The 56544-nt window shown below is 72.5% G+C and carries 53 protein-coding genes and 1 pseudogene (2 of these 54 cut by a window edge); 24 read left to right on the plus strand and 30 right to left on the minus strand.

All coding sequences use genetic code 11. From position 1 onward, the window contains the following. Together Voc01_RS19735 and Voc01_RS19740 are read right to left on the minus strand one after the other, a co-directional pair. Positions 1–227, minus strand: the 5' portion of a protein-coding gene (locus tag Voc01_RS19735; protein WP_239160326.1) for a carbohydrate ABC transporter permease. 733 nt of this gene lie to the left of the window's left edge; 227 of the gene's 960 nt are visible here — the first part of the coding sequence; it begins with the start codon at positions 225–227; its stop codon lies beyond the left edge, outside the window. Continuing rightward, complete coding sequence (locus Voc01_RS19740) at positions 224–1471, minus strand: ABC transporter substrate-binding protein (protein WP_203928940.1); 1248 nt, start codon at positions 1469–1471, stop codon at positions 224–226. The genes Voc01_RS19735 and Voc01_RS19740 overlap by 4 nt, the downstream gene beginning before the upstream one ends. A 312-nt stretch (positions 1472–1783) precedes the next feature. Between Voc01_RS19740 and Voc01_RS19745 the strand changes: the two genes are divergently transcribed. The 4 genes from Voc01_RS19745 to Voc01_RS19760 all read left to right on the plus strand — a co-directional run bounded on the left by Voc01_RS19745 (position 1784) and on the right by Voc01_RS19760 (position 7505). Beyond that, positions 1784–3505, plus strand: coding sequence for a discoidin domain-containing protein (locus Voc01_RS19745; RefSeq protein WP_203928941.1), 1722 nt, complete (start codon positions 1784–1786; stop codon positions 3503–3505). Positions 3506–3664: 159 nt separating this feature from the next. Then, positions 3665–4732 (plus strand): hypothetical protein, encoded by a 1068-nt coding sequence (locus tag Voc01_RS19750; protein ID WP_307781578.1) that lies wholly within the window; start codon positions 3665–3667, stop codon positions 4730–4732. Continuing rightward, positions 4729–6183 carry a hypothetical protein gene (locus Voc01_RS19755; RefSeq protein WP_203928942.1) on the plus strand — a complete coding sequence of 485 codons (1455 nt, stop codon included), beginning with the start codon at positions 4729–4731 and terminating at the stop codon, positions 6181–6183. The genes Voc01_RS19750 and Voc01_RS19755 overlap by 4 nt, the downstream gene beginning before the upstream one ends. Further along, the gene (locus tag Voc01_RS19760) at positions 6180–7505 is read left to right on the plus strand and encodes an AAA family ATPase (protein ID WP_203928943.1); all 1326 of its coding nucleotides are present in this window, start codon (positions 6180–6182) and stop codon (positions 7503–7505) included. Before Voc01_RS19755 ends, Voc01_RS19760 begins: the two co-directional genes overlap by 4 nt. Here Voc01_RS19760 and Voc01_RS19765 read toward each other — a convergent pair. Then, on the minus strand, positions 7502–8320 hold the full coding sequence (locus Voc01_RS19765) for a TIGR04222 domain-containing membrane protein (protein ID WP_203928944.1): 819 nt from the start codon (positions 8318–8320) through the stop codon (positions 7502–7504). The genes Voc01_RS19760 and Voc01_RS19765 overlap by 4 nt on opposite strands. Positions 8321–8407: 87 nt before the next feature. Here Voc01_RS19765 and Voc01_RS19770 point away from each other — a divergent pair, with 87 nt between their 5' ends. Next, complete coding sequence (locus Voc01_RS19770; protein WP_203928945.1) at positions 8408–9025, plus strand: pyridoxamine 5'-phosphate oxidase family protein; 618 nt, start codon at positions 8408–8410, stop codon at positions 9023–9025. Here Voc01_RS19770 and Voc01_RS19775 read toward each other — a convergent pair. From Voc01_RS19775 to Voc01_RS19785, 3 genes are read right to left on the minus strand one after another with little or no spacing between them, the layout of a single operon-like run. Beyond that, entirely contained in the window at positions 8921–10873 is a 1953-nt protein-coding gene (locus tag Voc01_RS19775) for a DEAD/DEAH box helicase family protein (protein WP_239160327.1), read from the minus strand. The genes Voc01_RS19770 and Voc01_RS19775 overlap by 105 nt on opposite strands. Next, positions 10874–12772, minus strand: coding sequence for a site-specific DNA-methyltransferase (locus tag Voc01_RS19780; protein ID WP_203928946.1), 1899 nt, complete (start codon positions 12770–12772; stop codon positions 10874–10876). A gap of 8 nt (positions 12773–12780) precedes the next feature. Then, positions 12781–14430 carry a tetratricopeptide repeat protein gene (locus Voc01_RS19785; RefSeq protein ID WP_203928947.1) on the minus strand — a complete coding sequence of 550 codons (1650 nt, stop codon included), beginning with the start codon at positions 14428–14430 and terminating at the stop codon, positions 12781–12783. Between the two features lie 61 nt (positions 14431–14491). Between Voc01_RS19785 and Voc01_RS19790 the strand changes: the two genes are divergently transcribed. Continuing rightward, positions 14492–15310 carry a hypothetical protein gene (locus Voc01_RS19790; protein ID WP_203928948.1) on the plus strand — a complete coding sequence of 273 codons (819 nt, stop codon included), beginning with the start codon at positions 14492–14494 and terminating at the stop codon, positions 15308–15310. Positions 15311–15467: 157 nt separating this feature from the next. Further along, positions 15468–16946, plus strand: coding sequence for an RtcB family protein (locus Voc01_RS19795; RefSeq protein ID WP_203928949.1), 1479 nt, complete (start codon positions 15468–15470; stop codon positions 16944–16946). On the opposite strand, the gene Voc01_RS19800 is transcribed toward Voc01_RS19795, so the two are convergent. Together Voc01_RS19800 and Voc01_RS19805 are read right to left on the minus strand one after the other, a co-directional pair. Next, positions 16930–17724 carry a TrmH family RNA methyltransferase gene (locus Voc01_RS19800; protein WP_203928950.1) on the minus strand — a complete coding sequence of 265 codons (795 nt, stop codon included), beginning with the start codon at positions 17722–17724 and terminating at the stop codon, positions 16930–16932. The genes Voc01_RS19795 and Voc01_RS19800 overlap by 17 nt on opposite strands. Continuing rightward, positions 17721–18413, minus strand: coding sequence for a class I SAM-dependent DNA methyltransferase (locus Voc01_RS19805; RefSeq protein ID WP_203928951.1), 693 nt, complete (start codon positions 18411–18413; stop codon positions 17721–17723). The genes Voc01_RS19800 and Voc01_RS19805 overlap by 4 nt, the downstream gene beginning before the upstream one ends. Before the next feature lie 59 nt (positions 18414–18472). Here Voc01_RS19805 and Voc01_RS19810 point away from each other — a divergent pair, with 59 nt between their 5' ends. Then, the gene (locus Voc01_RS19810; RefSeq protein WP_203928952.1) at positions 18473–19336 is read left to right on the plus strand and encodes a GNAT family N-acetyltransferase; all 864 of its coding nucleotides are present in this window, start codon (positions 18473–18475) and stop codon (positions 19334–19336) included. Here Voc01_RS19810 and Voc01_RS19815 read toward each other — a convergent pair. From Voc01_RS19815 to Voc01_RS19825, 3 genes are all read right to left on the minus strand, one after another. Next, positions 19312–19503 carry a hypothetical protein gene (locus tag Voc01_RS19815; protein ID WP_203928953.1) on the minus strand — a complete coding sequence of 64 codons (192 nt, stop codon included), beginning with the start codon at positions 19501–19503 and terminating at the stop codon, positions 19312–19314. The two genes, Voc01_RS19810 and Voc01_RS19815, sit on opposite strands and share 25 nt — an antisense overlap. Positions 19504–19574: 71 nt before the next feature. Continuing rightward, positions 19575–20297 carry a PP2C family protein-serine/threonine phosphatase gene (locus Voc01_RS19820; RefSeq protein ID WP_203928954.1) on the minus strand — a complete coding sequence of 241 codons (723 nt, stop codon included), beginning with the start codon at positions 20295–20297 and terminating at the stop codon, positions 19575–19577. Between the two features lie 64 nt (positions 20298–20361). Next, positions 20362–20625, minus strand: coding sequence for a DUF4190 domain-containing protein (locus Voc01_RS19825; RefSeq protein WP_239160328.1), 264 nt, complete (start codon positions 20623–20625; stop codon positions 20362–20364). A gap of 72 nt (positions 20626–20697) precedes the next feature. Here Voc01_RS19825 and Voc01_RS19830 point away from each other — a divergent pair, with 72 nt between their 5' ends. Beyond that, positions 20698–21492, plus strand: a complete 795-nt coding sequence (locus Voc01_RS19830; RefSeq protein WP_203928956.1) for a helix-turn-helix transcriptional regulator — start codon at positions 20698–20700, stop codon at positions 21490–21492. A 9-nt stretch (positions 21493–21501) separates the two neighbouring features. Next, entirely contained in the window at positions 21502–22233 is a 732-nt protein-coding gene (locus Voc01_RS19835; protein WP_203928957.1) for an SDR family oxidoreductase, read from the plus strand. Between the two features lie 234 nt (positions 22234–22467). On the opposite strand, the gene Voc01_RS19840 is transcribed toward Voc01_RS19835, so the two are convergent. Both Voc01_RS19840 and Voc01_RS19845 read right to left on the minus strand, forming a co-directional pair. After that, positions 22468–23892 carry a vWA domain-containing protein gene (locus Voc01_RS19840; protein ID WP_203928958.1) on the minus strand — a complete coding sequence of 475 codons (1425 nt, stop codon included), beginning with the start codon at positions 23890–23892 and terminating at the stop codon, positions 22468–22470. Positions 23893–24082: 190 nt separating this feature from the next. Then, entirely contained in the window at positions 24083–24883 is an 801-nt protein-coding gene (locus Voc01_RS19845) for an SAM-dependent methyltransferase (protein ID WP_203928959.1), read from the minus strand. 46 nt (positions 24884–24929) lie between these two features. Between Voc01_RS19845 and Voc01_RS19850 the strand changes: the two genes are divergently transcribed. Continuing rightward, positions 24930–25541 carry a TetR/AcrR family transcriptional regulator gene (locus Voc01_RS19850; RefSeq protein ID WP_203928960.1) on the plus strand — a complete coding sequence of 204 codons (612 nt, stop codon included), beginning with the start codon at positions 24930–24932 and terminating at the stop codon, positions 25539–25541. Positions 25542–25563: 22 nt separating this feature from the next. Here the strand turns inward: Voc01_RS19850 and Voc01_RS19855 are convergent, their stop codons facing one another. Next, entirely contained in the window at positions 25564–26775 is a 1212-nt protein-coding gene (locus Voc01_RS19855) for a cytochrome P450 (RefSeq protein WP_203928961.1), read from the minus strand. 71 nt (positions 26776–26846) lie between these two features. On the opposite strand from Voc01_RS19855, the gene Voc01_RS19860 reads away from it, so the two are divergent. Together Voc01_RS19860 and Voc01_RS19865 are read left to right on the plus strand one after the other, a co-directional pair. Continuing rightward, on the plus strand, positions 26847–27608 hold the full coding sequence (locus tag Voc01_RS19860; RefSeq protein ID WP_203928962.1) for a crotonase/enoyl-CoA hydratase family protein: 762 nt from the start codon (positions 26847–26849) through the stop codon (positions 27606–27608). 71 nt (positions 27609–27679) lie between these two features. Next, positions 27680–28099 (plus strand): ATP-binding protein, encoded by a 420-nt coding sequence (locus Voc01_RS19865; RefSeq protein ID WP_203928963.1) that lies wholly within the window; start codon positions 27680–27682, stop codon positions 28097–28099. A gap of 64 nt (positions 28100–28163) precedes the next feature. On the opposite strand, the gene Voc01_RS19870 is transcribed toward Voc01_RS19865, so the two are convergent. Further along, a complete protein-coding gene (locus Voc01_RS19870) occupies positions 28164–29150 on the minus strand; it encodes a hypothetical protein (protein ID WP_203928964.1) in 987 nt (328 codons plus the stop codon). Positions 29151–29287: 137 nt separating this feature from the next. Between Voc01_RS19870 and Voc01_RS19875 the strand changes: the two genes are divergently transcribed. Genes Voc01_RS19875 through Voc01_RS19895 form a run of 5 tightly spaced genes read left to right on the plus strand, consistent with a single transcriptional unit; the run spans position 29288 to position 34886 of the window. After that, on the plus strand, positions 29288–30310 hold the full coding sequence (locus tag Voc01_RS19875) for a LacI family DNA-binding transcriptional regulator (protein WP_239160329.1): 1023 nt from the start codon (positions 29288–29290) through the stop codon (positions 30308–30310). Continuing rightward, the gene (locus tag Voc01_RS19880) at positions 30311–31900 is read left to right on the plus strand and encodes an FAD-dependent oxidoreductase (protein WP_203928965.1); all 1590 of its coding nucleotides are present in this window, start codon (positions 30311–30313) and stop codon (positions 31898–31900) included. 19 nt (positions 31901–31919) lie between these two features. Beyond that, entirely contained in the window at positions 31920–33167 is a 1248-nt protein-coding gene (locus Voc01_RS19885) for an extracellular solute-binding protein (protein WP_203928966.1), read from the plus strand. Next, positions 33164–34054, plus strand: a complete 891-nt coding sequence (locus Voc01_RS19890) for a carbohydrate ABC transporter permease (protein ID WP_239160330.1) — start codon at positions 33164–33166, stop codon at positions 34052–34054. Before Voc01_RS19885 ends, Voc01_RS19890 begins: the two co-directional genes overlap by 4 nt. Next, positions 34044–34886, plus strand: a complete 843-nt coding sequence (locus Voc01_RS19895; RefSeq protein WP_203928967.1) for a carbohydrate ABC transporter permease — start codon at positions 34044–34046, stop codon at positions 34884–34886. The genes Voc01_RS19890 and Voc01_RS19895 overlap by 11 nt, the downstream gene beginning before the upstream one ends. Here Voc01_RS19895 and Voc01_RS19900 read toward each other — a convergent pair. Next, positions 34876–35115, minus strand: a complete 240-nt coding sequence (locus Voc01_RS19900) for a hypothetical protein (RefSeq protein WP_203928968.1) — start codon at positions 35113–35115, stop codon at positions 34876–34878. The genes Voc01_RS19895 and Voc01_RS19900 overlap by 11 nt on opposite strands. A 51-nt stretch (positions 35116–35166) precedes the next feature. On the opposite strand from Voc01_RS19900, the gene Voc01_RS19905 reads away from it, so the two are divergent. Next, complete coding sequence (locus Voc01_RS19905; RefSeq protein ID WP_203928969.1) at positions 35167–35643, plus strand: RNA polymerase sigma factor; 477 nt, start codon at positions 35167–35169, stop codon at positions 35641–35643. After that, a complete protein-coding gene (locus Voc01_RS19910) occupies positions 35643–36428 on the plus strand; it encodes a hypothetical protein (protein WP_203928970.1) in 786 nt (261 codons plus the stop codon). The genes Voc01_RS19905 and Voc01_RS19910 overlap by 1 nt, the downstream gene beginning before the upstream one ends. Here Voc01_RS19910 and Voc01_RS19915 read toward each other — a convergent pair. Further along, positions 36418–37062 (minus strand): response regulator transcription factor, encoded by a 645-nt coding sequence (locus Voc01_RS19915; protein WP_203928971.1) that lies wholly within the window; start codon positions 37060–37062, stop codon positions 36418–36420. The two genes, Voc01_RS19910 and Voc01_RS19915, sit on opposite strands and share 11 nt — an antisense overlap. Beyond that, positions 37059–38135: a sensor histidine kinase gene (locus Voc01_RS19920; RefSeq protein WP_203928972.1), complete on the minus strand. Its 1077-nt coding sequence runs from the start codon at positions 38133–38135 to the stop codon at positions 37059–37061. Before Voc01_RS19920 ends, Voc01_RS19915 begins: the two co-directional genes overlap by 4 nt. Positions 38136–38221: 86 nt before the next feature. Here Voc01_RS19920 and Voc01_RS19925 point away from each other — a divergent pair, with 86 nt between their 5' ends. Continuing rightward, a complete protein-coding gene (locus Voc01_RS19925) occupies positions 38222–39280 on the plus strand; it encodes a hypothetical protein (protein ID WP_203928973.1) in 1059 nt (352 codons plus the stop codon). Here the strand turns inward: Voc01_RS19925 and Voc01_RS19930 are convergent. Next, on the minus strand, positions 39238–40407 hold the full coding sequence (locus Voc01_RS19930) for a PQQ-binding-like beta-propeller repeat protein (protein WP_203928974.1): 1170 nt from the start codon (positions 40405–40407) through the stop codon (positions 39238–39240). The genes Voc01_RS19925 and Voc01_RS19930 overlap by 43 nt on opposite strands. Positions 40408–40762: 355 nt before the next feature. On the opposite strand from Voc01_RS19930, the gene Voc01_RS19935 reads away from it, so the two are divergent. After that, a complete protein-coding gene (locus Voc01_RS19935) occupies positions 40763–41008 on the plus strand; it encodes a GntR family transcriptional regulator (protein WP_203928975.1) in 246 nt (81 codons plus the stop codon). A 14-nt stretch (positions 41009–41022) separates the two neighbouring features. Next, on the plus strand, positions 41023–41811 hold the full coding sequence (locus tag Voc01_RS19940; protein ID WP_203928976.1) for a transglutaminase-like domain-containing protein: 789 nt from the start codon (positions 41023–41025) through the stop codon (positions 41809–41811). Here the strand turns inward: Voc01_RS19940 and Voc01_RS19945 are convergent. From Voc01_RS19945 to Voc01_RS19980, 8 genes are all read right to left on the minus strand, one after another. Continuing rightward, positions 41789–43774 carry a sensor histidine kinase gene (locus Voc01_RS19945; RefSeq protein WP_203928977.1) on the minus strand — a complete coding sequence of 662 codons (1986 nt, stop codon included), beginning with the start codon at positions 43772–43774 and terminating at the stop codon, positions 41789–41791. The genes Voc01_RS19940 and Voc01_RS19945 overlap by 23 nt on opposite strands. A gap of 66 nt (positions 43775–43840) precedes the next feature. After that, positions 43841–44950, minus strand: a complete 1110-nt coding sequence (gene nagA / locus Voc01_RS19950; RefSeq protein ID WP_203928978.1) for an N-acetylglucosamine-6-phosphate deacetylase — start codon at positions 44948–44950, stop codon at positions 43841–43843. Beyond that, a complete protein-coding gene (locus Voc01_RS19955) occupies positions 44947–45906 on the minus strand; it encodes an ROK family protein (protein WP_203928979.1) in 960 nt (319 codons plus the stop codon). Before Voc01_RS19955 ends, nagA begins: the two co-directional genes overlap by 4 nt. Then, positions 45906–46811 (minus strand): N-acetylmuramic acid 6-phosphate etherase, encoded by a 906-nt coding sequence (locus Voc01_RS19960; protein WP_203928980.1) that lies wholly within the window; start codon positions 46809–46811, stop codon positions 45906–45908. The genes Voc01_RS19955 and Voc01_RS19960 overlap by 1 nt, the downstream gene beginning before the upstream one ends. 52 nt (positions 46812–46863) lie before the next feature. Further along, a complete protein-coding gene (locus tag Voc01_RS19965) occupies positions 46864–47856 on the minus strand; it encodes an SIS domain-containing protein (protein WP_203928981.1) in 993 nt (330 codons plus the stop codon). Positions 47857–47939: 83 nt separating this feature from the next. Then, on the minus strand, positions 47940–49412 hold the full coding sequence (locus Voc01_RS19970; RefSeq protein WP_203928982.1) for a glycoside hydrolase family 3 protein: 1473 nt from the start codon (positions 49410–49412) through the stop codon (positions 47940–47942). Then, positions 49409–50230 (minus strand): GntR family transcriptional regulator, encoded by an 822-nt coding sequence (locus tag Voc01_RS19975; protein WP_239160331.1) that lies wholly within the window; start codon positions 50228–50230, stop codon positions 49409–49411. The genes Voc01_RS19970 and Voc01_RS19975 overlap by 4 nt, the downstream gene beginning before the upstream one ends. Before the next feature lie 181 nt (positions 50231–50411). Continuing rightward, positions 50412–52040: a glycosyl hydrolase family 18 protein gene (locus tag Voc01_RS19980; RefSeq protein ID WP_203928983.1), complete on the minus strand. Its 1629-nt coding sequence runs from the start codon at positions 52038–52040 to the stop codon at positions 50412–50414. A 160-nt stretch (positions 52041–52200) separates the two neighbouring features. Here Voc01_RS19980 and Voc01_RS19985 point away from each other — a divergent pair, with 160 nt between their 5' ends. Next, positions 52201–52380 (plus strand): hypothetical protein, encoded by a 180-nt coding sequence (locus tag Voc01_RS19985; RefSeq protein ID WP_203928984.1) that lies wholly within the window; start codon positions 52201–52203, stop codon positions 52378–52380. Positions 52381–53093: 713 nt separating this feature from the next. On the opposite strand, the pseudogene Voc01_RS19990 reads toward Voc01_RS19985, so the two are convergent. The 3 genes and pseudogenes from Voc01_RS19990 to Voc01_RS20000 all read right to left on the minus strand — a co-directional run. After that, positions 53094–55529: pseudogene (locus Voc01_RS19990) on the minus strand (Tex family protein); the annotation flags it as partial. 46 nt (positions 55530–55575) lie between these two features. Next, positions 55576–56520, minus strand: coding sequence for a carbohydrate ABC transporter permease (locus tag Voc01_RS19995; RefSeq protein WP_203928985.1), 945 nt, complete (start codon positions 56518–56520; stop codon positions 55576–55578). A gap of 16 nt (positions 56521–56536) precedes the next feature. Further along, positions 56537–56544: the end of a carbohydrate ABC transporter permease gene (locus Voc01_RS20000; RefSeq protein ID WP_203928986.1), read on the minus strand. The gene runs 904 nt beyond the window's last position; only the last 8 of its 912 coding nucleotides appear in the window; its start codon lies beyond the right edge, outside the window — the gene reads right to left on this strand; it ends in the stop codon at positions 56537–56539.

Here is a 56544-nt window from a genome sequence, read left to right on the forward strand (position 1 = left end):
TTCTCGACGCCGATCCACTCCGGCGACGTGAAGAGGTCGTAGTCGGTGAAGCTGAGGTACAGCGAGGCGAGCATCGGCCCGAGGGTGAGCAGCAGGACGCCGGCCACCCACGGCGAGAGGAACAGGTACGCGATCCCGGGGCGTTCGCCGTACCGGTGGTGCTTCCTTCGTTTCTGTTGCCCGGCCGGGCCTTTCGGCCCGGCCGGTCGCGCTTGTGTGATCGTCACCCCGCGAGCGCCTGCTTCGCCTCGTTCATGAACTTGTCCGCCGCGGCCGGGATCGCCGACCGCTGGAACATCACGTCTTCGTAGACGCGCTGGAAGGCCTGCTTCACCGCGCCGGCGCCCTTCGGCGGGGGCGGCGGGGCGTCCTTCAGCTTGGGCAGCACGGCGGTCTCGAACTCGAAGGCCACCTTCGGCGGACCGGTGAGCCCGGAGCCGACGCTCGCCCGGATGTCGCTGTTGACCGGCATGCCGCGCGACGTGCCGAGCACCTTGCCGGCTTCGGCGTCGTTCAGCAGGAAGTCGATCAGCTGGGCGGCTTCCTTCGGGTGCTCCGACTTCGCCGCGATCGAGATGAGCATCGACGGCTTGGCGTACTGCCCGAGGTTGCTGCTGTCACTGGGGAACGGCGAGATCTTCATCTCGCGTCCCATGATCTCCCACGTCTTCGGAGTGAGGCCGGAGTCGTAGCCGAAGCCCGACGACGCGGTCTTCTGCGTCACGGGGTCGTTCGCCTGCGAACCGTCCAGTTTGGACGTGACGTCGGCCTGGGTGGCCGCGCCGCTCTTGCGGAGCTTGTCGGCCAGCTCCCAGTACTTCTGGACGTCGCCGGAGGTGTAGCCGATCTTGCCGTCGTCGGTGTACAGGCTCTTGCCCTGCTGGCGCAGCCAGACCTCGAACCAGTCCTCGATCGGTCCGAAGTCGACGACGCCGCGCACCTTGTTGGCGGTGGTCTGGCTGACCTTCGTGGCCGACGCCTCCAGGTCGGCCCAGGTCCAGCCGTCCTTCGGCGGAGCGGCGCCGGCGGCCTGCCAGGCGGCCGGGTCGTAGGTGAACGTCTGGGTGTTCTGGCCCATCGGCACCGAGTACAGCTTGCCGCCGACCGTGCCGCCCTTCAGCAGGCTCGGTGCGAACTTCGAGTTGTCGACCTTCGCTCCGGCGGTGCCGAACTCGCGCAGCACGTTGCGGTCGGCGTACTCGCGCACGTACCGGTAGTCCATCTGCAGCACGTCGGGCGCGCCGCCGCCGGCGATGTCGGTGGCCAGCTTCTGGAAGTAGGCGTTGAACTCCGAGAAGGAGGTCTCCACCTTGATGTTCGTGTACCTGGCCTCGAACAGGTCGATGGCCTTCTCGGTGAGCTCGGCCCGGTCGGCGTTGCCCCACCAGGTGAAGCGCAGGGTGACGGGGCCTCCGTCGCTGCCGCCGTCGTCGTCACCGCAGGCGACCGCGGTGCTCGCGACGAGCGTCAACGCAATGACAGCTGCAAATCTGGACGCCCAGCGTGCGGCGTGCCGCATGGCATTCCTCCACGAACGTGCGGTCGGCGGTGGGCAGTTCGGTTGTGAGCGCTCACCGAGGCAGGTAAGCGCTTTCCTCACGGTGCGATGGGGTATTGAAACATTTCAAGTCATCCGCTTGGAGGGAAGCTAGACCGGTTCCGGAGGGCCTGTCAAGGATCCCGGGTTGCGGTTGCGCGGCAGCTGCGGGTCGTGGCAAAGTTTGGCTGACCTCCCAACTAAGTGCCTTGTCATCCGCTGCCCACCCACGCAGAGGAGACAGGCATGCCCGGATCCCGGGCCCGGCGGGCGCTCAGCGCGTCCTGTGTCGGGCTTCTGTTCGGCGCGCTCGCGGTCGCGATGCCCTCGCCCGCGAACGCCGCGCCTTCCGTCGAACCGCAGCTCGTGACGAGCGTCGACGTCAGCTCCGGCGGCACCGGCGCCCGGTTCCTGCTCGGCGACGTGTCCGGCGACGGCCGCCTCGACCTGGTGACGATGCAGCCGACGTACTCGGCCGACGACCGGTACATCGGCCGCCAGGTGCAGGCGCTCACCGCGTACGACCTGAGCGGCGCGCAGCTGTGGCAGATCGGCACGCCGGACCCGCGCGTCACCAACAACGGCACCGACATCCCCGCCGAGATCTACGACATCGACGCCGACGGCGACAACGACGTGCTCGCGGTCATGTCCGACGAGTTCCGCATCTTCGACGGCGCCACCGGCACCCTGCTGCGGGCGTTCCCGCTGCCGCACCCCGAGGCGCACGACACGATCGTCATCGCGAACTTCCGCGGGACCCGCGTGCCGCAGGACATCCTGCTGAAGGACCGCTACAACAACGTCTGGGCGCTCGACGACCAGGGCCGTCTACTGTGGACACACGCCGGGAATCCGGGCCACCGCCCGTATCCGCACGACTTCACCGGCGACGGGCGGCAGGAGCTGATCGCCGGGTACGACATCCTGACCCCCGACGGTCAGGTGCTCTGGACCGCGCCGATGGCCGACCACGCCGACTCCATCGGGGTGGGCGACGTCGACGGTGACGGCGTCGAGGACATCGCGCTCGGCGGTGCCGGCCTCGGCGGCGGAAGCACCAACGTCTACCGCTCCGACGGCTCGCTGCTGTACAGCAACCCCGACGCCGTCGAGGCGCAACAGGTGGCGCTGGGCGACTTCCGTCCGGACCTGCCCGGTCTGGAACTGGCCGGCCTCGACCGCGTCGACCGCACGGCGGCGACGGGCAGGGACGGGCTGTACGTGGTCGGGTCCGACGGCACGACGCTGTGGCAGGAGCAGCGGACCACCCTCGGCTGCTGGGGCACGGTCATGGAGCCGTTGCACAACTGGGACGGCCGCTACGCCGACCACATGCTCGTGTGGAACCGGGGCTGCGGCGAGCCCGCCGGCGTCTTCGACGGCACCGGCACCAGGATCGCGACGTTCCCGGTCGACGGCCGCATGGTGCGCGGCGACCTGTGCGGCGACGACCGCACGGAGGTGGTCGACTACGTGATGGGCGACCGGGCCTACGTGTACGGCACCGGCCCGTGCGACCTGGCCGCCAAGGTGACCGGGCGCCCGCTGCCACAGAGCAAGCGCCTGTACAACTACAGCCGCTACACGGCCGAGGAACGGCCCGCCGACCACGCGTACCGGCGCCACGCCTCGGCGACGTCGGCGACCCACCGCCACCCGGCTCCTGCCGCCAACGACGGCAGGGCGTCGACCACGTGGCAGCCGTCGCGCCACGACCGCTCACCGACGTGGAAGGTCGACCTGGGCGCGGTGCGGGAGCTGACCGGCATCCAGGTCGACTGGGCCGGCCGGACACCCCGGGGCACCCTGACCGTCGAGTCCTCGGTGGACGGTCGCCACTGGGTGAGGGTCCACAGTGGACCCGCCACGGACCGGGCCCTCTTCACCGCGCTGGCCCGCTACGTCCGGGTCACCGTCCCGCGCGGCGCTGCGGTGGCCGACCTGGACCTGCCGGGCACCCGCTGACCGACCCCCTCCCCCGTCGATCTTGCAGTCGTGGCCACCCACAAGTCGCGATATAAGGCGCTTTGTCGGAGGCCACCACTGCAAGATCGGCGCATTGGAGAGGGGAGCGCCCGGCGCGGCGTACGCGGGTCGGCGTGCGCGGGCCGTTACCGTACAGGTGTGCTGGATGATGTTGAATCGCGGCTCGCGGAGCTCAGGGGGCCGGTGCGTCCGCGGCGGCACAACGCGCGCACGATCGCCGCGCTCACCAGTAACCCGGGGTGCAAGCGGCGTGCCGTGCTCGACGCTGCGGGCATCGACAAGTCGGCACTGGCCACGGCCGTCGAGTTCCCGGCCGCGTACGGACAGTCACAGTTCGCGATCACCCGGGGCAACGCGTTCGAGGCGCGCATGAAGGCCGACGGCTGCGCCGAGCTGCTCCAGCTGCTGCGCGACACGCTGGGCCTCGACCTGCCCGACGACGTCACCTACACCGACCTCGACGACGTCGGCGACGACCAGGACCTCCGGCACGCCCACGCCCGCACCCACCTGACCAGCCCGGACGGTGGCGCGGCGCTGTACGACCACCCGCTGCTGAAGCTGCGCGTCGGCGGGCAGGACGTGTTCCTCGAGCCCGACCTCGTCGCGTTCCAGCACGACGGCAGGTACCACGTGGTCGAGATCAAGTCGTTCCCGGTGATCGACCGGCAGGCCGACCCGGCCAAGGTCGCCGCGGCGGCCACCCAGGCGGCCGTCTACGTGCTGGCGCTGCGCCGGCTGCTCGGCGACCCCGCCGCTGTCGCGCACGAGATCGTGCTGGTCTGCCCGGCCGACTTCGGCAGCCGCCCGGTGGCGGTGAAGGTCGACGTGCGGCGGCAGCTGTCGGTGCTGGAGCACCAGCTGGCCCGGATGGTGCGGGTCGACCGGATCCTCGCCGAACTGCCCACCGACCTCACGTTCCGGCTGGACCTGAACCGGTCGGCCGGCGAGCTGGGTGCGGCGGTCGGCGCGGTCGAGCCGTGCTATTCGCCGTCGTGCCTGTCGAGCTGTGAGCTCGCGTTCTTCTGCCGGCACGAGGGGCGGCGCAGCACCGCGTCGCTCGGCACGAACGTGCGGGAGGACCTCGGCGGCGTCGAGACCATCGACGAGGTGCTCGCGATCGCGGAGGGTGCCGACGACGGCTCCGAGGTCGCGGCGATGATCCGCAATGTCGCACGGGTGTACGCGGAGTCGCGCGCCACATGAGTCCCGTCGCGTCGTACGCGCGGGTGCTGGCGGCCGCGGCCGGCGTCGCGCAGCCGATCGCGACCGTGCGGCACGTCCACCTCGCGCCGCGCCCCCTGGTCCTCGTGCCGCTCGCGCTCGCCGGCGAGGCGAACGCGCCGCTGGCCGCGCTCGTCGGCACGCACCCCGACGACCCGACGCTGCTCGTGGTCCCCCAGCCGCGCGACCGCGACCTGCGCTTCGACTTCCTCACCGAACTCGCGGCGGTCGTGCTGCCGTACATCCAGGGCTACTGCTACGACATCGAGCACGTGAAGGGGCGCGACCGCTACACCAACGCGCCGCAGTTCCTCGTGCCCAACGCGTCCGGTATCCGGTTCCTCGGGCTGCTGGGCCGGTCGACCCGCTTCCGCCGGACCGACGGCGACTACCCGGTGCCGCCGACGATCCCGTTGCTGGGACGGTGGTTGACGTTCGCCGCCGAGCGCGCCGAGCACCCCGGCAGCGCCATCCTGCTCGCGATGACCGACGTGCTCACCACCCACTGGGCCACCGGACAGAGCGCGCTGGAGGACGCGAACCTCGCCGCCCTGCTCGGATGGGTCGACCCGCCCGACGGGCTCACCGGCGTCGAGGCCGCCCGCCTCGCGGAGGACCCGGCGGTGTACCCGCCGGCCGGACCGGCCACCGACCCCGACTTCGACAACAAGGTCCTCGCGCCGGCCGTCCGCGCGTACTCCGACGCCGAACCCGGCTCCACGGAACAGGAACTGGCGCGCAAGACCGTCACCGAGGCGCTGCGCGGCCAGCTCGAACCGACCTGGGACCTCATGTGGCGGGCCGTCCGCCTCCTGCGGGACCTGCCCGCCGGCGCGTCCGTCGCCGAGCGGTGGGCGGCCGACCGCGAGCGCTTCACCGGTCACCACGAGCACATCACGGGCGGAGGGCTGCCGCAGGGACGGCGTGACGGCGCGGTCGCGTCGGCCCAGCGCCTCAACCGGCTGGAGAACGAGCTGGCCGCCCACGAGGCGGCGCGCGCCTTCGACGACCCGTTGGTGATGGCCGGTCACCGCGCCACCGGTGCGGCGTTCACGGCCACCGTCCTGGCGGTCGACCCGGCGCGGCGCCGGCCGAACAGCAAGGGGACGCTCGTGACGCGTCCCCTCGTGACCGTCGTGACCCGCGACCCGGTGCACCTCTCCCCCGGCTCGACCGTGGTCGCCGCCAGCCGCCGCAATCAGACCGCGACCGTCGAGGGTGTCGTACCCGACGGGGGCAACGCCATCGTGACGCTGGAGCTGAGCAGCGGCTTCGGCCGGGCGAAGGTGCCGCCGCCGACCGCGCTGCCCGCGCCCGGTGAGGAGCTGTGCTACAGCAGCGTCGTCGCCACGAACGTCCCGACGCCGCCGCTGCCCGAACCCGACGAGACCCCGTGGACCCACGGCGGCCCACCGCAGATCGAGGGCCTGTGAACGCGACCGCCTCCGCGGGCGCGGAGGCCGAACGGGTCACGACGGAGATCCTCGACGACCTGCTCGCCAGGCGGCACCTCGGTATCGTCGTCGACTCCCCGCCCGGTGCGGGCAAGTCGACGCTCGTCGTGCGTGCCGCCAGGACGCTCGTCGCCACCGGTGAGCCGGTGATGATCGTGGCGCAGACCAACGAACAGGTCGACGACCTCGTGGTGCGCCTCGCCGGCGCCGACCTCGGCACCGCGCTGATCGGTCGGCTCAGCCGCACCGGATACGTTCCCCCGCCGCGCCTCGACGGCATCGCCAACCTGATGGTGAGCAGCGACGTCGTCGACCTGTCCGCCTGCGCGGTGACGGTCTCGACGTCGGCCAAGTGGGCGCACGTGAAGGACCGCACGTGGCCGTGGGCGATCGTCGACGAGGCGTACCAGATGCGCTCGGACTACCTGCTCGCGATCGCGCGCCGCTTCGAACGGGCCCTGTTCGTCGGCGATCCCGGCCAGCTCGACCCGTTCTCCACCGTGGAGAACGACCGGTGGCGCGGGCTGAGCTGGGACCCGATGCAGAGCGCCGTCGCGGTGCTGCTGCGCAACAACCCGGACCTGCCGGTGCACCGGCTGCCGGTGTCGTGGCGGCTGCCCGCGTCGGCGGAAGCCGTGGTGGCCAAGGCGTTCTACCCGTTCACCGGCTTCCGCGCGGGGTCGGCGCACGTCGACCGCGAACTGCGCTTCACCGCCGGCACCGCGTCCGGAACGACGGTCGACGCGGTGCTCGACGAGGCGGCGGTCTCCGGGTGGGGCCTGTACGAGCTGCCGTCCCGGTACACGATCCGCACCGATCCCGAGGCGGTGCGGGCGGTCGCCGCGATCACCAGGCGGCTGGTCGAGCGGCGGGCGGTGGCCCGCTCCGGCTCCGAGGAGCACGAGGTCACCCCGGACCGGATCGCGGTCGGCGCCGCCCACCGTGACCAGGTCGCGGCGTTGTCGGCCGCCCTGGAGGGGCTGCCGGTGGTCGTCGACACGGCGAACCGCCTGCAGGGCCGCGAGTACGACGTGACGGTGGTGCTGCACCCGCTGTCGGGCCGGCGCGACGCCACCGCGTTCCACCTCGAGGCCGGGCGCCTGTGCGTGCTGACCTCGCGCCACCGTCAGGCCTGCATCGTGGTGGCACGGGCCGGGATCGCCGACCTCCTCGACGCGCACCCGTCGACCGAGCCGGTGCACCTCGACGAACCGGTCAGCTTCCCCGACGGGTGGGCGGCCAACCAGACCGTGCTCGCGCACCTGGCCGACCACCGCGTGGTCGCCCGGGACGAGGCTTAACCGCCGCACCCTCCGCAGCCGCCGCACCCGGCGCCGCACGCGCCCGTCGCGGGGCTCTCGGCCGCCGGTTCCGGCACGCGGAGCGCGGTGGCGAACGCCGGGTCGACCATCCACAACGACACCGTGCCGAACAGGGCGATCGCGAGCACCGCGTCGCGCACGCCGTAGGTGGCCCACGCCGGTCGCTGATCCGGTGCGAGGTGTCCATGGACGCGCAGCGCCTCGTCCAGCGCGGCCCGGCCCGCCGGCGTCAACGCCGGGACCTGGAACAGCCGGGTCGCGAGCACGACCATCGTCACCGGAAGCACGAGGAACAGCACCGCCCGCGACACGTCGACCGCCAGCACGCTGACGAAGAGACAGAACCCGGCCACGGCCACGAACGCCAGCACGGCGGCCTTGGCCCGCACCGTCTCCCGGACCACCGGGGAGACGTGCCAGCCGGCCCGCACCACCTCGGACTCCAGCCGGTCGAGCTCCGCGCTGACCGCGCTGTCGTGGACCACGTAGCCGACCGCGGCCCCACGCTCGACGGCAGCGTGGACGGCCCGCTCCAGCGGCGTGGACCCGGCGGGCGGATCGCCGCTGACGACGAGCCCACCGGACGGATCGAGCCCGACCGCACCCACCATCCGGAGCGCGCCGAGCGCCGCGTCGGCCGCGTGCCGTCGCCCGCCGACGAGGAACGCCATCTGGTGCGGGTCGGGCTCCCCGGCCGCCGCGGCCGGCGACTCCAGCAGCCGGAACCCCGACCGCGCGAACAGGATCGCGAGCAGGGTGAACCCCAGATAGGTCAGAACGACCGGCCAGTCCATCGGCGCCTCCCGATCCATCCACGGTAGCGGGTCAGGTCACACCGCGGGGATCTCCTGCGGGGCACCGCCGGTCAGTAGGGTGGGCCGGTGACCACCAGCTACATCGGCACCGAGGAGGAGCTGCGCGCGCTCGTCGGCGAGCCGGGCCCCGCCGCGCACGCGAAGGTCCTCACGGAGCTCGACGTCCACGCCCGTGACTTCATCGCGCGGTCACGCTTCTGCCTGCTCGGCACGTCCGGCGCCGACGGCTGCGACGTCTCACCGCGCGGTGAGCCCGGTGCCGTCGCGCTGGTGCTCGACGAGAAGACGCTCGTGCTGCCCGACCGGCCGGGTAACAAGCGCGTCGACAGCTTCCGCAACATCCTGCACAACCCGAACGTGGGGCTGCTGTTCCTGATGCCACCGATGTCGGAGACGTTGCGGGTCAACGGACGCGCCCGGCTGGTGCGCGAGGCGCCGTACTTCGCCGACCTCACGGTCGACGGCCGCCCACCGCGGTTCGCGGTCGAGGTCGGCGTCGAGGAGGTGTTCCTGCACTGCGCCAAGGCGTTCCTGCGCTCGCAGCTGTGGGACCCGCAAACCTGGACCGACCGCGACGAGCTACCCCGGGCGGCCCGGATCTGGCGCGACCACGCCCGCCTCGCCCCGTCTGTCGAGGAGCTCGAGGCCGGCCTCGCCAAGGGCTACTCGACCACACTCTACTGAGATGAGCGCGGCCGCCTCGGCGAGGAACCGGTCGGGGTCCCGCGCGAACAACGCGAACACCGAAGGCCTGATGCCGCACAGGATCGCGGCGATCGTGCGCCGCGTCAACGCCGTCGCCCGCGCCAGCACGCCGAGCAGGTCGTAGCGCGCGTCGGGCGCCACCGGCGCCGTCCACGTGCCGGCCGCCGCGCCCACCACCGCGAACGCGCCGTCGCGCTGGGTTCCGGTCCGCACGGTGTAGCGCAGCCGCGCGCGGTCGGCCAGCGCCGCGTCCAGGGCGGCGACGCACCGGGCGACCAGCACGTCCGTGTCGACCTCGACGCGCTCGGTCGGCCGGTCCGCGGCGTCCGTCGCGGTCGGCGCCGGTCGCGCGGCGCGGTGTCCGTCCACAATGGGCGGTAGGGGACGCGCGTTCCCAGGGCCTGGCAGCCGGGAAGCTTCGCGTTGCAACGCCCCCACGAAGTCGGCGTAGCTCTCGCCGGCCACCACGGTGAGCTGGTTGACGTCGGGGTCGCGGACGCGCTCCCCGCGGCTGTCGACCGCCAGCCGCAGCCCGCGCCCGACCTCCTGCCGTCGCGAGACGGTGCTGTCGCTCCGCTTGAGCACGCACAGCACGAACACGTTCGGGTTGTCCCAGCCCTCCCGCAGCGCCGAGTGCGAGAACACGAACCGCACCGGCTCCTCCGGCGACAGCAGCCGTTCCCGGTCGCGCAGGATCAGATGGTAGGCGTCGAGGTCGTCGGTGGTTCCGGTCGAGCGGCGGACCACCGGGTCGACGAGGCGGCCGGTGCGCCGGTCGACGCTGAAGTATCCACTGTGGACACTGGCGACGTCCACGGCCGGGTCCCCCACGGCGGCCCGGTACTCCTCCTCGAACATGCGCAGGTAGAGGCCGCGCCGGTCCTCGCGGCCGTAGTCGCGGTAGTGGCGGACCTCGTCGATGAAGAACAGCGACAACGTCTTGATGCCGCGGCCGGCCAGCTCCCGCTCGCGCTCCAGGTGGGCGCGCACGGTCTCCCGGATCTGCAGGCGGCGCAGCGCGGGACCGGTCTCGCCGTCGGTGGTGACACCGCGCACCGAGATGCGCTTCACCAGCCCCTGCCGGTAGGCCTCCAGCGCGTCGAGCCGGTGCACCAGGTTGTGCTCGGTGCGGTGCGTCGCCGAGTACCGCAGCACGGCCAGCGGGCGGAACGCGGCCAGCGCCAGCCCGGTGCGCCGGCCCTCCAGCCGCTGCGGCTCGTCGAGGACCAGCAGCGGCCGGCACGCCGCGAGCACGTCGATCGGCCGGCGCGACTGGAAGTCGTCGAGCTCCTCGTGGATGCGCCGGCTGTCGGCGCCCGTGGCGTTGAACGCCTGCGCGTTGATCACCATCACGTTGATGCCGGGGTCGGCGGAGAACGTCTCCAGCCGGTGCAGTTCCCGCGACCGGTACGCGAAGAACCGGGCCCGCCGGCCGTAAGCCTCGGCGAAGTGGTCGGCGGTGAGCTCCAGCGACTTCAGCACGCCCTCGCGGATCGCCACCCCCGGCACCACGACGATGAACTTGCCCCACCCGTAGCGCCGGTGCAGCTCGAACACGGTCTTGATGAACACGTACGTCTTGCCGGTGCCGGTCTCCATCTCGACGTCGAGGTTCAGCGGGCCGGCCGCGCTCGGCACCAGCCGGTCCGACCGGAGCAGCCCGCGCGCCTCCTGCACCCGGTGCACGTTCGCCAGCAGGTCCACATCAGACAGTCGCAGCGGCGCGTTGGCCGTCGCGTCGTGACCGTGCGGCTGGCCGGCGAAGCAGTCGGCCACCGCCTCGACGGCGGCGGTCTGGTAGGGCTGGACGGTGAACCGGAACCGCACTCAGACCACCGATACGTCGGTTCCCGGCGACAACCGGGCGAAGACGCGGTCGGTGTTGAGGCGCACCGTGTCGGAGCGGAAGCCGGCCTCGCGGAACACCACCCGGCCCGGCCGGCGCGCGGCCAGTGCGGTCACCATGTCCTCGGTGACCTCCGCGGCGAAGCACGCGACGAGGTCGGCGTCGGGCACCACGAACGTGTCGTCGGCCTCCCGGTGGACCGCCGTCGACAGGTCGACGCCGTGCCGCACCAGCACGTGGAACAGCAGGTCCTCGACGTCGCTGTCGGGCCGCACCGTCGTCGCGAGCGCGGCCAGGTCGGCCTGCCGCACGGTTCCCGGACGCACGGTCACGTCGGCCAGCGGTACCGGCGCGACCCGCAGGCTCCGGAACCCGATGTCGCCGCGCCAGCCCGGGTGCCGCGTGCGGGACGCCAACACCTCGGGCCCGCATTTCCGGATCCGCGTGCGGGCCACGTCGGCGATCGTCCCGGTGCCGGCCGGTTCCGGGTACTGCACCAGGATGAAGCGGCGGTTGCCGCCGTCGGCCTCGTTGGCGCGGAACACCGCGTGCGCGGTGGTCGCGGAGCCGGCGAAGTAGTCGAGCACCAGGTCGTCGCCGCCGGGACGGGTGAAGACCCGCACCAGGTACTCGATGAGGTGCACCGGCTTCGGGTAGCTGAACTCGATGCCCCAGCCGGCGAGCATCCGGCTGTTCTGCTTGGTGGTGCCGAGGTTGCGCAGCACCGACAGCACGTGCCCCTGGTCGCCGGCCCGCCGCTTGTAGCTGTAGACCGCCCCGCTCGCGGTCAGGTCGAACCACGTCTCCCGGCCGCGCGCGTCGGTGATCGGGGTGCATCCGTTGCGGATGAACAGCTCCAGCAGGTTCCGCGAACTCCATCCACTGTGGACCCGCACCGGCGCGACCAGCCGCCCGTCGCGCACCACCACCGGGTCGAGGATGTGCGGGAACCGGTCGGTGCGCGCGTCGATGCCACCCGCGTCGAAGGCCGCCGGGAACCCGGCCGGAAGCTCCACCGTGGACGGTGGGTTCGCCGGCCCGTTCTTGGTGATGGAGTTCTCGATGCGCTCGTTGTACAGCTTGCTGCCGTCGCCGATGTTCGGGTCGATCACCACGGGCCGCGGCAGCCGCGCGAGGTCGCGGGCGTACGCCAGCACGTACTCGTGCACGCCCTTGATGGCGCTCTGCTGGTCGACGTTGCCGTCGTTGAGCCACACGAACTGGCAGACGAAGTTCGCCGCGCCGAACACCTCGTCGCACAGCCGCCGCAGGTTGGCCTGCTCGACGTCGTTGATGGAGATGAGCATGACCCCGTCGGGGCGCAGCAGCGTGCGCGACAGCCGCAGCCGCTGGTAGATCATCGACAGCCAGGTGGAGTGGAACCGGCCGTCGGTCGCGGAGTTGGTGAACAGGTCGCCGGTGCGCTCACGGAACCGCTCCGAGGTCTCGGCGAAGCGGTCGGCGTACACGAAGCGGTCGCTGCCGGTGTTGTAGGGCGGGTCGATGTAGATGAGGCCGACCCGACCGAGGCAGCCTTCCTGAAGAAGTTTCAACGCGTCGAGGTTGTCGCCCTCGATGAACAGGTTCCGCGTGCCGTCGAAGTCGACGCTGTCGGCGCGCGACGGGCTCAGCGTGCGCGCCGTGGGCGCGTTGGCGGCGGCCGCGGCCGCGCTCTTGCCGGGCCAGTCGAGGTGGTACCGCTCGCGCGGCCCGTCGACGGCGCGCTCGCCCAGCTCACGCCGCAGCAGGTCGAGGTCGACGGCGGCGGTGACGGTTCCGTCGGGCGCCGTCGTCTCGACCACGCAACCCGGAAAGAGCTCGCGTATCCGCTCGACGTTGCGGGCGGCCTCGCCGTGCGGCGTTGTCGGCACGGTGCGCACGCCGGATCCTAGCGTGCCAGCTGTTCCCGAACGGCATCCATGGCCGGATCGCGGCCCGCGAGGTAGGCCTCGGCCGTGGGCGGCGCGTAGATCCGCGGCGCGATCGCGATCCGGTGGTCGAACGGCCACGACGTCTGCCAGTACAGGTCGGAGACGTTCACCAGGACGCCGCTGCCGGGCAGCCGGAACGGCACCGCCTCCCCCACGAAGTTCGGCGCCGACCCCGTGGGCTCCCCCACGAACACCGCGTGCGTGTGCCGGTCGAGCAGCGTCGCGGTGTTCTGGGCGGCGGAGAACGTGCCCCGGCCGACGATGACGAACACCGGCAGGCGCGGGTGCGCGAGCACGTGGTGGACCAGCGGCTGACCGAGCCACGTGTTGCCGCCGCCGTTCCAGCGCAGGTCGACCACGAGGGCGCCGGCGTCGTGCTCCGCGACCGCGGCGAACACCCGCTCGTAGCAGGCCGCCAGCGTGTCGTCGTCCTTGTCGCGGACGCCGTTGAACTGGAAGTACACGAGGTTGCCGGCCGCCTGGTACTCGAACCAGAACGGGTTCTCGACGTCGCGCAGGTAGGCCGGCGTCTCGAAGGGAGGCCGCACCGAGTCCGGTGGACACCTCGACGGCCACGACCGCGGGCGGGCGTTCATCCAGGTCCGCGGCTCCGGCAGCGGCGGGCCCGCCTCGACCGCCGCGTCGGTGACCTCACCGGACAGGAGCCGCACCGTGAGCGTGACCCGGTCGGGCCGCTCGGCCATCCCCACCGCGCGCAGGTACGCCGGCACACGCAGCCACATCGGCCCGCGGGCCAGCGGCGTGTACGGGTTGTCGCGGGTGAGCAACGGATCGAGCGCGTCGAGCACCTCCGCGACCGGGTGCCCGTCGACCGCCAGCACCTCGGCACCGGCCAGGTGCCCGAACCGCGGCTCGGCCTCGGTCACCAGCAAAGAGGTCCCGAACTGGAAGAACCAGACCGGCAGCGCCCGGGTCCACTCCGGCCAGGAGTCCTCGACCGACACCCACGCGTGGCCGTCGCCGAGGCGCCGCAGCAGCCGCCAGATCCCGACCACCACCCGGCCGTCGTCGAGGTCGGGCACCGCGCGGTCGAGGGCGTCGACCGCCGCGTGGAAGTCGCTGTCGAGAACGTCGGGACGCGGGACGCGGCGGGCCAGCTCACCGCGCAGGAACCGCAGGTCGGAGCGCCACCGGTCGTCGCGGGACGCGCCGTCGGCCGGCCCCGCCGGTCCCACGAGACCCTCGAACCGGGGATGGTCGGCCAGCTGCTCCAGGTCGCTCCGCGCCCTGCCCGGATCGCGCAGCCCCTGGCGCACGGCCTCAGCCAGCGACTCGACCGCCGCCTCGCGCTCGCCCAGCGCGGCCAGGCAGCGCGCGATCTCGTACGCCAGCTCCCCGGGGAAGATCGGCGGGATCGGCTCCCCCCTCGCGATCGGCCATACGCCCAGCTCGGTGGCCCTGCGATAGGCGTCGAGCGCGCCCGCGTGGTCACCGGTACCGAACCGGGCCAGCCCCAGCCGGGCCCAGAAGATCCCGTTCACCGGGTTGACCTCGACGACCGCCTGCCACCGCCGCGCCGCCGCCGCGAGGTCGCCGGCCCGCGTCGCCTCCTCCGCGGCCGCGACCATGCCGACCTGATCAGCCATTGACCCCTCCCCGTGTCGGGATCAAGTATGGACCGCGGCGATCACGGGTACGGAGGTCAATATGGTCGACCTCTCGCGAGCACCCGCGCGGGCCGGCACCGACCGGTCCACCGCGGTGCGGACCGCCCTGCGCCGGTGCGACTACCGGCGGGCGTTGTCACTGCTGCGCGGCGTGACGCGGCTGTCCGGTGGGGCGCCGCCGCCCCGGGAGGTCGCCGCGTACGCCCAGGAGCGGCTGGCCCGCGCGCACCGGCGGTCCCGCACGACCACGCTCGACCGCGACGCCCTGCAACGCGTCCTCGTGTGGCTGACCGCCGACGAGCTGCGCGCCGGCGAGCAGGCGCTCAGCGGCGAGCACCTGAACCGGGCGATCGCCAGCTTCGAGCGGGCGCTGCGCGTCGACGGCCGCGGCAGCCGGGCCGCCCTGCTGCTCGCGATGGCGCTCTACCGCAGCGTCACCCGCGAGCTGACCACCCACGACGACCCGGAGCTCGACCGCACCTACGACGACCTCGACCAGGCCCTGGCGCTGCTCGACCGCGCGGCGCTCGACCCGCCGCTGCGCCCGCACGCCGCGCAGCTGGCCAGCGCCGTCGACCGGCAGCGGCAGGTGCTCACGCGGCTGAAGCAGCGCCGGGTCCGCTCGCGCGCGTTCGGCGAGTACGTGACCCGCTACAACGCGTTCATGACCCGCTACCACGGCGGCCGCATGATGACCTCGTCGGAGAAGAGCCACGCACGACGGTCGCTCGCGCGGCTGTCCACCGACCTGGTCACCATCCGCCGGCAGTACCCGGCCGACTCCCCCGAGGGCCGCAAGCTGGCCGAGATCTCCGACGCCGTCACCGGCATGCAGACCAGACTCCGCCACGTCGTGTAATCGGGATGCCCGCCGCTGCGACGGCGATCTATCCTGGCGACGACCTCGCGGCTGCTGAACCGTCAGGCACCCCATAGCGGAGCACGCGGAACCTACCGGCGTGCGGATTCCGCGTCCCTTCGTGTCCCCTCGTGTCAGCAGCTTCGAAAGGTTCCCCATGTCCACCGACCGACGTCTTGTCCGAACCGACGACTCCTGGCTCAGCCTGCCGAACCCCTTCGGGGTTCCGGTCGACATCTGCGCCGGGCCCGGCGTTCCCCTCGAACCCGCCGCCATCGACGAACTGCTCACCGTTCTCGAGACGGCCGACACGTTGCGCGCCCTCGCACAGGCGACCCCCGGGCTCGCCGAGGAGCCACGCATCGACCGGGTGGTGTGCACCCCCGACTTCCACAAGGGCGCCGGCATCCCGATCGGCACCGTGCTGCGCACCACCGGCGCGCTCATCCCGCAGGCGGTCGGCAACGACATCAACTGCGGGATGCGGGTGGAGGTCACCGCCCTCACGCTCGACCGCGTCCGTCCGCACCTCGACGCGCTCGAACGCCGGCTGCGGCACCTCTTCTTCGAGGGCGGGCGGCAGATCGGGCTCACACCGGCGCAGCGGGAGGGCCTGCTGCGGGGCGGCCTGCCCGGACTGCTCGCGGAGCCGGTCCGGCGCGAGGGCGCCTGGCGGCACGTCACCGACGACGAGAACACCGACCGGCTGCACGGCGCCGGCTACCCCGTCGGCTCCGCGGCCGACTTCCGCGACTGGGTCACCAGTGGCGGCGGCACCAGCTACGACAGCATCATCGGCAGTGTCGGCGGCGGCAACCACTTCGCCGAACTGCAGTACGTGTCGAAGGTGCACGACGGTGCCACCGCGTACGCGTGGGGTCTCGCACCCGGGCGGATCGTGTCGATGGTCCACAGTGGATCGTTGTCGCTCGGCCACCAGGCCAACGGCACCGGCCGCGAGCAGGCGAAGGCGATGTGGCCGCGCGGCGTTCCGGTGCCGGCGAACCGGATCCTGCCGATGCTCGTCGACGACGCCACGAAGGACCGGCGGGAGCGGTACCTCACCGCGTTCGCGAACGCGGCGAACTTCGCCGTCGGCAACCGGTTCTTCCTGTCGTTGATGATGCGGGCCGGGCTCGCCGACCTCGGCGAGGTCGAGCCCCGCCTGGTCTACGACGCCCCGCACAACCTGATGTGGCCCGACGGCGACTCGGTGGTGCACCGCAAGGGCGCCACCCCGGCGGGACCGTCCGGTGTGGACGGTTGGGGCGAGCCGGTGATCGTGCCGGGCTCGATGGGCGCGCCGAGCCACCTGCTGCGCGGCCTCGGCAACGCGAAGGCGCTCGCCAGCGCCTGCCACGGTGCGGGGCGCAGTGTTCCGCGCGGTGCCGCGTCCCGGGGCAGCGACGCCGACCTCGACGCGTTCCTCGAGGAGTTCCGCGTGGTCACCCCGCTCAACCACCGCGACCCCGCGATCACCGCGCGGCGCGACGTGATCGAGGCCTGGCGGCGCGACCTCAAGCAGGAGGCGCCGTGGGCATACAAGGAGGTCGGCCCGGTGGTCGACAGCCTGCGCACCGCCGGGGTCGCGGAGCCGGTGGTCGAGCTGACGCCGATCCTCACGGTGAAGGGCTGACTCTCCGCTGCCGGACGGCCTCGTACAGCACGACGGTCGCCGCGGCGGCGGCGTTCAACGAGCTGGCGGCCCCGCCGATCGGGATGCGGACCAGGTGCCCGCACGCCTGCCGCCAGCCGCCGCTGAGTCCGCGGGTCTCGTTGCCGATGACCACGACCCGCGGGCCGGTGAGATCGAAGGCGTCGACGTCGACGTCGCCGCTCTCGTCGGTCCCGACGAACTGGACCCCGGCGGCCGACGCCCACGCGACCACCTCGCGGTGCGACGGCGCCCGCACCACCGGAAGCGCGAACAGCGACCCGGTGCTGGCCCGTACGGCCTTCGGGTCGTACGGGTCGGCGGCGTGGCCGGTGACCACCACCCCGGCGGCGCCGAACGCGTCGGCCGAGCGCACGAGCGTACCGATGTTGCCGGGCGTGGTCGGCCGGTCGAACACGACCACGAGAGCGTTGCCGCGCAACGGGATCCGGGTGAGGTCGTCGTCGGGGATCGCGACGACGGCGAGCAGCTCCGGCTCCTCCTTCTCCGCGAGCTCGGCGAGCAGCTCGGGCGCCATCGCGACACCGTCGGCACGGGCGAGCGTCTCCCGGGCCCACCGCGACAGCTCGCGCCCGTCGGGGTACAGCACCGCGCGGACGTCCCAGCCGTGTTCGAACGCCAGCGTGATGGGACGCACGCCGTGCACGAGGAACTCTCCCGCGCGGTGCCGCTTGGTGCGGCTGCCCAGCAACGCCTGCCACTGCTGGAACGTGGCGTTGCGCGTGGTGATGCGCCTCATGGCGCTACGGGTTCCGCGGGTTCCGCCGGTTCCGCGGGCTTCCGCGCGAACAGGAAGGCCTGCGGGACCTTCTCGGCGAGGAACGGATGCACCTCCGGCTCGCGTACGAGCGTCGCCCGCACCGGCAGGCCGGCGTCGGCGAGCAGGGCCGCCACGCGCTCCGGCGGGCGGCGGTGGAACGTGAGTGCGATCTCGTGGCCGAAGGCCTCGGTGCGCTCGCCGGTCTCGTCGCCGACCTGGAACGCCAGCACCGCGTGGCCACCGGGCTTCAGCACGCGGCGAAACTCCGCGAACACCGCGGGCAGGTGCCCGTCGGGCACGTGGATGATCGAGTACCAGGCGCAGATCCCGCCGAGGGAGGCGTCCGGCAGGTCGAGAGCCGTCATCGTGCCGACCTCGAACCGCAGGTGCGGGTGCAGGTCCCGCGCCACCTCGACCATGCCGGGCGACAGGTCGACCCCGAACACGTCGACGCCCCGGCCGGCGAGGTACGCGCTGATGCGTCCGGGCCCGGCGCCGACGTCGGCGACCCGGCCGCCGCCCTCCGCCGCGACGAGCTCGGCGAACGCGGTGAGGACCGCGCGGTCGAGCACCTTGACGTCCAGCTCGTCGCCGAGGAGGGCGGCGTACTCGGCCGCGACCGTGTCGTAGGACGAACGGGTGGTGCCCAGGAAGTCGGCCGTGGTCATGACGAAGGACCCTATATCCGGTGGCCGGCCGGGCCGAACACGCCATACAGTGGCCGGCCATGGACATCGTCACGCTGCGCCGGGCCGACGTCACCGACACGCACCTGGCCGAGCTCGGCGAGTTCATCGCCGTCCGCAACGCCGACCGCACCCGCAACATCGGTTACCTCGGCGAGGAACCGGCCGATGTCACGGCCGAGCTGGCCGAGCTGGAAGGCGACTTCACGTTCGCGGTCGCGCGCGGTTCCGGGGGCGAACTCGTGGGGACGCTCGGCATGGAGTGGGACCCGGAGGTCGGGCGGGCGTGGGTCCTCGGTCCGTGGGCCGACACCCCCGGGCAGATGGACCGGCTCTACGCCGCCGTCGATGCCACCGTGCCGGTCACCATCGGCGAACGGGAGCTGTTCTGCGACGCCCGCAACACCGCGTTGGCGGCGTTCGCCGAGCGGCACGGCTTCGGCGAGCCGAAACCGCACGCGATCCTCCGGTTCGAACGGGCCGACCTGGCCGGCCTGGCACCGGTGACCCTCCCGACGCTCACGCCCCCGTACGAGGGCCAGTTCGCGGCCCTGCACGACCGGGCGTTCCCGGGTACCCACTCCCCCGCCTCCGCGCTGCTGGCGAGCGGCCAGCCGGTCTGGGTCGAGGTCTCCGGCACCGAACTGCTCGGATACGTGACGCTGAAGCTGCGTCCCGAGCACGACGACGCCCAGATCGACTACGTCGCCGTCGACGAGACCGCGCGGGGCAAGGGTGTCGGCGGCCGGCTCGTGGTGGCCGCGCTGCACCTGGCCTTCGCCGACGAGCGGATCACCCGGATGGACCTGGTGACCGACAACCCGGTGACGCGGCGGCTGTACGAACGGGTCGGGTTCACGCTGCTGCAGGACATGCGCAGCTACCGCAAGGACGTCTCGGTCTGAAGAACGGCGCTTCTCGCCGGCTGCGCCGGCTTCCGCCTGCCGCGCAGGCGGCGGATGGCCCGTGCCATGCCGGCGAACAGCCGGCCCGCGGTGGCGTCGGTGGTGCGGCGGTCGCGTTCGGGCATCGTCGACACCCAGAGCAGCGCGGCAATGTGGGGATCGTTCATCGGAGCGGCTCCTTCGCTGGATCACTGTCGTGTCCTTGACGCAGCCGTCCGTTGAAATCGACACCCCTCGCCTACATGACTGTGAGTACCACCGCTGTCGCGTTGTCGTGACCGCCGGCCGCCGCGGCGTCGGCGAGCAGCCGTCCGACCGCCTCGTCCGGTGTGCCGGTTCCGCCGAGCACCTCGGCCAGCCGCCGGTACGGCACCTGCTCGGCGATGCCGTCGGTGCACAGGAGGAGCACGTCGCCGGCCCGCAGCGCGACGTTCATCAGGTCCGCCTCCGGCTCGCCCGGATGGCCGACGTAGCGGGTCAGGTGGTAGCGGTCGCGGGCCGCCTGCGGCGACCCGAACGGGTACCAGCCGTTGACGGCGCCGAGCCACGCCATGGTGTGGTCGACCGTGAGCTGCTCCAGCAGCCCGCCGCGCCACCGGTAGGCCCGCGAGTCTCCGATGTGGACGATCCACGCCGCGTCGGGGTCGCACCCGACGAGCGCGGTCAACGTGCACCCGGTCAGCTCGCCGAGGCCGGCGCCGGCACGGCGCACCTGCCGCTGCGCGTCGGCCACCGCCGCCCGCAGCGCGCCGGCCTCCGGCCGGGCCGCGGCCACGAACGTGTCGACGGCGGTCCGCCCGGCCACCGCGCTCCCGCGGCCGGCTCCCATCCCGTCGGCCACGACGGCGACCCGCCTGCCGACGTCGACGTGCGTCACGTCGAAGTTCGCCGGATACCGCTGTCCGACGTCGGTACCGGCCGCCACGGCCAGCCGCCGCGCTCCCACCACGAAACCGTCCACGGTGCATTCAACCGCGAACGCCCGGCCTCCGCGGAACGGAGACCGGGCGCGTCGCGGGCCGGTGTCAGGTCGTGGTGGTGCCGGCCGAGAGCGCCAGCGCGAACACGAGGACGAACCACAGGACGCCCAGCACCGTGAACACGATGCCGAGCCAGAAGCCGGCCTTCGCCAGGCCCATTCCCTCTTCGCCGGTCTGGGCGATCTGCTTCTTCGCCACCGCGCCGAAGACGATTCCGAGCGGCGAGAAGACGAACGCGAAGACCAGGGCGAGAATCGCCATGGTGTTGGTGCTTCGGGTGGTGGCCGGTGCCTGCGTCGGCGCTGCCATCGTCGGGCCTCCCTCTAGTGGACCTCGGAACGTTGGAGATCCAGTACCCCGACGGATCGATAAACTAACCGGGTGACGCACGTTCATTCCGTGCCCGTCAACACCCAGCCCGAGCCGTGCGAGACGGTCGGCCGGCGGCCGGCCGCCGCGCTGCGGCCGTACGTCGTCGGGTACAGCGGTTTCCGCAGCGGATCGGGGGCCGCCCTGCCGCACCGCGTTCTGCCGCTGAACCTCACGGTGGCGATCGTCGATCTCACCGGCGAGGCCCGGGTGGTCACCGGTCCACGCGCCACGCCGGCCGTGTTCCGGGAACCGGTGTGGCGCAGCGGTGTCACGGTCGGCTTCACACCGCTCGGGGTGCGGGCGCTGCTCGGCCTCCCGGCGCCCGAGCTGGTCGGCCGCACCGTGCCGCTGCCCGACCTGCTCGCCGGCGGCGACGCGGAACTGGTCGACCGGCTCCGCGCCCTCCCGCTCTGGGCCGACCGGTTCGCGTCCCTCGACGCGTTCCTGTCGCGGCGGCTCGCACCGGTCGAGGCCGATCCGTTGGTCACGCACGCGTGGTGGCAACTGCAGGTGGACCGCGTGCGCGTCGGCGCCCTCGCCCAACGGCTCGCCGTCAGCAGGCGTCACCTCGAGACCGGGTTCCGGCGGGAGATCGGGGTGACACCCGGCACCGTCGGCCGGATCGCCCGGTTCCAGCACGCGGTCGGGCTGCTCGCGCGGGGGTCGGCGCCGCTGCACGAGACCGCGGTCGACAGCGGGTACGCCGACCAGCCGCACTTCACCCGCGAGATCCGGGCGATGAGCGGGCTCACGCCCACCGAGCTGTGCGCATTCCTTCAATACCGCGACCCGGTGCGTCGCTAGCCTGGCGGCATGACGCGTGACGGCGGAACGTTCGAGGGCAGAACGGCACTGGTCACCGGTGGCTCCCGCGGCATCGGCCGGGCGATCGTGCGACGGCTGGCCGGGCTCGGCGCCTCCGTCGTGTTCACCTACCGGGAGAGCCGCGCGGCCGCCGACGACCTGGCCGCGGAGGTCGGCGCGACCGCGGTGCAGGCCGACCAGGCCGATCCCGCGTGCCTCGACGCGATGTTCGCACCGGTTGCCGGCGGCCTCGACATCCTCGTGAACAACGCGGCGATCAACCCGCACGTCGCGATCGCCGACGTCAACGCCGCCGACTTCGACCGCGTGTTCATGGTGAACGTGAAGGTTCCGGCGCTCGCGATGGCCCGGGCCGCGACCCTGTTGCGCGACAACGGCCGCGTCATCAACCTGTCGACGTTGAACACGGTGGTGCCGGCGCCCGGATCCGCGCTGTACATCGCCTCGAAGGGCGCGCTGGAGCAGTTCACGGCGGTGGCCGCGCGGGAGTTCGGCCCGCGCGGCATCACCGTCAACACCGTCTCCCCCGGCGCGACCGACACCGACCTGCTGCGCGCCAGCAACCCGCCGGAGGCGTTGGAGCGGAACGCGGCGCTCACGGCACTGCGCCGCCTGGGGCAGCCCGACGACATCGCCGCCGTGGTCGCGTTCCTCGCCGGCCCGGACTCCGGCTGGATCACCGGCCAGAACATCCGGGCCACCGGAGGCCTTCTCGTCTAGCGCCGCCTCGGACCCGGCTCTCGCCACTGCCCTGAAATGGGTCTGGACGATCTATTCCGAGGGCTCGGATCATGAGCGAGTGGGAGGTTATCAACATCAACAAGCGTTTTTGATGTTGATAGCCTCCCACCCTGCGTGCCGCCGACGACCTACGGCATCGCGGTCCCGGCCGCCTGCACCTGGTCACCACCGCGGCCGGCCCAGCGGCGCGGCCGGCCCAGCGGCGCGGCCGGACTAGCGGCGGAGCTGGTTGGCGCGCGCGATGACCGTCGCGAGATCGGCCACCGCCGGGTCGCCGGTGCGCTCGCCCGCCGAGCGCGCGATCCGCTCCAGGTCGGCCAGGTTCACCTGGTAGCCCTGTGCGCTGGTTCCGCGCAGCGTCTCGGCGAGGTACGCGGCCGAGTACGTCACGGCGAACCGCGGCGCCGCCGTCGCGAACGCGCCGTTCAGGTCGGACACGCGCACGGTGCGGTACGCCTCCGATGGGCGGCGGTCGGACGGGTTCAGCCACCGCACGTCGACCCTCGCGGCCTGGGCGCCGCCGTCGACACCGGCGGCGAGCCGCACCTCGTACAGCGCCGTGACGCTGTGCCCCGGGCCGACCTCGCCACCGTCGACGGAGTCGTCGCGGAACTGGTTGTCGGCGACGGCACGGTTCTCGTACCCGATGAGGCGGTACGACGTCACCGTCTTCGGGTCGAACACGACCTGCACCTTGGCGTCGAGCGCGCGCACGGTGAGGTTGGCCGGCAACCGGCGCACGAACACGTCGCGCGCCTGCTGCGGATCGCTGACGTAGACGACGAAGCCGTCGCCGCCGTCGGCGAGCGACTCCATCAGCGTGTCGCCGTAGCTGCTGCCCACACCGACGCCGAGCAGCGCGATCCGCTTGGCCGCCTGCTCCTTCACCTGGGCCAGGATCTGGTCGGCCGACGTCGATCCGGTGTTGGCCAACCCGTCGGACAGCACGATCACGCGGTTCGACGTCCCCTCGCGGAAGCCGGCGCGCGCGGTGTCGTAGCCGAGCGTGAGTCCCGCGGCGAGATTCGTGCTCGCCTCGGTCTTCAACGAGGTGACCGCGGCGTGCAGCGGCGCTCGGTCGGAGACGCGGGTCATCGGCTGCACCACGCGGGCGCCGCTGCTGAACGTCACGATCGCGACGGCGTCGGTCGGGCGGAGCTGGTCGATGAGCGTATGCAACGCGTCCTGCACGAGGTCGAGCCGGCCGGTCTCCGCCATCGACCCGGACACGTCGATGACGAACGTGAGCGTGGCGTCGGCGCGCGCCTCGTCGGACCGGGTCTGCAGCCCGACCCGCATCAGCCGCACGTCGCCGGTGTGCGTGTGCGCCTCGGGCAGCCGGGCGCCGTCGGAGTGCACGGCGAAGCCGTCGCCGTCCGGCTCCGCGTAGTCCTGGTCGAACGCGTTGACGAACTCCTCCGGGCGCACGTCGGACGCGAGCGGCAACTGTCCACTGAGGATCTTCCGGCGCGCGTAGGTGTAGGAGGCCGTGTCGATGTCGACGGCGAACGTCGACCGCGGGTCCTCGGCGGTCGACGCCGCGCCGCCGGCGGCCTGGTCCTGCGCGCCGGGAAGCGGAGCGCTGTCGGCGCTTCCGCCGTCGGTGGCGCCGCAGCCGGCGAGGACGACCACGGTCACGGCGGCCCCCGCGACCGCCGCCAGGGCACGATGGACACGATGGGATGAGCGTCGGATGGACATCGTTCCTCCCTTGGTACAGGTGCCGATCCGACGCGGCGTCGCGGGCACGGGTTCCGGCCGTGTCCGAGTCGTGTCCGTGTGCTGTTGCCGTGACCTTCCCGTGCGGCAACCGTGATGCGGCCGGCCGCTAGCGTTTGCGGCCCACCCCGCCGAAGACGTCGACCTCGGCACCCTCGTCGTACCGCCACCGCGAGCACGACACGACGCCCGGTTCCAGCAGGTCCATCCCGTCGAAGAAACGGGCCAGCCGCTCGGGGGTGCGCAGGTAGATGCGCGCGCCGCCGGCGTCGTTCCAGCGCCGGACGGCCTCCTCCATGCGCTCGCCGGTGACCGCGTTCGTCGGGTGCTGCAGGGCGAGGTAGCTGCCCGACGGAACCGCGTCGAGGACGCGCCGCACGGCCGCGTGCGCCTCGTCGTCGTCGCCGATGTAGTGCAGCACACCGAGCAGCATGACGCCGACGGGCTTGTCGAGGTCGAGCGTCCGGCGGGCCCGCTCGATGATCGCGTCGGGCTCGCGGAGGTCGCCCTCGATGTAGTCGGTGGAGCCTTCCGTGGACCCGGCGAGCAGCGCCCGGGCGTGCACGAGCACCAGGGGATCGTTGTCCACGTACACGACCCGCGCGTCGGGCGCGATCCGCTGCGCGACCTCGTGGGTGTTGTCGGCGCTCGGCAACCCGGTGCCGATGTCGAGGTACTGCCGCACACCGAGGTCGGCGGTCAGGTGGCGGACCACGCGGCCGAGGAACGCGCGGTCGGCCAGCGCGCACTCGACGATCTCGGGCAGGACCTCGCGGACCTGGTCGCCGACCACGCGGTCGATCTCGAAGTTGTCCGTGCCGCCGAGCCAGTAGTTCCAGATGCGGGCCGAGTGGGAGACCGAGGTGTCGATGCCAGCGGGGGGCGAGGTGTCGCGGGAGGCGTCAACCATGCCGCATCCTAAGCCGCCGCGACGCACCGCGGGGTACCGTGCGGGGATGGCCGAGCCGACCACCCGCCCGCGGCGCCGCACGCAGGGGGAACGGCGGGCCGAGACCAAACGGCGGGTGCTCGACGCGGCCGTCGACTGCCTGGTGGAGGACGGTTACGCCAACCTCACGACCGGACGCGTCGCCGACCGGGCCGGTGTCTCCCGGGGCGCCCAGCTGCACCAGTACCCGACGCGGCAGGAGCTGGTCGTCGCCGCCATCGAGTACCTCGCCCAGCAGCGGGCGGTCGGGTTGCGTGAGGAGGCCGCCCGGCTGCCCGCCGACGCCGACCGCATCGCGACCGCGCTGGCGCTGCTGTGGTCGCAGTTCTCCGGGCGGCTGTTCCAGGCCGGCATCGAGCTGATGGTCGCCGCCCGCACCGACCCGGTGCTCCGGGCCGCGCTCACCCCGTTCGAGCGCGAGCTGCGGCGGTTGTCGCGCGAGCTCGCCGCCGAGCTGTTCGGGCCGCGCGCGGTCGCGCATCCCGATTTCCGGGACGTGGTGACGCTCGTGCTGAACTCGATGTACGGGATCGCGTTGCACCGCCTCATGCAGCCGACGTCGGCCGTCAAGCGTCAGCTCGTGCTGCTGGAACGGGTGGTGCGGCAGGCGCTCGGCTGAGTCGCCTCTCCCGGCGACAGATCTACTGTTTCAGGGTGAGAGGAAGCCGGTCCAGGCCCCGCACCGTGAGCCCGTCCCTCCACTGTGGAGTCCCGGCCAGCTCGATCGACGGGAAGCGGTCGAGCATCGCGCCGAACACCAGCTGCGCCTCCAGCCGGGCGAGACCCGCGCCGAGACAGTAGTGGATGCCGCTGCCGAAGCTCAGCGTCGCTGCTTCGGCGCGGTTCAGCCTGAGGACGCCGGGGTCGCTGAACGCGCGGGGGTCGTGGTTGGCGGCGCCCAGCAGGACCAGCAGATGCCGGTCCCCCGGAATGACCGTCCCGTCGGGGAGCGTGACCTCCTCGGCGGTGACCCGCGGGATCACCTGTACCGGGGTGTCGAACCGCAGCAGCTCCTCCACCGCGGCCGGCATCGTCGCCGGGTCGGCGCGCAGCGCGGCCAGCTCGTCGGGGTGGGACAGCAGGGCGTACATGCCGTTGCCGATGAGGTTGGTGGTGGTCTCGAAGCCGGCCAGGAACAGCAGCGTCAGCGTGGCGAGCAGCTCGTCCTCGGTGAGGCGGTCGCCCTCCTCCCGCACGGCGATCAGCGCCGACACCAGGTCGTCGGCCGGTTGCCGGCGGCGCTCGGCCACCAGCCCGCGGAAGTACTCCAGGATCGTGTCGGCGGCCGCGTCCGACCGGCTGAGGTCGGAGTCGGCGACGGCGAGGTCGAGCGCGTCGGTCAGGTCGCGCACGAGCCGCTGGAACGGTGGCTGGTCGGCCTCCGGGACCCCGATGAGCCGGCCGATCACCGCCACCGGGAACGGGAACGCGAGCTCGTTCATGAGGTCGACGTCGCCGCTGAGCCGGTCGAGCCGGGCGGCCAGGATCTCCTCGATGGCCGACCGCAGCCCGGCCACCGACCGGGGCGTGAACGCCTTGCTCACCAGCCGCCGGATGCGGGTGTGGTCGGGCGGGTCCTGCAGCATGAACGTGGTGTTGAGCAGCCGGCGCGAGGAGTGCTCGTCGTGCCCGGGCAGCGGGGCCGGGCGTCCGGGCCGCGTGCGCACCACGCGCGGGTCGCGCAGCACCGCGTCGACGTTGCGGTAGCTGGTGACGAACCGGCCCAGGAACGCCGACCGGTGCAGCTCACCGAGGTCGTGCAGGCGCCGGAAGACGCCGGCGAGGTCGCGCCGGCCCTCCGGGGTGAGCAGTTCCGCCAGGACCTCGTCCACATTCGTCGTGGGAGCCGCCATGCGGCCACGGTCCCATGCCGGCAAACAAACAGTCAAGACTGCTTATAAGTTGCTCGCGTACGTTGGGTGGCATGACCGTCATCGTGCGCCACGAAGGCCCCGTCACCACGGTGCTGATCAACCGTCCGGAGCGCCGCAACGCGGTCGACGGGCCGACCGCCGCCCGCCTCACCGGCGCGCTGCGCGCCTTCGACGGCGACCCCAGCGCGTCCGTGGCCGTGCTCGGCGGCACCGGCGGCACATTCTGCTCCGGCGCCGACCTGCACGCGTACGGCACGGCGGAGGCCAACCGGGTCTCCGCCGAGGGCGACGGTCCGATGGGACCGACACGGCTGCGGCTGTCGAAGCCGGTGATCGCCGCGATCGAGGGGCACGCGGTGGCCGGCGGCCTGGAGCTGGCCCTGTGGTGCGACCTGCGGGTGGCCGCCGCCGACGCCGTGCTGGGCGTGTTCTGCCGTCGCTACGGGGTCCCGTTGATCGACGGCGGCACGGTGCGACTACCGCGACTGATCGGCGGGAGCCGGGCCATGGACCTGATCCTGACCGGCCGCCCGGTCGACGCGGCCGAGGCGCACTCGATCGGGTTGGTGAACCGGGTGGTGCCACCGGGCACGGCGGTCTCGGCCGCCGAACGGCTCGCCGGCGAGCTCGCCGCGCTGCCACAGGCCTGCCTGCGCGAGGACCGCCTGTCGGTGCTGGAGCAGCACGGCCTCGACGAGGAGGCCGCGCTCGCCAACGAACTGCGGCACGGCGAACGGTCGCTCGCGGCGGTCGACGCCGGAATCGAGGCGTTCCGCGCCGGACGCGGCCGCCACGGCACCCGCGTCGACTGACGTTTTTCCGCGCAGGGCGCGGGGTACACGGCAGCCGCCACTGACAAGCCCGGACGAAAGAAGCGGGGAGCATGGACAGGCCGCTGCATCTGGAGATCTCGCTGGATCTACCCCGCGACGCGGAGCTGGTCGCGCAGACCCGCCGGACCCTCGACGGCGCCCTCGGCGGCGCCGGTGTCGACGAGGACTGCCGCCACGACATCCGACTGGCGCTGACCGAGGCGTGCGCCAACGTCATCAAGCACGCCGAGCACTCGACGATCTACCACGTCGACGTGACGGTGGAGGACAGCGAGTGCGTCATCGAGGTCACCGACGACGGCGGTGGTTTCAGCCCCTCGTCGGTGAAGCCGGGTGAGCTCCTCGACGACGCGGGCCGGGGCCTGCAGATCGTCGCCGCGGTCACCGACGGGCTCGAGGTCGTGTCGATCGATGGCCTCGGCACCGTGCTGCGCTTCACCAAGCGCCTCACGTGGGTCGAGGCCAACTGACCGGTCACCGCACGCGGGCCCGCGCCGGCCGACGGTGGATCGCGCGGGCCCGCGCCGGCCGACGCTAGATCGCGCGGGCCACCGCGATCGTCGTCGCACTGCGGCGCCCCGCCTCGTAGAACATGTACTGCACCCCTCCGTCGGTGCCGAACGCCGGCGCGGCCGAACGGCCGTTGTCGGGCGCGTTGCCGCGCGGGGTGTGGAACACCCCGAGGTGCACCTCGCGGTCGAAGTCGTTGCCGACCTCGGTGAGGTACATCCTCCCGGAACCACCGTGGTAGACCACGTACGTCGTGCCGTTGCGCTTGAGCACGTGCGGGCCGCTGATGTCGGTCTCGCCGTCGTTCTCGGCGTTGATGAGCGGCGTCTGGGCGAACTGCCAGTTCCGGGCGTCGGCCGACCAGCCCCAGAAGATGTCGCGGCGGCCGCCCATGGCACCCATGTACACCATGACGTAGCGGCTGCCGCGGCCCGCGATCGTGTGGTCGAACACGCGCGCGTACGACGTCTCGCTGAGGCCCGGCACGTCGGCGGTGCTGAGCACCAGGCGGTCGTAGGTGAACGTGATGCCGTCGGTGGAGACGGCCAGCCGGGTCTGCGCGTTGTTGCCGTGGAAGTACAGGTGGAAGCGGCGGGACGCGGCGTGCCAGAACACGTGCGGCGACGACACGTGCGGCACCGAGTGGTGCGGTGACCAGACGTTGCGGACGATCGGGTTCGCCGGGTACTCGGTGAACTGACCGGCGAGCGAGTTGCCGTAGGCCAGGCAGATCCCGCCCTCGCCGTCGTGCGGCGCGTAGTACAGGTAGTACCGGGCACGGTAGTTCGAGATCTTGTCGTAGACCCCGCGCACGCACGGGAAGATCAGCTCGTTGGTGGGGTTGTAGATCAGCTCCGACTTGACGAACGGCGTGCCGATGTACTGGTAGGTGGGAAATCCGGCGGGGCCGGCGAGGGCGGGGGCGGCGGTGCCCACGAGCGGCGAGACGGCGGCCGCGCCGAGCGCGGCGGCGCCGCCGCGCAGCACCGTACGGCGGTGAAGGCGTTCCATGGCAAGACGATGCGCTGACGTCCGTCAATGGTCAAGATGCTAATACGAATTACCACTTGACTCTGGTCGTAACAGACCCGCACGATGACGTTCACATCCAGAACTGATACGCATTAGCACCTCACGGAGGCACCAGCGTGGCCGGAGCGCGCAGACGCGTCACCCAGCAGGACATCGCCCGCATGACCGGCGTCAGCCAGGCGACCGTCTCACTGGTGCTCAACGGCCGCGCCGACACCGACGTGCGCATCGCGCCGCAGACGCGGGAGAAGGTGCTCCGCGCGATCCGGCAGACCGGCTACGTGGCCGACCCGGTCGCCCGGCGGCTGGCCGCCCGGCACAACCGCATCCTCGGGGTGTTCACCTACGAGCCGGTGTTCCCCAGCGGCAGCCGCGACTTCTACCACCCGTTCCTCCTCGGCATCGAGGAGCGCGCCGAACGCGTCGGCAGCGACCTGCTGCTGTTCACCAGCGCGCCGGTCGCCGACGACGGCCGCCGGCGCATCTTCCACGACGACCACCGGCTGCGCCTCGCCGACGGCTGCATCCTCCTCGGACGCCAGATGAACCGGGACGACCTGGCCCGGCTGGTCGCCGAGGAGTACCCGTTCGTCGCGGTCGGCCGGCGCGACGACGCCGGCGGTCCGGTGCCGTACGTCGGCGCCGACTACCCGGCGGCGACGTCCGCGCTGGTGCGGCGGGCGGTGGACCTCGGGCACGAGCGCCTCGCGTACGTCGGACCGGGTGCGGGCGCCGAGTCACCGGCCGACCGCATGCGCGGCTTCACCGACGCGGTCGCCGCGGCCGGCGTCTCCGGGACGCACGCGCCGGTCGCCGACGCGCGGACCCTCGACTCGCTGCTGCGGCAGGGGGTCACGGCGCTCTTCGTGGAGGAGCCGGCCGACGGGGTGGCGCTGGTGGCGCTCGCGAACGAGCGTGCGGTGCGGGTCCCGGAGGATCTGTCGCTCGTGGCCCTGGGCGACCCGACCCGGCCGACCACGACGGACCTCGACTTCTCGGGATTCTCCATTCCCCGCAAGGAGATGGGCGAGCAGGCGGTCGAGGTGCTCACCGGTCTCATCGAGGGCCACGACAAGACACAGCGGTTGCTGCCCTGCGAACTGGTCGCGGGCAGCACTCTCGCGGAGAGGAAGAGGTAGATGGCCGACCTGGAAACGGAGGTGCTCGTCGTCGGTGGCGGGCTCGGCGGGGTCGCGGCGGCGTTGGCCGCGTTGCGGGCCGGCCGGCGCGTGGTGCTGACCGAGGAGTACCCGTGGCTGGGTGGGCAGCTGACCAGCCAGGCCGTGCCGCCCGACGAGCACACGTGGGTGGAGCGGTTCGGGGTCACGGCGTCGTACCGCGCTCTCCGCGAACGGATCCGCGACTACTACCGGTCCCACTACCCGCTCACCGAACGGTCCCGCGCGGCCCGGGAACTCAACCCCGGCGCGGGTTTCGTGAGCCGGCTGTGCCACGAGCCGCGGGTGGCGGTGGCGGTCGTCGAGTCGCTGCTCGCGCCGTACCGGGGCGGCGGGCGGCTGGTGGTTCTGCAGCCCGCGCGTCCCGTGAGCGTCGAGACCGACGGCGACCGGGTCACCGCGGTCCGACTGTCCACAGGGGACACCGTGCGGGCGCCGTACATTCTCGACGCCACGGAGACCGGTGAGCTGCTGCCGTTGAGCGGCACCGAGTACGTCACCGGCTTCGAGTCGCAGGACGAGACCGGCGAACCCAGCGCGCCGTCGGAGGCCCAGCCGCTGAACATGCAGGCGGTGTCGGTGTGCTTCGCGATCGACCACATCGACGGCGACCACACCATCGACCGCCCGTCCTCCTACGGCTACTGGCGTGACTACGCGCCGTCCTTCTGGGGCGGCAACCTCCTCGGCTGGACCGCTCCGCACCCCCGCACGCTGGAGCCGGTCGAGCGCGAGTTCACCCCGAACCCCGACGACGACCCGCTCTCGGTCGTCGCCGACCAGCGGGCCGACGGCGGCGACCGCAACCTGTGGACGTTCCGTCGCATCGCCGCCCGCCGCCACTTCGTGCCGGGCGCGTACGACAGCGACATCACCCTCGTCAACTGGCCGATGATCGACTATCTCGACGGCAACGTCATCGACGTTCCCGACGCCGCTTCCCACGTGGAGAAGGCGCGCGAGCTCTCCCGGTCGGTCCTGTACTGGATGCAGACCGAGGCGCCGCGGCCCGACGGCGGAACCGGGTTTCCCGGGCTGCGCCTGCGCGGCGACGTCACCGGGTCGGACGACGGCCTCGCGCAGGCGCCGTACATCCGGGAGTCGCGGCGGATCCGGGCCGAGTACACCGTCGTCGAGCAGGACCTCGCGGTGTCGGTGCGCGGAGACAAGGGCGCCGTGCGCTACGACGACAGCGTCGGCATCGGCATGTACCGCATCGACCTGCACCCGTCGACCGGCGGCGACAACTACATCGACGTGGCGAGCAGCCCGTTCGAGATCCCGCTCGGCGCGCTGATCCCGCGCCGGGTGGAGAACCTGCTGCCCGCCGGCAAGAACATCGGCACGACCCACATCACCAACGGCTGCTACCGGCTGCACCCCGTCGAATGGAACGTCGGCGAGGCCGCCGGCGCCCTGGCGGCCTTCTGCCTCGACCGTGCGACCACCCCGCGCGCGGTACGCAACGACCCCGATCTGCTCGCCGACTTCCAGCGGCGGCTTGCCGCCGACGGCGTCGAACTGCGCTGGCCCGACGTCACCGGCTATTGAGTTCTGAGGAGCGACCCCCATGAGAAAGAGACTCGCTGTATTACTGGCCGCGGCTCTCGCGTTGACGGCCTGTGGAGGCGGCGACTCCGAGGCTTCCGACGGCCCGGTTTCGCTGCGCATGACGATCTGGACCGGCAACGCCGACCACCTCGCGCTGTTCAACTCGATCGCCGACGAGTACAGGAAGCAGAACAGCAACGTCACCGAGATCAAGTTCGACACCCTGCCGATCGAGACCTACACCACCGGTCTCACCACGCAGATCGCCGGCGGCAACGCCCCCGACTTGGCCTGGATCCTCGAGAACTCCGCACCCGACTTCGTCTCGTCGGGCGCGCTCGTGCCGCTGAAGGTCGAGGGCTCCGAGGACCTCATCCCGAGCACCACCAGGCTGTGGCAGACCGGCGGCAAGCTCTACGCGTACCCGTTCTCCACGTCGCCGTTCGGGGTGTTCGTCAACAACGACCTCATCAAGCAGGCCGGCCAGCAGACGCCCGCGGAGCTCATCGCCGCGAACCAGTGGACGTGGGACAAGGCGTACGCGGTCAACGCCGCGGTGGCCGCCGGCACCGGCAAGGGCGGCCTCGTCGTCCGCGACTTCGACTACAAGACGTGGGACAACCTCGCCTCCGTGTGGGGCGGCTGGGGCGCCGAGCCGTGGAGCGAGGACGGCAAGAAGCGCGGCTTCGCCGACCAGCCGATGGTCGACGCGATGACCGCGTTCCATAAGGCGATCTTCACCGACAAGGCCGTTCCGGGTCCGGGTACCGCGCCGGACTTCTTCGCCGGCAACGCGGCCATGACGATCACCCAGATCTCGCGGGCGTCGCTGCTCAAGGACAGCAAGTTCCAGTGGGACCTCGTGCCGCTGCCCGCCGGCCCGAAGGGCACCTACGGGGTGATCGGCCAGGCCGGCATCGGCGTGCTGAAGAAGGGGAAGAACGCCGACGCGGCCGCCGACTTCCTCGCGTTCTTCACCAGCCCGGAGAATTCGGCGAAGCTCGCCCAGTACTTCCCGCCGCCCCGCAAGACGCAACTCACCGCAGACAACCTCGCGAAGACCAACCCCCTCCTGAAGCCGGAACAGCTGCAGAAGGTCGTCATCGAGGGCGTCAACATCGGTAAGGTCAAGCCGTCGCACACCGGACAGGCCGAGCTGAGCCAGACCGTGCGGGCCGCGCTCGACCCGCTGTGGAAGGCCGACGCCGACGTTCGCGGCGTGCTCGGCGGCGTCTGCTCCAAGATCCAACCGATGCTGGGCAAGTGAACTCTTTCTGGACGAGGCGCCGGCGGGACAATCTCGCCGGTTACCTCTTCATCGCGCCGCAGTTGCTGGGCAGCCTCGCGTTCGTGCTCGGCCCGCTGGTGATGGTGGTCTGGTACAGCCTCCACGAGTGGAACGTGCTCGCCGACACGTTCGAGTTCACCGGCGCGTCGAACTACCGGGCGCTGGCCGACGACCCCGAACTCGGCAACGTGCTGGCCGCGACCACGTTCTTCTCGGTCGGGCTCGTGGTGTTCAACCTGACGCTCGCGCTGCTGCTGGCCGTGCTGCTCAACCAGAAGCTGCGCGGCACCGTCGTGTTCCGCACGCTGTTCTTCTCGCCCGTCGTCGTGTCGCTCGTCGCCTGGACGATCGTGTGGGGCTTCCTGCTGCAGAACGACGGCGGCATCAACGGCCTGCTCGACACCGTCGGGGTCACCGGCCCGAACTGGCTGCGCGGTGAGACCACCGCGATGATGTCGGTGATCGTGGTGCAGGTGTTCAAGAACGTCGGGCTGAACATGGTGCTGTTCCTGGCCGCGCTCCAGGGCGTCCCGCAGCAGTTGTACGAGGCCGCGACGCTCGACGGCGCCGGTTGGTGGATGCGCTTCGGCCGCATCACGATGCCGCTGATCAGCCCGACGATCCTGCTCACGTCGATCATCACGGTGGTGGGTTCGCTGCAGGTGTTCGCGCAGATCGCCGTTCTGACGCAGGGCGGGCCCGGCACCTCGACGACGGTGCTCGTCTACTACCTGTACCAGCAGGCCTTCCAGTTCCACCACTTCGGGTACGGGGCCACGCTGTCGGTGCTGCTGTTCGTGATCGTGCTGGGGCTGACGCTGCTGCAGTGGCGCATGCGCCGGAGGTGGGTGCTCGATGAAAACTGACCTGTCCCCGCGGGCGAAGACGGCGCTCTATGGCGTGCTCTCGGTGCTGTGCATCCCGTTCGTGTTCCCGACGTGGTGGATGGTCACGTCGTCGTTCAAGCCGGTCGGTGACATCTTCGCGTTCCCGCCGGCCCTGGTGCCCACCTCGCCCCGGCTCGAGGCCTACCGTTCCGTCTTCGACCTGCAGCCGTTCGTCCAGCAGTACTGGAACAGCCTGTACATCGCGGTGGCCGTGACGATCGGCACGCTCGCGGTGTCCACCATGGCCGGTTACGCGTTCGCGCGCATCCGCTTCCGGGGCGCCAACGTGCTGTTCGTGGTGATCCTGACCGGGCTGCTCATCCCGAGCGAGGTCACGATCGTCCCGCTGTTCCAGCTGTTCCTGAAGCTCGGCCTCACCGACACCCACTGGCCGCTGATCGTGGTGCCGGTCCTGGGCGCGCCGAGCGTGCTGGCGACGTTCATCATGCGGCAGTTCTTCGTCACCCTCCCCCGCGACCTGGAGGAGGCCGCCCGCGTCGACGGCCTCGGGCATCCGGGCACGTTCTGGCGGGTGGCGCTGCCGCTGGCGAGGCCGGCCCTGGGCGCGGTCGCCATCTTCACGTTCCTGCACAGCTGGAACCTGTACCTGGAGCCGGTGGTCTTCCTGTCGACGCCGGAGAAGTTCACCCTGCCGCAGGCCCTGACCCAGTACGTCGACGCCTACGGCGGCCCGATGTGGAACGTCCAGCTGGCGGCGGCGTCGCTGACGACGCTACCGGTGCTGGCGGTGTTCGTGTTCGCCCAACGCCAGTTCGTCGAGGGCCTGGCGACGACGGGCCTCAAGGGCTGAGACGGCGGCGGAGGCGGTCGCCCGGTGACTCGACCGGTTCCATTCGTTGCTCCTGGACCTCGACCACCTCGCGGTACTTGTGGCGGCCGGGGTTCCAGGCCTCGTCCAGCGGTCCCATGAGCCCGCCCCCGATGCCGGCCCGCCGGATGCGCCTGCCCAGCCACCAGTAGAAGGCCAGCAGCAGGACGAACCCGGCCGCCACGACCAACCCCGCCCAGAGCGTCTCCATGAAGACGACGATAACGGCAACCGGCGGACGGCCGCCGTACGTCAACTGCACATGGATGATGCGTACCGGGAGTACGTGGTCGCCCGGCTCGACCGGCTCAGACGCGCGGCCTACCTCCTCTGCGGAGACTGGCACCTCGCCGACGACCTGGTGTCGGTGACGATCGACAAGCTGTACCGGCACTGGCGGCGGGCCCGGGCGGCACGCAGCATCGACGCGTACACCCAGAGGATCCTCACCAACACCTGGCTCGACGAGACCCGCCGACCGTGGCGCCGCCGCGAGATCGTCACCGACGAGCTTCCCGAGAACGCCGCCGACCGCGACGAGGACCCGTCGAACCTGCTCGACCTCGTCGCCACGCTGAGCCCGCGCCGGCGGGCGGCGATCGTGCTGCGGTTCTACTTCGATCTCTCCGTCGACGACACCGCCGAGGTGCTCGGGTGCAGCCCCGGCACCGTCAAGAGCCTCACCGCCCGCGGCCTCGCCGCCCTGCAGCGTCACCTCACCCACGAAGGGAACCGCTGATGTACCGCACCGTCTTCGACCGCGAGATCGGCACCCCGCCGCCGTCGTCCGTCGACGTCGACGGCGTGATCAGGCGCCGCCGGCGCGCCCGGCGCCTGCGCACCGCACTCGTCGGCGCGGTCGCCGGGGTCACCGCCGTGGCGCTCGTCGGGGTGACGGTCACCGCGGCGGACGACGACCGGCGCGGCGAACGGGTCGGCGGGCCGTTGGCGTCACCGCCGGTGCCGGACGTGCCCGCACGGCTCGAGGCGGCGCTCCGGGGCTTCCTCAACGCCACCCTCCCCGGCGCGGAGTACCAGGGCAACCGGCCCCAGTTCGGACCGCTCGTGTTCGAGCACCGGTACCACGAGGCGAAGGCCGAGGTGCCCGGCGTCTCGGGCGGCGTACAGGGAGAGGACTACTACTACGCCACCGCCGACATCACCACCGACGCCGGTACCGGCAACCTCTCGATCGGCGTCGGCCGGCGTGATCCCGACAAGTTCGACGTCCGCGCGACCTGCCCCGAGGACGGCCCCCTGGACGCCACGACGTACTCGTGCCTCCCGTCGACCGGCCCGGGTGACACCAGGACGATCTTCGAGAAGACCACCGGGAGCAAGGCGGTGCAGTACCGCGCCGTGGCCGCCCGCGCGGACGGGATCACCGTGTTCGTGGTGGTGACGAACAACTCCCGGAAGGGCGCGAAGTCCGAGCTGGAGCTCGACCGCGCCGACTCGCCCGCGCCACCGCTCAACGGCCTCCAGGCCCGCGACCTCGCGCTGTTGAGCGGCCTCACGGTGTGAGCGGGCTGCGATGGCCGGTCGCCCAGGCCCACGCCGCGATCGCCACCCGGTTCGACACGCCCAGTTTCTGCTGGATGCTCGCCAGGTGCGTCTTGACCGTGCCCGCCGTGATGTACAGCTGGGCGCCGATCTCCGCGTTGGTCTTCCCCTCGGCGACGAGGGCCACCACGTCGAGCTCCCGGTCGGTCAGCGGGTTCGGCGGCGTGACGGCGGGCCGGACGGCCAGCTCGCGCAGCAACCGCACGGTGACCTCGGGGCTGATCAGCGCGTCGCCGGCCACCGCGGCCCGCACCGCCTGCACGAGCAGCGCCGCGCCGGAGTGCTTCAGCAGGAACCCGCACGCGCCGTGGCGCAGCGCCGTGTGCACGTACGCGTCGAGGTCGTAGGTCGTCACGACCACCACCCGCACCGGTGGCGAGGCGGTGGAGAGCACGCGGGTCAGCTCCAGGCCGTCCATGCGCGGCATCCGGATGTCGACGAGGGCGACGTCGGGGCGCAGCCGCCGCGCGAGCTCCGCCGCCTCGACGCCGTCGGCGGCCTCACCGACGACCTCGATGTCGCGTGCGGCGTTGAGGATCGTGCGGAACGCGATCCGCACCGACTCCTGGTCGTCGGCGAGCAGCACCCGGATCACCGCGGCACCTGCGCGCGCACGCGCCACCCGTCGCCGGTGGGGCCGGCCGCGAACGTGCCGCCGAACGACTCGACGCGTTCGCGGAGCCCGATCAGACCGAGGCCGTTTCCACTCCAGGCCGCGGGTGGCCGCCGGGTGGTCGTGTTGTCCACGGTGACCGTGACCGCGTGCGCCCCCGCCGCCAGGTCCACGGCGACCTCCGCGCCGACGCCGGCGTGCTTGCGCACGTTGGTGAGCGCCTCCAGCACCACGCGGTAGAGGGCGTTGCCGACCTCGTCGCGCGCTTCGGCCTCGACGTCGGGTGCCATGGTCAGCCGCACGTGCCCGTCGCCGGCGTCGGCGTAGCGGCGCACCAGCGCGGGGATGTCGGCGATGCCGGGCAGCGGTTCCCGCACGGCGGTGTCGGTGTCGGGCTCGCGCAGCACCCGGATGGAGCGCTGCATCGACGACAGGGCGCGCGTGCCGTCGGCCTCGATGCGGTCGAGCACGGCCGCCAGTTCCGGCGCCTCCTCGGCGGCCCGCTCGCCCAGCAGCACCCGGGCCGCCTGTGCCTGCACCACCATCGCGCTCACGTCGTGGGCCACGTAGTCGTGCAGGTCGGCGGCCAGCTGCACGCGCTGCTCCCGTTGCGCCGCGGTGACGGCGGCCGCGCGTCTGCGGTCCAGACCCCGCAGATACAACCCGGACGCCGCCCCGACCAGCCCGGCCAGCGACCAGAACGCGATCTCCACGACCGCTTCCCAGCCCCACGTCGGCGGGTCGTTCGTGATCGGGACGATGAGCGATCCGCCGGCGGCCACGCCCACCGGCGCGACGGCCGCCGCCCACGCCGGCGACGACCACCGGCACACCAGCGCGACCAGCACCATCAGCTCGGCGGTGAGCAGCAGTTCGGAGGCGCTCCTGCCCGACGGGTCGGGGTTCGCGACCCAGTACCCGGTCGCCCCGAGCGTGACCGCCGCGACGGCGAGCGTCACGGGTCCGAGGAACGCCGAGCGGTAGCGGCGGACGGCGAGCACCGCGAGGGCGGCGGCGCCGAGCAGCGCGGGAACGGCGAAGACGGGGGCGGGCACCGGTCCACGATAGGGCGAGCGGTCGGCACGGCGCCTCTGCCGATCGGCAGATACCCGCAGCGGCCGAACGCGGCGAGATTTGCGGCATGCGATCGATTCCCTACCTCGCGGCGGCCTGGTGCCTCGGTTACGCCGCGCTCGCTCTCTCGTGGGCGTTCGGAGCGCCCGGCTTTCCGTTCGGCGGCAACGACCCGCGCGGCCCGGAGATGGGCAGCTGGCTGTCCGGTGCGACACCCGGATGGGCCGGGGCAGTGCTGGCCGTCGCCTGCGGCGCCGGCGCGGTCGCGGCGTTCGCGGTCGCCCGGGGCGGCGCCGCGTTCTCCGCGGCCCGGGGTGGTGCGGGCCGCTGGGTGGCCGCGGTGCTGGTACCGGTGGCGCTGGTGCTGCTCCTGATCGTGCCCGACGTCCGGGTCCTGCAGAACCTGGCGTACTCGTTCAGCCTGCACTTCGACCTCGTCGACTGGCCGGTCCTCAACCAGGCGCTGTGCGTCCTGGGCGGGCTGCTCGTCGCGGGCACGGCCATCGTCGCGCTGCGGCGTCCGCCCTGCGCGGAGTGCCGCCGGCCGGAGGCCGTCGCCGGAGAGAGGACCCGGTGGACGCGCATCGGCCGCTGGGCGGTCGTCGTCGCGATCGTCTCGCAGCTGCCGTACGCGGTGCAGCGGGCGGCGTGGAACCTCGGGTTTCCCCTGGGCGTCTCGCAGCAGTTCGTCGACGACCTCGCCAACGACATCGTCGAGAAGGGCCTGCACCCGATCATGATGTGGATGCTGGTCATCCCCGACGTGTTCGGCGCGTTGCTGACGCTCGGTCTGGTGATGCGGTGGGGCGAGCGGGTCCCCGCGTGGGTGCCGTTCCTCGGCGACCGGCGGGTGCCGATCAGCCTCGCCGTGGTGCCGGCGACCGTCGTCTCGGTCGCGGTCACCGTCGCCGGGCTGGCTCTCTACCGGTTCGTATGGGAGGACGGCGGGGTCGAGGGCTCAGCGGCGCCGGCCCTGCTGTGGCTGCCCTGGGGTCTGGCGCTGGCCACCGCCACGTTCGCGTACGTGATGCGGCGGCGCCGCACCTGCGCCGGCCACGGACCGGCGGAGCGGGTGCCCGGTTCTCAGGGAACGAACACGTCGAGCACGCGACCGTTGGTGACGTAGAGCCGGCCGCTGGCGACCACCGCGTGCTCGTGCACGTCGCCGACCATCGGCAGGTCCTCGAGGTCTTTGCCGTCGCGCGCGTCGCGCATCACCAGCCAACCGTTCTCGATCGGCGCGTACACGACGCCGCCGGCGACGGTCGGCCGGCCGAGCGGGGCGCTGAGGAATTCCTGGTCCCAGATCTTCTTGCCGTCCTTGACGTTCAGCGCGATCAGGTGGGTGTCGCGGGCGGCGTAGATCCGGGTGCCGTCGACCGCGAGGGAGGCGGTGCCGTCCTCCCGGGCGACCCCGCCCACCGACCAGAGGGTGTTGCCGTCCTTCGCGGCGAGGGCGAACAGCTTGCCGGTGGCGTCGCCGACGATGAACCGCTCCCCCGCCGGGTCGGCGGCGGCCACGATCCACTGGGCCTTCGTCGACCACAGCTCCCTACCGGTGACGATGTCGACCGCCACGGACCCCTTGCCCTTGCGGGACAGCAGGAGCCGCCCGTTGGCCGACACGTCGGCGGTGAGCTCCACCTCGGCCCGCGACCACAGGAGCGCGCCGTCGGACCGGCGGTACACGCTGACGCGGTCCTCTCCCGCGTCGCCACCACCGACGGCGATCACGGCGCGGTCGACGACCATGTGGTACGCGGGCGCGTCCCGCTTGACGGACCACCTGGTCGCGCCGGTGGCGGCGTCGTACGCGGTCAGCTCGACGTCCGGGTCGCTCACCGAGCCGCAGGTGTTCATCGCCGAGACCAGCAGGTTGCCGGCGACCGCGAGCTTCGGCGTCTCGTAGTCGAAGATGCGCAGGGTGCGCCGCCACAGCCGCTCGCCGGTCACCGAGTCGTACGCGGCGAAGCCGTTGGCGTCGGGCAGGAACATCCGGCGTCCGGCCATCACCGGCGGGCTCTGCGCCATGCACCCCGACCGCGTGACCGGCGACAGCACCGACCAGCCGTACCGCAGCTTGCCGGCGTTGCGGGTGGTGATGGTGCGCTCGTGCGGGTTGGCGTTGGTGTTGCCGGGGCCGTACCCGTCCTGGGTCCACTCCGAGGCCGGCGCGGCATGCGCCGCCTCCACAGACGGCGCGAACCCGACGGCGAGAGCCCCCACCAGCAGGGCCCGGAACAGGGTAGACATGCCCGAATCGTAGAAATTGTCGGGTGAGTTGGCGGCGGAACCGGGGAACTGACGCCCTCAACCGGCCACCGAACCCTCCGGACGCCGAACCCCGACGCCGAACCCCGACGCCGGGCCCGGGTGCGCGCGGACATGCCATCAGAGCCCATGCGCACCCGGGCGTTTCGGCGGGCGGGGACCCCGCACCGAACTCCCGGGCAGCGGGCGGAGCCGGCGCCAACGGAGCGGCGCCGACAACCGACCCCGCCCCACGCTCCCCAGGATCCGGTGCCCAGACGCTAGCACAAGACGTTCATATACGTACAGGAACGTAGCGGACGGTCCGGCTACGTAGCTGCTCAATTAGCTTCGTTTTATGATCGACTCGATCGAGGCCGACGGCCCGGTGCCGAAGTACGTACAGCTGGCCGACATCCTCGAGCAGCGCATCACCGCCGGCGAACTGCTGCCCAACAAGCCGCTGCCGTCGGAGAAGTTCCTCATGGCCGAGTACGGCGTCGCACGCGGCACCGCCCGCCGCGCCGTCGAGGTTCTCCGCGATCGCGACCTGGTCTTCACCGTGCCGCAGCGCGGCACCTTCGTGAAGCCGAAAGACAGCTGACCCGCACCTGCCGCGTGGGCGCCGAACTCGTCTTCGACGTCACCGAAGCGGCGTCCGTCGTGCTCCAGGTCGCGGTTCCCGGCGCGGCCGGAACGCTGCGCGTCCGGAGTGACGCGCGTGAGCTGCCCACCGGAACCCTGGATGGCCACGGCCACCTGGTCGAGGCCGACCCCGGCACGGTGACCGTCTCCTACACGGCCACGGTCACCCTCGACGCCGACAGCCCGCCACCGGTGTCCATTGTGGACCGCTTCACCTCCCTCCTGCCCAGCCGCTACTGCCCCGCCGACCGCATGACCGGCTTCGCCCTGGACCGCTTCGGCCACCTCCCCCCGGCCGACCGCCCCGCCGCGATCCGCGCCTACGTCCACGACCACCTCGCCTACGTGTCGTCGGCGAGCGGCCCGAGCACCGACGCGGTCGACACGCTGCTGGCCGGCCAGGGCGTGTGCCGCGACTACGCCCACCTGATGGTCGCCCTGTGCCGGGCGGCCAACGTGCCGGCGCGGGTCACCTCGGTCTACGCCCCGGGCCTGTCGCCCATGGACTTCCACCTCGTGGCCGAGACCGCCACCGGCCCCACCTGGCAGGTCTGGGACCCGACCGGCCTCGCCCCACGCCCGTCTCTGGTACGCATAGCCATTGGCCGCGACGCCGCCGACGTGGCGTTCTCCACCGTCCTCTCGGGTGCCGCGTCCCTCCGTTCCCTCGAGGTGACCGCCGTCGTCGACGGCACCCTCCCCGACGACGACCACACGGCCGCCGCCTCCCTGGCGACGGTCACCCCTCCGCGATCTCGGTGACGCTCGACCGCCGAGGGTCTCCCGGCGGTGGGCACGGCAGTGTCATCTCCACCACGGTCGGTCCGCCGACCGGGCTCTCGATGGCGAGCGTTCCGTCGAAGGTGCCGAGCCTGCGCCGGATGCCCGCCAGGCCGGTGCCGTCGGCCGGGTCGGCCCCGCCCTTTCCGTCGTCCTCCACGCTCATGCGCAGCGCTCCGCCCGTGTACCCGATCGACACCGAGATCCCGCTCGCCCCGCTGTGCCGGACGGCGTTCGCCAGCGCCTCGGTGACCGCGAAGTACGCCGCCGACTCGACCGGCGCCGGCAGGCGACCGGCGGTGTCGACCTCCCTGTCGACGGCGACCCGCACCGGCAGCGGGGTGTCGAGGGCGATCGCGCGCACCGCGTCGCCGAGGCCGCGTTCGGACAGGACCGGCGGGTGGATGCCCCGGACCAGGTCGCGCAGGTCGGCCAGGGCGGTGGCCGACGTGGCCCGGGCCTGCCGGAGCAGTTCGCGGGCCGCGTCCGGGTCCCTGTCGAGCAACTGCTCGATCGTGCCCAGCGTGAGCCCCACGGCGATCATCCGGCTCTGGGCGCCGTCGTGCAGGTCGCGTTCGATGCGACGCAACTCGGCCGCCTGCGAGTCGACCGCGTCGGAGCGGGTCTCGGTGAGCCGGGCGACCCGCTGCGCGAGCCGCGCCGCCTCGGTGGGGCCGAGCAGCCACCGGCTGAACCGGGCGTGCGCCCGCAGCAGCGGCGGCGCCATCACCATGCCGACCGCACCGACCAGCAGCCCCGTGAACAGGCTCGTCCAGGGCGGCACCGAGTCGAACACGTCGGTGGCGGCCGTGACGATGTACCACATGTACCAGGGCGTGACGAACGGCCCGCCGAACAACAGGATCGGCAGCCCCCACAGCGGCCAGACCAGCGGCTGCCACGTCATCCCGTAGATCCCGAACATCACCAGCAGCACCGGCACGAGCAACGGCAGCGACACGACCGGGGCGGTCAGCGCCCACGCCAGGTCACGCCAGGTGGCCCGGTCGCTGGTGACCCACTGCCAGCGCAGGTGCCGCAACGCGGTGGCCCGGTCGTCGGTGAGCAGGCGGCCGACCTTGTACCGCCCGTCGGCCTCCATCTCCAGCCGGAGCACCTGAGGCTGGTACGGCACGTCGATGCGGACGCCGGTCCACTCCCCGGCGAGGCGCCGGTACACGTTGGTGAGGTGCCGCCCGAGCGGTACCGACCAGGCCAGCCCGTAGCCGCCGGTCCAGAGCGTCATCGCCAGGTGCCACAGGCCGACGCCGAACGCGCCGAACGAGATGCCGACGAACCCCCCACCCTGCCAGACGGCGGCGTGCGTGCGCCGGATCCACCGCACCACCCGGACGTCGTGCCAGCGCGCCTTCTCGACCGGCCGCAGCATCCACCACGTGAACCAGCCGTGCAGGCGCAGCACGACCGGCCCGGCGGCCACCCCGGCCCCGGCCATCCCCAGCCCCGCGGCGACCGCCGCCCCCGCCGGAAGCGAACTGCCCACCGCGCCCACGGCGACGGCCGGGCCTGCCAGCACCAGCGCGACCGGCACCGCGGCCAGCGCGCCACCGGTCGGCAGGTTCACGATGAGCCAGAACCAGTCGCGGGCGGTCGCCGGGTCGGCGGCCAGCCAGTTCGCCCGTTGCAGGAAGCGGGGCATCGTCGGCCGCTTGTACAACGAGCCGTCGTGCTCGTAGAGGCCGTCGGCCCGCGGCGTCGGCGGTGACGGTGGCGGCCGGTAGGGCACCGCCACGTGCACGCCGCTCCACCGGCCGGCGAGCGTGCGGGCGAGGTTGACCAGGGTGCGCGTGGCCTCGACGGTCGCGTTGTACGGGCCGACCAGGCACGCCGCACCGACCTGCACCGCGCCGGCGACGAACCCGGCCGCGGCCAGCGCCACGAGGGCGAGGCACTGGAGCGGCGCGAGGGCCAACCGGCGAATCATGGGTCCAGTCTCGGTGCTGGCCGGCCGCCCCGGAATGGGGCCAGCCGCCGGCTGTGGTGGGGGAAACTACACCCAACCGCCTGCGGACATCACCCGTCGCACCTCGAGGTCGTCGTCGACCAGCACCAGGTCGGCGTCGAACCCGACCGCGATCGACCCGCACCGGTCGGCGATGCCCAGCACCCGCGCCGGTTCCCCGGACGCCGCCCGCGAGGCCCGTTCGATCGTCATGCCGACCTCGCGCACCGCGTTGCGGAACGCGCCACCCATCGTGAGCGTGCTTCCGGCCAGCGCTCCGTCGCGGGCCAGCCGCGCCTCGCGGCCGCTGACGACCACGTCCTGCCCGCCGAGGACGTACCGCCCGTCGCCCTTGCCGGCCGCGTCGATGGCGTCGGTGACCAGCGCCAACCGCCCGTGCGCGACCAGCCGCACGGTGCCGGGGTGCAGGTGCACCCCGTCGTTGATGACCTCCAGCGTCACCCCGGCGTCGAGCGCGGCCGCGACCGGCCCGGGCTCGCGGTGGTGCAGCGGGCGCATGCCGTTGAACGCGTGCGTGAGCAGCGTGGCGCCGCGGGCGAACCCCGCGGTGGCCTCGGCGTAGGTGCCGTCGGTGTGCCCGACCGCCGCCACGACCCCCTCGTCGACCAGCCGCTCGATGAGGTCGAGCCCGCCGGGCAGCTCCGGCGCCACGGTGACCGCGCGGACGTGCCCCTGGCCCGCCTTCAGCAGCTCGGCCAGCGCCAGCGGATCGGGCGTCAGCAGGTGGTCGGGGTGCTGCGCACCGCACCGGACATGGGACAGGAACGGCCCCTCGAGGTGCGCGCCGAGGACGCTGCCGCCGGCGTCGGCGAGCGCCGCGATCCACCGCAGCTGCTCGCACATCCGCTCGATCGGCGCGGTGACCAGCGAGACCAGCGTGCGCGTGGTGCCCTGCGACCGGTGGAACGCCACCGCGGCCGCCAGCTCGTCGGGGCCGGCGGTGAAGTCGTACCCGCCACCGCCGTGGACGTGCAGGTCGATGAACCCGGGCACGAGGAAGCCGCCGCCCAGGTCTTCGGACGGCCCGTCGACCGGTCCGGTTCCCACGGCCGTGATCACGCCGTCGGACACCGACACCCACCCGTCGGGCAGCACCCCGTCGGGCGTCACCACCGACGCTCCACTGTAGACAGTCATCGCGTTCCCCCCGTGGCCGCCGGGACCCGTCCCGACGCGTTCCTGGCCGTCCAGGCGAGCAGCGCCGCGCCGCGCCAGCCCGCGTCGGTGCCCAGCACCGACAGTTCGATCGGCGGCGGCGGGCGCCAGGCCAGCCGCGCGGTGAGCCGGGCCGACAGCGGACGCAGCAGCGTGTCGCCGGCCCGCGCCAGCCCGCCGCCGAGCACGATGACGCCCGGGTCGACGAGCAGCGTGGTGGTGGCGAGCGCCACCGCCAGCGCCTCGACCGCCTGCTCCCACACGGCGTCGGCCGCCGGGTCGTTCCCGAGCCGGGCCACGACGTCGTCGGACCCGGCGACCACCGTGCCCGTGCGCGCGGTGTACCGCCGGGCGATCGACGCCGCCGACGCGTAGGTCTCCAGGCACCCGATCTGGCCGCAGGCGCACCGGTCGCCGTCGGGGTACACCGGGATGTGGCCCAGCTCGCCGGCCCCGCCCGCGCTGCCGGCCGCCACCACGCCGGAGCGCACGTGTCCGGCGCCGATGCCGGTGCCGAGCGCCACGAAGAAGCAGTCTGAGCTGCGGTTCTCACCGAACTCGGCCTCCGCGAGGGCGGCGCCGGCCGCGTCGTGCTCGACCGCCGCCGGCACGCCCAGCGTCGCGGTCAGCTCACGGGCCAACGGGACGTCGTTCCAGCCGCCGAGGTTCGCCGCGAACTTCACGACCCCCTCGTACACCTGCCCCGGTGTGACCGCCGCCGCCCCTACCACCCGGGCGGGTGCCGCCGCAGCGAGGTCGGCCGCGAGCCGGAGCACCGCCGCGAGCACCGCGGCGCCACCCTCGGCCGCGGGAGTGGGAGCGTCGAGCCGTGCCAGCGCCGACCCCCGCGCATCGACCAGCGCACCCTTCATCGAGGTGCCGCCCAGGTCGATGGCAACAACCGCTGTGCCTGAGGCGTCCGGGGGCGGCGTCGCCATCACGAGACCCCGGACTCTTCGGAGGCCTCGGCGATCGCGGCGCGCAGCGTGGGGTGGAGGGTGGCCAGCTCGCCGGCGCGGTCGGGGGCCAGGCCGGTGAGCAGCGTCAGCACCGCGGCCCGGGCGTTCCAGCCGCAGGCCTCCAGGGCGGCACGCGCCGCGTCGAGCGGGCAGCCGGTGATCGCGGCGACCTGGCCGGCGCTGCGCTCGCGCAGCTTCAGGTTGGCCGGCACCACGTCGATCATGAAGTTGTCGTGGACGCGGCCCAGCCGCACCATCGTGGCGGTGGTGAGCGCGTCGAGCGCCAGCTTGGTGGCGGTGCCGGCGGTCAACCGGGTGGACCCGTGGAGCGCCTCCGGCCCCATCGGCACCTCGACCGCGACGTCGGCCAGGTCGGCCAGCGGCGAGCCCGACGACGTCGTGACGCTGACGACCGCCATCCCCATCTCGACCGCCCGACCCGCGGCCGCCACCGTGTACGGGGTGCGTCCGCTCGCAGCGACGGCGATCAGCACGTCGCCGGCGCCGACCCCGGTGGCGAGCAGGTCGCGCTGCCCGGCCCCGGTGTCGTCCTCGTCCCAGTCGGTGCCGGCGAGGCCGCTGCGCCCGGCACCCGCGGTGACGCCCACCACCGTGCCCTCGGCCAGCCCGAACGTGCCCGGCAGCTCGGCGGCCTCGAGCACGGCCAGCCGGCCGGAGGTACCGGCGCCCAGCAGCACCAGCCGCCCACCGACCGACATCCGCGCGGCGATGAGATCGGCGGCCTTCGCGATCGCCGGCACCGCCGAACGCACCGTGGGAAGCACCCGTTCCTCGGCCGCGAGCAGCCGCTCGACCACGCCCGCGGCGGGCAGGAGGTCCAGCGCCGCCTCGTCGGCGGACACCTCCTCAGACACCTCAGACATGGCTCCAGTCATGGCGGCTCCTGTAGTCATCGGGTACCGGTCGACGCCGGTGTCATCGTGTTCTGGTGACCTTCGACAGGCCGCGCGGCCGGTCGGGATCGGTGCCGCGGTCGACCGCGAGCCGCCAGGCGAGCTGCTGCAGCGGAAGGATCTCGAGCACCGGGTTGAGCTCTTCGGGCACGCCGGCCGTCGCGACGGGAAGGTCGCCGTCGCCGACGACCAGGACGTCGACGCCGGACTCCCGCAGCTGGGCGACGACCGGGCGCGACGCCGCGCCACCCTGGCCGGGCGAGACGACCGCGATCAGCGGGACGTCGGGGCCGAGCATCGCCACCGGCCCGTGCAGCAGGTCGGCCGTGGAGTACGCGTGGGCGGAGAGGTAGCTGGTCTCCATGAGCTTCAACGCACCCTCGCACGCGGCCGGGTACGAGTAGCCGCGACCGGTGGTGACCAGGCGGCTGGCGAACCGGTACCGGGCGGCCGCGGCGTGCACGCCGTCGGAGCCGGCGAGCGTCTTCTCCGCGGCCTCGGGCAGCCCCTGCGCCGCCTCGCCCGGGTTGGTGCCACCGGCGAGCAGGAGGTACAGGCCGAGCAGCTCGGCGGTGTACGTCTTGGTGGCGGCGACCGCGATCTCCGGGCCCGCCTGGAGGTCGACCGCGAACTCGGCGGCCTTCGCCAGGTCGGACCCGCCGTTGTTGGTGACGCTGACCGTGGTGGCTCCGCACTCGCGGGCCATCACCATCGACTCCACCATGTCCGGCGACCCGCCGGACTGGCTCACCGCGACGTACAGCACGTCGGTGAGGTCGGGCCGGACCCCGTACACGGTCATCGTCGACGGCGACACCTGCCCGACCGGCAGCCGGCGCGTGATCTCGACGAGGTACTTGGCGTACAGGGCCGCGTGGTCGCTCGTGCCGCGCGCGGCGAGCAGCACGAACCGCGGGGCACGGCGCTCCAGCGCGGCGGAGACCTCGGCGATCTCCGGTGCGCGTGCGAGCAGTCGGGCGAGAACGGCGGGTTGTTCGGCGATCTCGGCGGCCATCAGTCCACCAGGAGATCCACCAGGTGAGCCACCAGGAATGTCCGTCACACCCAACATCCTACCGCAAGGTGGTCCATACCAGTCTAGTCCTGAGGTGACATGTCACGGCCCGCGAGCAACTCGGCAGCCACCCGCAGGTTGGGTCGCGCCGCGCCGCCGACCAGCACGTACGGGCCGGCGCCGAGGTCGGCCGGCCGCGGCAGGCCCAGGTCGACCAGCACCGCGTCGGGCGCCGACGCCCGCACGTGGTCGAGCACCTCGCGCTGCCAGGCGTGCCGCGGCACGTCACGGCCGACCACCACCACCGGGTGCCCGCCCGCCTTGCCCAGCGCGTCGGCGAGCCCGTCGTCGGACGGCGACGTCACGCGCACCGTCACCACCGGCGCCACACCCAGCGCGGCCAGCGGACCGGCGAGGTCCCACCGCGCCCGGCCCACCGCGAGGTTGGTCTCTCCGCGCAGCTCCACCAGCACCGGACCGGTGTCGAGCGGCACGAGGTCACGCACGAGGGCGGCCCGGCGCGTCGCGGAGTAGCCCGCACCACCGTCGCCCTCCGCTCCCGCCGACGGCGCCGACGCGACCCAGCCGTGCAGGGCGTCGACCCGCGCCGCCGCCTCCTCCAGCCGGTCGACCGTCAACGCCCCGTCGCGGACCGCCCCGACGATCGCCGCCAGCGCGTTCCGGTACGTGGCCTCGCCGTCGCGCGCGCCGAGGCACAGCAGGTCGGCTCCGGCGGCGATCGCCAGCGGAGCGGCCTGCGCCGCGCCGTACGTGGCCGCGATCGCCTCCATCTCCAGCGCGTCGGTGATCACCGCGCCGTCGAAGCCCAGCTCCTCGCGCAGGAGGCCGACCAGGATGCGCCGGCTCAGCGTCGCCGGCAGGTGCGGGTCGAGCGCCGGGAACCGGATGTGCGCGGTCATCACCGTGCGCGCACCGGCCCGGATGGCCGCGGCGAACGGCGGCAGGTGGACCCGCCGCCACTCCTCCTCGTCGAGGGCGACGACGGGCAGTTCGTGGTGCGAGTCGGCGCTGGTGTCGCCGTGTCCGGGAAAGTGCTTCACGCAGGCGGCCACGCCCTGCGCCTGCAGCCCCTCGACGTAGGCGACGGTGTGCCGGCTCACCCGCTCCGGCTCCGCGCCGAAGGCGCGCACGCCGATCACGGGGTTCGCCGGGTTCGAGTTCACGTCGGCGTCGGGCGCGAGGTTCAGAAGAACATGGGACCGGCGCAGCCGCGCCCCGATCGCCGCGGCGACCGCCCGGGTGGCGGCGACGTCGTCGGCCGCGCCCAGCACGTAGTTCCCGGGTGTCGGGCTGCCGGTGGTGTAGTGCAGGCGGGTGACGTCGCCACCCTCCTCGTCGACGGCGAGCAGCGCGTCGCCGCGCTCACGAACCTCGCCGGCGAGGCGGGCCGCGTCGTCGTCGGACCGGATGTTGTCGCCGTACAGGACGACCCCGCCGAGCCCGGGCGCGGCCTCACGCACCCAGGTGGGCACGGACTGCCCGTCGAACCCGACGAGCAACGTGCGCGCGGCAAGCCGTTCGACCTGCTCGCTCACCGGACATCCCCGTGCGGCACGGCCGAGGCGATGTCGAGGGAGGCGCGCAGCTGGTAGCGGTCGGCCCGGTAGGTCGACACGGCGTACTCCACCGCGACCTGGCCGGCCCAGCAGTGCCGCTGCAGCAGCAGCACCGCGCTGCCCGGCGCGAGGCCGAGCAGGCCCGCGTCGTTGGTGTCGGCGATGCCCGCCTCGATGACCTGCTCACCACGGTCGAGCACCAGCCCGTACGAGGCCAACAGGTCGTACAGGGACCGCTCGACCAGCGACTCGGTGAGCAGGTCGGGCGCGAGGTGCGCCGGGATGTGCGAGCGCTCGAGCGCCATCGGGACGCCGTCGGCGGTGCGCAGCCGCTCGATGACGTACACCGGCGAACCGATCTCCACCGAGAGCTCGCGGGCCAGCGCCGCGGTGGCCTCGATCTCGTGCCGGCCGAGGTCGCGGGAGCCGGGCGTCAGGCCGCGGGCCCGCATGTCCTCGGTGAACGACGTCAGCCGCAACGGCATGTCGATCTTCGGCCGGGCCACAAACGTGCCCTTGCCCTGGACCCGGTACAGCCGGCCCTCCGAGACCAGGTGCTCGACCGCCTGCCGGGCCGTCATGCGCGACAGCCCGTAGCGGGCGGCCAGCTCGCGCTCGGACGGCACCGGCGCGTCGACCGTCAGTTCGTTCTCGATGAGGTCGAGCAGGATCTCCCGGAGCTGGAAGTACTTCGGCACCGGACTGCGCGCGTCGATGGTGGTCAGGGCCTGCTCCTTGCCGACTACGTGGGGCTGACTACTCGGGGCTCGCCCGCGGGGGTCAGACCAGGGTCCCACAGGTCACATCGTAAGTGCGGATCTTGGACTCCGGCGCCACCGTGGCTCGTGACCGTGCGGTGGCGCCGGAACCCAAGTCCTGACGGGCCCTGGTAGGCCCTGGCGCCTGTTTCGGAAGGGCTGACCGGCCTGCGGCGGGCCCAGACGGCGCCTCGGCTCGGCCGCCCTTCCGAAACAGGCGCTAGTTCCCGATCCCTCCCCGGACGGCGCCGATCAGCTCGCCGTTCGTGGTGTCACCGGACAGTTCCCAGAAGAAGGCGCCGCCGAGACCCTGCTGGTTGGCGTACGACATCTTTCCGCCGATCGTGGACGGGGTGTCGTACCCCCACCACTCGTTGCCGCACTTGGCGTACGCGGTGCCGCCGATCGTGCCCGTGACCGGGCAGCGGTTCTTCAGCACCTTGTAGTCCTCGATGCCCGGCTCGAACGTGCCGGTCGCCGGACCGGTGGCCGTGCCACCGGGCGCGGTCTGCGTGACCCCGTTCCAGCCCCGGCCGTAGAAGCCCACCCCGAGCAGGATCTTGTTCGCCGGGATGCCCTTGCTCTTCAGCTTCTGGATCGCCGCGTCGCTGTTGAAGTTCTGCGTCGGGATGCCGGCGTAGTTCGTCAACGGCGAGTGCGGAGCCGTCGGGCCCTGCGGGTTGAACGCGCCGAAGTAGTCGTACGTCATCGGCATGATCCAGTTGAGGTTGCCGATCGCACCCGCGTAGTCGGTGGCGTCGATCTTGCCACCGGCCGTGCCGTCGGCCGTGATGGCCGCCGTCACCAGGTTGTTCTGCCCGAACCGGGCCCGCAGCGCCGAGATCACGTTCTTGAACGCGTTCGGACCGCTCGCGTCGCAGGCGTCGCCACAGGCGTTCGGGTACTCCCAGTCGATGTCGATGCCGTCGAACACGTCGGCCCACCGCGGGTCCTCGACCAGGTTGTAGCAGGAGTCCGCGAACGCCTGCGGGTTCTGCGCGGCCTGGGTGAAGCCGCGCGACAGCGTCCAGCCGCCGAACGACCACAGGATCTTCAGGTGCGGGTACATCTTCTTGAGCTTGCGCAGCTGGTTGAAGCTGCCGCGCAACGGCTGGTCCCACGTGTCGGCGACGCCGTCGACACTCTCGGCCGCCGTGTACGCCTTCTCGTAGTCGGCGAAGCTGTCGTAGACGCCGCACCGGCCGTTGGCCGGCGTGCCGAACGCGTACAGGATGTGGGTCATCTTCGCGGCCGAGCCGCTCGTGTGGATGTTCTTGACGTGGTAGCCGCGCTGGTAGACGCCCCACTCCACGAAGTAGCCGACGACCTTCTTGCCCGAGGGGTCGGGCGGCGGCTGCGACGTGGACTGCGACGGGCTCGGGTTGCCCGGCGACGAGGAGCTGCCCGACGGGCTGGACGGCGGCTGGGTGGGCCCACCGGTGCACGCGCCGCCGTTGATGGTGCAGGCGGTCGGTGCCCGGTACGCACCCGAGCCGATGTAGCCCCAGACCACCGACTGACCGGCGCCGAGGGCACCGGCCCAGCTTTTCTTCGTGGCCCGGTAGCTGTTGCCACCGAGGGAAGTGACGTCTGCGTCCCAGGAGCTGGAGATCGACGTTCCGGAAGGCAGGGTGAAGTCGATCGACCAGGAGGCCACGCTGGCATCGGTGCCGTTCGTGACCGTGACCTTGCCCTCGTGCCCGCTCCCCCAGTCGGAGGAGGCGGTGAACGAGGCGGTGAGGCTTCCGGCGCCGAGCGCCCGGATGGCGGGAGCCACAGCGAGGATGGTGACAACCGCGACGCCCCCGATGAGGAGGCGCCTGAGCCGTCTGTGGAGGGGTCTTTTCATGGGGGTCCCTAAGAGTTAGAGGACTCTTGCTGTGCGGACGGGCGGGTCCGCACGACCCACGCTAATGGAACCCCGGCCTCTGGTCTAGACCGGACTATACGGCCGGTCGAAGACTTCTCCTTCGCCAGCCCGCCGGGCAACCCTCTGCGAGACTCGACACGTGACGGAAGCTGTGACCCGGCGGCGGTGGTCCGCGAAGCGGTGGCTGCTCGTGGCGGCGCTCGGCCTGGTCGGCCTGCTCGCGGTGCTCGTCGGTGTCGCCCTACTCGCCGACGGCACCGACGCGCCGTGCAGCTGCTCCCCGATCCCGTCACCCACCGCCGCGTCCTCGGCGGCGTGAATCCCCCGTTTCAGAAACACGTAAGCGCCATTTGATCATCGGCTAAGTGATCACGGAGCGGTCCACACGTACGGTGATCAGGTGCCACGGCGGCGAACGGGGGGCCGCGGACCGGCACAGGCAAGCCCTCACCCGCGCCTGCGCCCGCCGTGGCGCCCCCGCGCGACCGCGGACCCGCCGCCGCTGAACCCCTCCTCAGCGGCGGCTCCGCGCGTTCAGGGAGCTCCGGTCTAGCGGCGGCCGCCGCCGTCGCCGTCGAGCAGACCGGCGCGCCGCAGGGCGTCGGCCATCGCGTCGTTCTGGATGCTGCCCGGGCGGGGACCCCGGCCACCGTCACGGCGGCCACCGTCACGACCACCGTCACGACCGGCGTCCCGGCCGTCGCGGCCCCGTCCACCGTCGCGGCCCGCGTCGCGTCCGCGCCCGTCGCGACCGGCCCCGTCACGACCGGCTCCGTCACGACCGGCTCCGTCACGACCGGAACCACCGCGGGCACCGTCACGCCCGCCGTCGCGTCCACCCCGGGCCGCCGCGTCGCGACCACCGTCACGGCCGCGACCACCGGCACCACCGCGGTCGCCCGCGCCGCGGTCGCCCGCGCCGCGGTCGCCCGCGCCGCGCTCGCGGCCGCCGGCAGCGGACCCACCAGCAGCGGACCCACCAGCAGCGGACCCACCAGCAGCGGACCCACCAGCGGAGTCCCGCGCACCCGCGCCGTCGCGCCGAGCGCCCGCGCCGGCAGAACCCGCGCCAGCGGAACCCGCGCCGTCGCGGCGTCCGGTGCCGGGCCCGCCCGGTCCACCGGGACGCCCGCCCGGACCACGGTTGCGACCGCCCGCACCACCATCGCGGGCGCCACCCGGGCCGCCGTCGCGCGCGCTGCCCGGTCCGCCCTCACGCGCACCGCCCGGACCGCGCTGACCGCCGCGACCGCGCTGGGCCGGTGCGGCCGCGTCGGCCGTGGCCTCGTCGTCGACGCGCAGGGTCAGCGAGATGCGCTTGCGGGCGGCGTCGACCTCGAGCACCTTCACCCGCACGATGTCGCCGGGCTTCGCCACGTCACGCGGGTCGCGGACGAACGTGCGCGACATCGCCGACACGTGCACGAGCCCGTCCTGGTGCACACCGACGTCGACGAACGCGCCGAACGCCGCCACGTTGGTGACGACGCCCTCGAGCAGCATGCCCGGCGTCAGGTCGTCGAGCTTCTCGACACCCTCGGCGAACACCGCGGTCTTGAACGCCGGCCGCGGGTCGCGGCCCGGCTTCTCGAGCTCCTTCAGGATGTCGGTGACCGTCGGCAGCCCGAACGTGTCGTCGACGAACTCGGTCGGCGCGAGCGTGCGCAGCACGGCCGTGTTGCCGATGAGCGTGCGCAGGTCGCTGCCGGTGGACTCGATGATGCGCCGCACCACCGGGTACGACTCCGGGTGCACCGCCGACGCGTCGAGCGGGTCGTCGCCGTTGGGGATGCGCAGGAAGCCCGCGCACTGCTCGAACGCCTTCGGGCCGAGCCGCGCCACCTCCTTCAGAGCCGAACGCGACCGGAACGGCCCGTTCTGGTCGCGGTGGTTCACGATGCTCTGCGCGAGCGTGCCGCCGATGCCCGACACGCGGGTGAGCAGCGGCGCCGAGGCGGTGTTCACGTCGACGCCGACGCCGTTCACGCAGTCCTCGACCACCGCGTCGAGCGACCGGGACAGCTTCGCCTCGGCGAGGTCGTGCTGGTACTGGCCGACGCCGATCGACTTCGGGTCGATCTTGACGAGCTCCGCCAGCGGGTCCTGGAGCCGCCGTGCGATCGACACCGCGCCGCGCAGCGACACGTCGAGCCCGGGCAGCTCCTGCGACGCGTACGCCGACGCGGAGTACACCGACGCGCCGGCCTCCGACACGACGACCTTCGTCATCCCCTGGTCGGGCAGCAGCTTCACCAGCTCGCCGGCCAGCTTGTCGGTCTCGCGCGACGCCGTGCCGTTGCCGATCGCGATCAGGTCGACGTTGAACGCGACCGCCAGCCGCGCCAGCTTCTCCAGCGACTCGTCCCACCGCCGCGCGGGCGGGTGCGGGTAGACCGTGTCGGTGGCGACCACCTTGCCGGTGCCGTCGACCACCGCGACCTTCACACCGGTACGCAGTCCGGGGTCGAGGCCCATGGTGGGACGCGTGCCGGCCGGCGCCGCCAGCAGCAGGTCACGCAGGTTGGTGGCGAAGACGCGCACCGCCTCGTCCTCCGCCTGCTGCCACAGCCGCGACCGCAGGTCGATGCCCAGGTGCACGAGGATGCGGGTGCGCCAGGCCCAGCGGACCGTGTCGAGCAGCCACTTGTCGCCCGGCCGGCCCTGCTCGGAGACGTTGAAGTAGGTGGCGATGCGCCGCTCGAACCAGTTGGGGCCGGCCGCCATCGCCGCGACGGGGTCGTCGACGATCTCCGGCTCCATGATCAGGTCGAGGATCTCCTCCTTCTCACCGCGGAACGCGGCGAGGATGCGGTGCGACGGCAGGCGGGTGAACGGCTCGGCGTAGTCGAAGTAGTCGGAGAACTTCGCGCCGGCCTCCTCCTTGCCCTCGCGCACGCGGGAGGTGAGCCGGCCCCGCTCCCACATCTGCTCACGCAGCTCGCCGATGAGGTCGGCCTCCTCGGCAAACCGCTCCACGAGGATGAACCGGGCGCCTTCCAGGGCCGCCGCGGCGTCGGCCACCCCGCGCTCCTTGGAGACGTACTCGAGAGCGGCCGTCGGGGGGTCCAGGGAGGGATCCGCCAGGAGGGCGTCGGCCAGCGGCTCCAGCCCGGCCTCCCGGGCGATCATCGCCCGGGTGCGCCGCTTCGGCTTGTACGGCAGGTAGATGTCCTCGAGGCGGGCCTTCGAGTCGGCCGCGAGGATCTGCGCCTGCAGCTCGTCGTCGAGCTTGCCCTGGCCGCGGATCGACTCCAGGATCGCGGCCCGCCGCTCGTCGAGCTCGCGCAGGTACCGCAGCCGCTCCTCGAGCGTGCGCAGCTGCGCGTCGTCGAGGCTGCCGGTCACTTCCTTGCGGTACCGCGCGATGAACGGGACCGTGGACCCCTCGTCGAGGAGACCGACAGCCGCACGCACCTGGTTCTCGCGGACACCGATCTCCTCGGCGATCCGCTGCTCGATGGAAAGCACGGAGACATTCTGCCCGGTCAGGCCCCGGGCCCGGAACGCAGGAGGGTTACTTCACCGCACCGGCGGTGAGACCCGCCTGGATCTGGCGCTGGAAGAACGCGTACACGATGATCATCGGTAGGATCGACAGGGTGAGCGCCGCGAACAGGGCGGCCCAGTCGGCCTCGTAGCCGGCGGCCACCGAGATGCGGGCGATGCCCTGCGTGAGCAGGTACTTGTCGTCGCCGCCGTCGCCCTGCATGAGGGTCACCGGCAGGATGTACTGGTTCCACTGCCCGATGATGTTGAAGATCGTGATGCTGATCAGACCGGGCTTGGCCATGGGCAGCATCACGCTGAAGAACGTGCGCGTGTGCGACGCGCCGTCCATCATCGCCGCCTCGGCCACCGAGCCCGGCAGCGTCTTGAAGAACGCCGCCAGGAAGAACACGGTGAACGGCAGCGAGTACGCGATGTAGACGAGGATCAGGCCCCCGAACGTGTTCAGCCCGAGGAACGGGATCGACTGTCCGATGTTGCGCACGATGAGGAACAGCGGCACGAGCGCGAGGAACACCGGGAACGCGAGACCCGAGACGAACAGGTAGTAGATGAACCGGTTACCGAAGAACCTGTACCGGGCCAGCACGTAGGCGGCCATCGACCCGAACACCATCGTGCCGGTCGTGCTCAGCGCCACCACGACCACGCTGTTGAGGAAGTACCGCCCGATGTTCGCGTCGGTCCAGGCCCGCTTGAACGCGTCGAAGCCGAACGACTCCGGCAGCGAGAACGGGCTGTCGATGAAGATCTCGGTGTTCGTCTTGAACGCCGCCAGCATCGTCCACAGCAGCGGCGCGATCACCGCCACCGCCCAGACCGCCAGGGCGACGTGCGCCAGCGTCGAGAAGAAGCTGACCTCCTGCCGCACCGACTTCGGCCTGCGGGACCCGCGCCGCGTGTGGTGAGAAACATTCGCGCCGGTCGGTCGCCGGTCGAGACCTGTGGCCATCAGCTTGCCGTCCCGTTCACAGCT

It is taken from the genome of Virgisporangium ochraceum (assembly GCF_016863655.1).
Classification (GTDB): Bacteria; Actinomycetota; Actinomycetes; order Mycobacteriales; family Micromonosporaceae; genus Virgisporangium; species Virgisporangium ochraceum.

Bases quoted from the DNA above. Each gene is read 5' to 3' on its own strand.
- Voc01_RS19745 (WP_203928941.1), top strand. From the start codon at position 1,784: ATGCCCGGATCCCGGGCCCGGCGGGCGCTCAGCGCGTCCTGTGTCGGG.
- Voc01_RS19755 (WP_203928942.1), top strand. From the start codon at position 4,729: ATGAGTCCCGTCGCGTCGTACGCGCGGGTGCTGGCGGCCGCGGCCGGC.
- Voc01_RS19765 (WP_203928944.1), bottom strand. From the start codon at position 8,320: ATGGACTGGCCGGTCGTTCTGACCTATCTGGGGTTCACCCTGCTCGCG.
- Voc01_RS19785 (WP_203928947.1), bottom strand. From the start codon at position 14,430: ATGGCTGATCAGGTCGGCATGGTCGCGGCCGCGGAGGAGGCGACGCGG.
- Voc01_RS19790 (WP_203928948.1), top strand. From the start codon at position 14,492: ATGGTCGACCTCTCGCGAGCACCCGCGCGGGCCGGCACCGACCGGTCC.
- Voc01_RS19795 (WP_203928949.1), top strand. From the start codon at position 15,468: ATGTCCACCGACCGACGTCTTGTCCGAACCGACGACTCCTGGCTCAGC.
- Voc01_RS19800 (WP_203928950.1), bottom strand. From the start codon at position 17,724: ATGAGGCGCATCACCACGCGCAACGCCACGTTCCAGCAGTGGCAGGCG.
- Voc01_RS19805 (WP_203928951.1), bottom strand. From the start codon at position 18,413: ATGACCACGGCCGACTTCCTGGGCACCACCCGTTCGTCCTACGACACG.
- Voc01_RS19810 (WP_203928952.1), top strand. From the start codon at position 18,473: ATGGACATCGTCACGCTGCGCCGGGCCGACGTCACCGACACGCACCTG.
- Voc01_RS19815 (WP_203928953.1), bottom strand. From the start codon at position 19,503: ATGAACGATCCCCACATTGCCGCGCTGCTCTGGGTGTCGACGATGCCC.
- Voc01_RS19825 (WP_239160328.1), bottom strand. From the start codon at position 20,625: ATGGCAGCGCCGACGCAGGCACCGGCCACCACCCGAAGCACCAACACC.
- Voc01_RS19835 (WP_203928957.1), top strand. From the start codon at position 21,502: ATGACGCGTGACGGCGGAACGTTCGAGGGCAGAACGGCACTGGTCACC.
- Voc01_RS19845 (WP_203928959.1), bottom strand. From the start codon at position 24,883: ATGGTTGACGCCTCCCGCGACACCTCGCCCCCCGCTGGCATCGACACC.
- Voc01_RS19850 (WP_203928960.1), top strand. From the start codon at position 24,930: ATGGCCGAGCCGACCACCCGCCCGCGGCGCCGCACGCAGGGGGAACGG.
- Voc01_RS19855 (WP_203928961.1), bottom strand. From the start codon at position 26,775: ATGGCGGCTCCCACGACGAATGTGGACGAGGTCCTGGCGGAACTGCTC.
- Voc01_RS19860 (WP_203928962.1), top strand. From the start codon at position 26,847: ATGACCGTCATCGTGCGCCACGAAGGCCCCGTCACCACGGTGCTGATC.
- Voc01_RS19865 (WP_203928963.1), top strand. From the start codon at position 27,680: ATGGACAGGCCGCTGCATCTGGAGATCTCGCTGGATCTACCCCGCGAC.
- Voc01_RS19870 (WP_203928964.1), bottom strand. From the start codon at position 29,150: ATGGAACGCCTTCACCGCCGTACGGTGCTGCGCGGCGGCGCCGCCGCG.
- Voc01_RS19880 (WP_203928965.1), top strand. From the start codon at position 30,311: ATGGCCGACCTGGAAACGGAGGTGCTCGTCGTCGGTGGCGGGCTCGGC.
- Voc01_RS19885 (WP_203928966.1), top strand. From the start codon at position 31,920: ATGAGAAAGAGACTCGCTGTATTACTGGCCGCGGCTCTCGCGTTGACG.
- Voc01_RS19895 (WP_203928967.1), top strand. From the start codon at position 34,044: ATGAAAACTGACCTGTCCCCGCGGGCGAAGACGGCGCTCTATGGCGTG.
- Voc01_RS19900 (WP_203928968.1), bottom strand. From the start codon at position 35,115: ATGGAGACGCTCTGGGCGGGGTTGGTCGTGGCGGCCGGGTTCGTCCTG.
- Voc01_RS19905 (WP_203928969.1), top strand. From the start codon at position 35,167: ATGGATGATGCGTACCGGGAGTACGTGGTCGCCCGGCTCGACCGGCTC.
- Voc01_RS19910 (WP_203928970.1), top strand. From the start codon at position 35,643: ATGTACCGCACCGTCTTCGACCGCGAGATCGGCACCCCGCCGCCGTCG.
- Voc01_RS19925 (WP_203928973.1), top strand. From the start codon at position 38,222: ATGCGATCGATTCCCTACCTCGCGGCGGCCTGGTGCCTCGGTTACGCC.
- Voc01_RS19930 (WP_203928974.1), bottom strand. From the start codon at position 40,407: ATGTCTACCCTGTTCCGGGCCCTGCTGGTGGGGGCTCTCGCCGTCGGG.
- Voc01_RS19935 (WP_203928975.1), top strand. From the start codon at position 40,763: ATGATCGACTCGATCGAGGCCGACGGCCCGGTGCCGAAGTACGTACAG.
- Voc01_RS19945 (WP_203928977.1), bottom strand. From the start codon at position 43,774: ATGATTCGCCGGTTGGCCCTCGCGCCGCTCCAGTGCCTCGCCCTCGTG.
- nagA (WP_203928978.1), bottom strand. From the start codon at position 44,950: ATGACTGTCTACAGTGGAGCGTCGGTGGTGACGCCCGACGGGGTGCTG.
- Voc01_RS19955 (WP_203928979.1), bottom strand. From the start codon at position 45,906: ATGGCGACGCCGCCCCCGGACGCCTCAGGCACAGCGGTTGTTGCCATC.
- Voc01_RS19960 (WP_203928980.1), bottom strand. From the start codon at position 46,811: ATGTCTGAGGTGTCTGAGGAGGTGTCCGCCGACGAGGCGGCGCTGGAC.
- Voc01_RS19965 (WP_203928981.1), bottom strand. From the start codon at position 47,856: ATGGCCGCCGAGATCGCCGAACAACCCGCCGTTCTCGCCCGACTGCTC.
- Voc01_RS19980 (WP_203928983.1), bottom strand. From the start codon at position 52,040: ATGAAAAGACCCCTCCACAGACGGCTCAGGCGCCTCCTCATCGGGGGC.
- Voc01_RS19995 (WP_203928985.1), bottom strand. From the start codon at position 56,520: ATGGCCACAGGTCTCGACCGGCGACCGACCGGCGCGAATGTTTCTCAC.